This is a genomic window from Cellulomonas denverensis (genome assembly GCF_012396125.1).
GTDB lineage: Bacteria > Actinomycetota > Actinomycetes > Actinomycetales > Cellulomonadaceae > Cellulomonas > Cellulomonas denverensis.
The window spans coordinates 1-47,883 of record NZ_JAAXOX010000017.1; the positions used below are offsets into that span (position 1 = coordinate 1).

A 47,883-nucleotide genomic window follows, 5' to 3' on the forward strand; every position below is an offset into this window, starting at 1 on the left:
CCGGACACAGGTACCGGCTACGCCCGGGCGCGGACCGGGCACCCGCACACCTGTCCACCGACCCCCGATGGCTCACCGGGCGGGCCCTGACCCAGGCCGAACTCGACGACCCACCACCCTTCTGACCGATCACACACCTGCTCCACCCCGCGGTATCCGGCTCCGCGGGGTGCAACACGTGACCGGGGATCCTCACCTGCCCGAGCGGCTCGTCGTCCGTCGGCGTACAGCCCGGCACCAGTCCGGCTCTGGCGCGGCCGGCTCTGGCACGGCCGGCTCTGGCGCGGCCGGCTCCGGCGCGGCCGGCTCCGGCGTGGTCGGGCCAGGCGTGGTCGACCCCGGCATGGTCGACCACGGCACGGTCGGCCCCGGCATGGTCGGGCCCGGCGTTGTCGGACCCGACGCGCCTCACCCCGGCTCGGCGGCACCCCGCAGGGCGTCCAGGCCCGCGCGCAGCACGGTCAGGATGCGGTCGGTGTCGTACACCGAGCCCTGCCAGGTCCCGCCGCTGGCCTCCTGCAGGGCGGCCCACAGCCGGGTGTCGTCCGGGAGCTGCGGGTGCGGGGCGAGGCCGGGGTGCGGATCGCGGGCGGCGAGCACCCGGGCGCCCTCGGCGGGGGTCAGGCGGCCACCGGCGTCCCCGACGTAGTCGAGCGAGCCCACCAGACGCCGGGTGTCGACCAGGATCTCTACCATGTCGCCGTCCCGCAGCCGTCCGATCGGGCCGCCGGCCAGCGCCTCGGGGCCGACGTGCCCGATGCAGGCGCCGGTGGAGACCCCGGAGAACCGCGCATCGGTGATCAGCGAGATCTCCGAGCCGCAGGACAGGTGCTTGAGCGCCGAGGTCACCTGGTAGGTCTCCTCCATCCCGGTGCCGAGCGGACCGCCGCCCATCACCACCATGATGTCGCCGGGCCGGACCTCGCGGGCCTTGAGTGCGGCGATCGCCGCCGCCTCGCTGGTGAACACCCGTGCCGGTCCGAGGTGATGGAACACGCCGTCGGTCAGCCGTGCCGGGTCGAGGGCGGTGGATTTGATCACCGACCCCTCGGGCGCGAGGTTGCCCACCGGGAAGGTCGACGTGGCGGTCAGCCCCCGGCGGCGGGCCCGGGTGGGGGACATGATGACGTCGCCGGGATCGACCCCCTCCTGCTCGCGCAGCAGGCGGCGCATCCGGCCGCGGCGCTCGGAGCCGGCCCACCAGTCCAGCACGGTGCCCAGGGTCTCGCCGGTGGCGGTGAGGACGTCCAGGTGCAGCAGGCCGAGGTCGCGCAGGTGCAGCATCACCTCGGGGGTGCCGCCGGCCAGGAACATCCGGACCGTCGGGTGCTGGACCGGGCCGTTCGGCAGCACGCTGACCAGGCGGGGGACCGAGCGGTTCACCCGGGCCCAGTCCTCCACCCCCGGGCGGGGCACCCCGGCGGCGTGTGCGATCGCGGGCAGGTGCAGCAGCAGGTTGGTCGACCCACCGATGGCGGCGTGCACGGTCATCGCGTTCTCGAACGCCTCGGGGGTCAGGATGTCCCGGGTGGTCAGCCCGCAGTCGAGCTGGTGCAGCACGGCATGGGCGGACTGGCGGGCGATCTCGGCCCACACCGGCTCACCGGAGGGGGCGAGCGCCGAGTGCGGCAATGCCAGCCCGAGCGCCTCGGCGATCACCTGGCTGGTGGCGGCAGTGCCCAGGAAGTGGCAGCCGCCGCCGGGTGAGGCGCAGGCCCGGCAGCCGACCTCGGTGGCGTCCTGCAGCGACAGCTCCCCGGCCGCGAACCGGGCGCCGATCGTCTGGACCCGGGCCAGGTCCTCGCCGCGGACCGGCGGGAGGGTCACACCGCCGGGGACCAGGACGGTGGGGATGTCGTGCTGGGCGGCGAGCGCCATCATCGTGGCGGGCAGCCCTTTGTCGCAGGTGGCCACCCCGAGCACCGCGGACCGGGTCGGCAGCGACCGGATCAGCCGCCGCATCACCACGGCGGCATCGTTGCGGAAGGGCAGCGAGTCGAACATGCCGGGGGTGCCCTGCGACCGCCCGTCGCACGGGTCGCTGACCGCGGTGGCGAACGGCAACCCGCCCGCCTCACTGACCGCCCGGGCGGCGGCGCGCACCTGGTCGGCGAGTTCGAAGTGCCCGGAGTGCAGGCCGAGTGCGACCGGCTCGCCGGTGTCGGCGCGCAGGCCGCCCGCGGTGGACAGGATCATCACCTGCGGGCCGAGCAGCTGGGCGGCGGGCCAGCCCATCCCGGCGTTCTGGGTCATGCCGAAGACGTCGCCGCTGGGGGAGGTGCGCAGCTGGTCGGCGGTCAGCGGCAGACGGCCCCGGGGGCCCTCGGCGCGCGAGCGCAGGGTGTAGATCCCGTCGTGCGGTTCGAGCATGCTGTGCCAGGTCGTCATGGCATGTCCTCGACCGCCGCCATCAGCGCGGCGAGCGCCTCGGCCTGCGCCGGGGTCGGCGGCTGGTGGGGTGCGGTGGAACCGGGACCGAGCCGGACGCCGCGGGCGATCATCCCCGCCTTGAGCAACGGGAAGAACGGCGCGGCCAGGTCGTACAGGCCCATCAGCCGGTCGATCCGGCGCTGGTGCCGGGCGATGGCCGCGGCGTCGCCGGATCCGACCGCCCGGGCGTAACCGGCACACAGCTCCGGGTACAGGTTGGCCAGGCCGCCGATCGCCCCCGCGCCGCCGGAGGTGACCACGTGGTGCAGGTTCTCGTCGAAGCCGGCGAACACCCGGAACCCGGGGAACTCCGGCAGCAGCTCGGTGAGCAGCCGCCGGGTGTGCCCGACCTCCAGCACGGTGTCCTTGTAGCCCACGATGTTCGGGTGCCGGTGCAGCAGCCGCCGGGTCACCTCCGGGCCCAGGTCGTAGCCGGTGCGAGCGGGGAAGTTGTACAGGTAGAGGTCGCCGGGCACCCGATCGGCGATCGCGGAGAACCAGGCCTCGATCGCCGCGTCCTCCAGGGCGAAGTAGTACGGGCCGACCACCATGACCGCGTCCGCTCCGGCGTCCAGGGCGTACCGGCTGAGCTCGACGGTGTCGTCCACCCGCAGGCACGCGGTCCCCACGATCAGGTCCGCGCGACCGCCGACGTGCCGGACTGCCAGGTCGATCAGCGTGCGCTTCTGCTCGGGCGTCAGGGCGAAGAACTCCCCGGTGGAGCCCATCAGCACGATGCCGTCGACGCCGCCGGACAGGATGTGCTCCCAGACCGCGACGTTGCCCTCGGTGTCCAGGGTGCCGTCGTCGTGGAAGGCGGTGACGGCGGGGGCGTAGAACCGGGCCATGGCGCTCACCACACCCGCACCCGGCTGCTGCCGGCGGCGAGCTCGGCCAGCGGGCCCGGTGGGTAGTCGGTACCGGGTTGCTTGCGCCGGCCGACCAGGTCGACCTCGGCGGTCACCGGGGTGCCGTCGGGGTTCTCGAAGGCGGCACCGGCGATCCGCACCCGCCCGAGGTCGGCGCCGGTGACGATGCCGATCAGCGGCGCGGTCAGCGCGTCCGGCAGGGTCAGCTCCAGGTGCACGGTGTCGCCCTCGTCGATCACCCGGGCGGTGGCGGGGTCCGTGGTGGTGCGCGGGTCCGCCTCGTGCGTGACCGGCCGGGCGCCGTCGGCGTAGCCGTTCGACCAGATGTAGGCGGGCTGGCGTTCATGGTGGAACCGGGCGTGGTCGCCGGTCCCGTCCGCGGAGCCGACCCGCTGGCGGTACTCCTCCCAGGACGCGGGCGCACCGTCGTAGGCGTGGGTGCCGAAGGTCTCCGGTGGGAAGTCCGGCAGGACCAGCGGGGCGTCCGGGCCGTACACCCCGCCGCGGGCGCCGAGGAACAGGTTGCCCGCGTACCGGTCGTCCCCGGCGTGCACGAAGCCGTAGCCGGCGACCTGCGTGGAGTGCGGCAGGTGGTACGGCGTCGCCCGGTCGAGCACCGCCTGCATCCGGACCGCCCCGAGCACCAGGTTGTGCACGAAGGCGTTCCCCTGGCTGAACAGCTCGATCGCGATCGGCGAGGCCAGCACGTTGTGGTCGACCAGCACCGGGCCGTGCGCGACCTCGATGAACAGGTCGCGCAGGTTGCGGTACAGCAGGTTGCGGGCGATCCGGGTGCCCTGGGCCTGCCAGTCCAGCCAGATGCCCAGCGTGGTGTCGTGGATCCGGTTGTGCTCGATGGTCACGTCCACCGGGGCGTGCAGCTTGATCCCGCCGATCTCGTAGCCGGAGAACTCGTGCTTGGTGCCGATGTGGTGGATGTGGTTGTCCACGATGGTGGAGAAGGCGCAGCCGAGGTGGCCGACGATGCCGTTCTGCCCGCAGTCCCGGATCTCGTTGCGCCGCACCAGGTGCGAGCCGATGTGCTCGCGGTCCCAGCCCTGGTTCAGTGCGCTGAACACCGACTCCAGCTGGTACTGGTAGCCGGGTTTGTCGCCGCGCTCGGTCGCGAAGTTGTCGCCGCCGGCGGCGGTCCTGCCCAGCGAGATCCCGGCGCAGGTGGCGTCGCGGATCAGGTTGTCCTCGATGATCCAGCCCCTCGCCCAGCGGGGGCCGATCAGGCCGAGCTGTTCGGCGGTCGGCGGGGCCCACGGGGTGGCGGCCTGGGCGAGCTCGAAGCCGCGCACGGTGAGGTAGTCGATGTGGGTGCGGTCCGGGGTGAACACGGAGGGCCGGACGTTGATCTCCACCAGGGCGGCGTTCGGGTCGGCGTCCTGGAAGTTCGCCCAGATCGTCGTGACCTCTTCGGAGACCTCGGCGAACCAGACCCAGACGGTCCGGTCCGGGTCGAGTAGGGGAGTGTCCAGGGCGGTCCACTGGTACCGGGTGTGGGTGCGGCGCACCGGGCGGTCCACCGCGGCGCGGCTGGGCGCCTGGTAGAGCGACCGGCCGTCCAGGTAGACCGCGCCCCGGGTGACGGGGATGCCGTCCGGCGCGGGGTGCAGCCAGTCGCCGGTGACCGGCTCGGCGAACGGGTTGAACTCGCCGAACAGCGCGTTCGGGACCTCCGCGCGCCACACCGGACCGGCCTCGCGCACCCAGCCGGTGACCGGTTCGGCGCCCGTGATCCGCACCCGCTCACCGGGGGCGGGCTGGAAGGTGATCCGGCGGTCGTCGCCCACGCCACCGCGTACCGGGCGCACCCACTCGCGGTAGGTCCCCTCGTGCACCAGCACGGTGTCGCCGGGGAACGCCGCGCGGGCGGCCCGCTGGATGGTGCGGAACGGGGCGTCGGCGCTGCCGGGCGCCAGGTCGGAGCCGCCGGTGGCGACGTGCAGCGTGGTCACGGGTGCGTCCTTCGTTCGGGTCCGGGCAGGGTCCGATCGTGGCAAGAGTGAGAAAAACTTGCGGCACGACTTTCCTCCATCGCCACTGTAGAGCGTGCGGACGAGGCGCGGAACCCCTGGTGTCCGAGGCAGTTCCCCGCAGGCCGCTGCCTCGAAAGGGTTTCGCTACCATGGCCCGCATGCCCGCTGACAAGCCCACCCGGCCCACCCTCGACCAGGTCGCGGAGGCGGCGGGGGTCTCCACCGCCACCGCCTCGAAGGTGCTCAACGGCCGGCCGGGGATCTCGCCCGAGACCCGTCGCCGGGTCGAGGACGCGATCGAGCAGCTCGGCTACGCACCCACCACCGGGCCCCGGGCCGGGTCGGCCGCGCTCGCCGTCACCGTGGTGTTCCGCACGCTCTCGGACATCTACGCCCTGCGGGTGCTGGAGGGCGTGGTCGCCTCCGGACGCGATCACGGCATCGAGGTCGTGGTGGACGTGCTCGACGTGACCGGCGGCGGGCCGGTGCCGCTGTCCCCGGCCTGGATCCGGCGCCAGGCGGCCCGCGACCGGATCGGGGTGGTCCTGGTGACCACCGAGACGACCGCGGAGCAGCATCAGCTGCTGCGGTCGCTCGGGGTGCCGGCGGTGCACATCGACCCGGTGAACCCGATGGACGACGCGACGGTCTCGGTGGGGTCGACCAACTTCGCCGGCGGGGTGCAGGCCACCCGGCATCTGCTCGACCTCGGCCACCGCCGGATCGCGTTCGCCGGTGGGGCGCCCACCTTCCTGCCGTCCTCGGAGCGGTTGCAGGGCTTCCTGAGCACCATGCGCGGCGCCGGCCTCCCGGTGGACGACGCCCTGGTGCGCTCCGGTGCGCACACCTTCGAGGCCGGACTCGCGATGGCGGACGACCTGCTCGCCGGGTCCGAGCCGCCCACGGCGGTGTTCGCCGCGTCGGACTCGATCGCGCTCGGCGTGCTGGCATCCGCCCAGCGCCACGGGCTGCGGGTGCCGCAGGACCTGTCGGTGATCGGCTTCGACGACAGCTCGGCGGCGTCCTCCTCTGCGCCCCCGCTGACCACGGTGCGCCAGCCGGTGGTCGAACTCGGCCGGGTGGCGCTGCGCACGCTGCTCCAGCTGGCCCAGGGGGAGAGCATCGACTCCCACCACGTGCAGCTGTCGACCACGCTGGTGGTCCGGGAGTCCACCGCGCCGCCGGCGAGCGCGTGAGGGCGGGGCCGGGGGGACATGCCCACCGGCCCCGCCCCGCGACGGGAAATGCGGCAGGGGGCGCGGGATCAGTGCGCGGCGTAGCCCGCCGGGTCGGCCAGCACGAACCGGAGCACCACGTCCTCGATCATCCGGCGCACGTGCGGGGCCTCCGCCTCCGAGAGCATGTCCCGGCCGAACAACTGGTTGAAGGTCGACCGGTTGGACACCCGCTGGAACGCCAGCCCGGAGATGACCTGCTGCACGTCCAGTGCGGTCGGCGCATCCGGCCCGGAGCGGAACACCCCGGTGGCCCGGCCGCGGCGCAGGATGTCGTCCACCAGTTCCACCGCGCGGCGGTTGGTCTCCCGGGCCTCCTCGGACATCAGGTGCACCGACCCGGCCGGCAGCAGGTTCTCGAACACCACCAGTCGCACGAACGCCGGGTTCTGCTCGTGGTGCAGCACATCCGAGCGCACCAGCAGCCGCAACGCCTCCTCAGGTGGCAGCTCGTCCAGATGCAGCTGGGACTCCGAGTCCCGGATCCGGCGGTAGGACTCCACCAGGGCGGCGGTGTACAGGTCCTCCTTGGAGCGGAAGTAGTAGTAGATCATCCGCTTGGTGGTGGCGGTCCGTTCCGCGATGGCGTCGATCCGCCCGCCCAGCAGGCCGTGGTCGGAGAACTCCTGGACGGCCGCCTCCAGGATCGCCCGGCGGGTGCCCTCCGGGTCGCGGCGGGCGCGCGCGGCGTCCGTGGACGCGGTGGTGGTGGTCATGCCAGGCCTCTCGCAGGTGGGGTGTCCGGTCCGTGGTCGCCCGCCCGGTCCGGACCCGATCGGGCACCATTATGGAACGGTTGGTTAAGTTCCGGCCCGTTGTCGCACCGGGCGTCGCTCACAGCGCAGGGAGTTCACCGTGTCCGCCACCCCCAGTCCGGCCCCTCCCGGTCGTCGCGGCACCCCGCCGCCGGCCCCCGACCGCGGACCGCTGGTCGTGCTGATCGGCCCGATGGGGTCGGGCAAGACCGCCATCGGCCGTGCACTGTCCCGCCGCTGGGACGTCCCGCTCCGGGACACCGACGTGGACATCGAGGAGCACGCCGGCACCACGATCGCCGACATCTTCCTGCACCAGGGCGAGCAGGCGTTCCGGGACCTGGAGCACCAGATCGTGGCGGCCGCGCTGGACGAGCACCGCGGCGTGCTGGCCCTGGGGGGTGGGGCGCCGCTGCGCAGCGACACCCGTGAGCACCTGGCGCAGTACGCGGCCGGCGGCGGCACGGTGGTCTTCCTGGACGTGAGCATCGAGTTCGCCGCGCCCCGGGTCGGCCTGGACGACTCCCGGCCGCTGCTGATGGGCGACCCGCGGCAGCGCTGGCTGGACATCATCCGCGAGCGCCGGGAGGTCTACGAGGAGGCGTCCACGATGCGCATCCTCACCGACGGCGTCACTCCGGCCGAGGGCGGCCGGGAGATCGAGCGCCGGATGCGGCTGGCCCGCAAGTCGCGCGCCCCGCACGGCGGTCCGCACAGCCTGGGCCACCACTGACCGTCTCCGCCCAGGTCATCCGGGTCCTCGCCCCACGGGATGTCCGATTGCGTCGCCTGCGGTCTTTTGGGACGTTGTGCGGTGACAGCGGTACTTCGGAAGGGGAGGACCATGACCACCGTGGCAAAGACGGCGCCGTCCAAGGCGGCCCGCGTGATCGCGATCATCTCGGCCGTGGCGGGGCTGGTGCTGCTGATCGCCGGCGGTGTGACCTGGGGATCCGTCTCCAGCCACCTGGCCGACGAGAACATCACCGTCTCCGACGACGCGGCGAACTTCGCCGGTGACCCGGTGACCACCCCCTGGGCGGCCTTCGCCCAGGCGGACATCATCGCCCACCACGCCCTGGAGGCGACCGGTGGCAAGACCTACGCCCAGCTGGACCAGGACGACCCGCTGCGCGAGACCGCGATGAACGCCTCGTTCCTGCGGGCGTCGCTGTTCACCTCGGTGGTCGCCTTCGGCGTGGCCGCCCTGGTGATGGGCCTCGGCATCCTGTTCATCCTGGTCGGGTGGGCGATCTGGGCACTCGCCGGCAAGCGCCGGGTGACCATTCCCGAGTCGGGCACCCGCGCGCCGGTCACGCCGACCACCACCACCGGGACGACGACCACGGAGCCGGGCCCGCCGCCCGCCGCCCCCGCGGTCTGAGTCCACACCGGCACGGCGGAAGGGCCGGAACCCTCGCGGGTTCCGGCCCTTCCGTGTGGGTGGGCGGTGCGGCCCCTCCAGCCGCACCGTCCTGGTCAGGAGGCCGAGCGGTCCCGGCGGCGCACCGCGCCGATCAGGGAACTCACCAGCAGGCCGACCCCCGCCACCGCCAGCAGCGCGATGAACGCCAGCTGGAAGTCGATCCGCAGCCCGGCGGCGGCGGCCAGGATCCCGGCGCCGACCGCGACCACGATCAGGCCCCAGATCACCGTGCCGGAGCGCGGGCCCCGCGGCGGAGCCGGGGCGGGCACCGGGGTGGGTGCGGGTGCCGACCAGCCCGCGGCCGGGGCGGGGGTGCCGCTCCAGGACGGTGCCGGGCCGGTGCTGGCCGCCGGGTCCGGCCGGGGCTGGGGGTGCGGCTCGGCGGCGGCGAAGGCCGCGGTGGGCATCGCGGCGGTGGCCGGGGGAGTGCCGAGCACGGCGGTCTCCGGCTCCGCCGGCGTGGGCTGCTCGGGCCCGTCGGAGGCCTCGGTCTCGATCACCGCGGTCTCGTCAGCCACCTCGGTCTCGTCAAGCACCTCGGTCTCTGCGGCGTCGACGGCCTCGATCGCCTCGGTCTCGCCGGCCGCCTCGATCACCTCGGTCCGGTCCTGCTCGGTGGTCTCGATCGCCTCGGTCGGGTCGATCTGCTCGTTCCCGGAGCCCTGCTCCGGTGTGCGCTCGGACATCAGTCCTCCTCGATGGTCACGTCGCCCAGGCCGAGATCGACCTGGAGCTCGAGCTGGGCGATGGTGTCGTCCACCAGCTCCTCGCTGCGGAAGGTGGCGCGGTTGCCCACCCCGCTCACGCTGCGGGAGGAGTCGTCGACCTCCCAGTAGACCGTCCCGCCGCCGGAGCGGACGGTGGCCTGCACCGGCACCCCGTCCGGGACGATCACGGTGACGTTGCCGAGTCCGGCCTGCACCGGGACCACCAGGGTCTCGTCCTCGACCATCGGCACGTCGGTCAGGTCGACCACGGTGCTGCCGACGCCGAGGGCGAAGCCGTCCTCCGCCTCGGCCCGGGAGGTCACGTCGTAGGTCCGGTCGCCGACCGCCACCGATCCGTCACTGTCCCGCCAGCGCCACACCGAGTCCGAGTCGGCGGCGATCGCCGGACCGGCCACCACGAAGCCGATGATGGCCAGGGCGGTCAGGCCGCCGGCGTGCCGGCCGAGCAGGCCGCAGACGATGATCGCCAGGCCGACCAGGATCACGCCGCCGCCGACCAGGACACTGGCCACCGGGCCGGTGTAGAGGTCCATCCGGTCGGCGATCAGCAGGGCCGCCAGCCCGAGCAGGATCAGGCCGACCACCACACCGGTCACCGCGGAACCGGGTCCGGGAACCGAGGGCTTCACCGGCTTGGGCGGCTTCGGGGGCTTGGGCGGCATCGGCGGGCGCGGCGGGGTGACCGGACGCGGCGGCACCGGGCCGGCACCGGCCGGACGGGGCTGCTGCCAGTACGGCGCGGAGCTGGGCGGCGGGGTCGGTGCCCCGGTGCCGTAGGGGGTGCCGTGGTGGCCGGGGCCCGGGTTGGGGGCGTGCGCCGAGGTCCGCGGCGGAGCCGCGCCGGTCGCCGGGGCCGGGCTGCCGGCCGCGGCGGTGGGGGCGCCGGGGGTCTCGGGGGTGGGGGTCGGGAACGTGGGATCCGTCATCGGAGCCTGACCTTCTGTGCTCGTCGGAGGGCCGCTGCCCTTGCGGGCGTTCGCGGCGATGATGACAACGGCGACCAGTGCCGCGGACCAGGCGATGGCGGAGAACCAGCCGGAGTCGAACGGACCCCAGCTGAACCACCAGCCGCCGCTGGTCGCGCCGATCAGGACCACCAGGCCGGCGCCGATCAGCGCGCCGTTCCAGTCGCCGTGGATGGCCTGCTCCAGGTGGATCCGGCCGTCCGGCTCCGGCAGCAGCGCCCAGGCCACGCCGTAGAGCACCAGGCCGAAGCCCATCAGCACGGTCAGGCCGACCACGCCGCGCACCAGCAACGGGTCCATCCCGAACCGTTGCGCCAGGCCGGAGCACACCCCGCCGATCCAGCGGTCCTCGCCCCGGGTGATCCCGAGACCGCGGATCGCACCGAAGAATCCGTCCCCGCTCGCCCCGCCGGGTCGTCCCGGCGTCGGTCCGGAACCGGCCGGGGGCGGGGTGCCCGGGCCGTAGCCGGTGCTGTCGTTCGTCATGGCTCGATCCTGACCCGGCCGGCCACCGCCGGACCATCGGGGTCGACCCTGAGCCACCCCTGAAACCCCCGGTCCGGGTCCCTGACCGCACCCCGGAGATCGGGCCCGGGGGGTTCGGCAGCGGGCCGGGACGTGTGACGATCAGTGCATGCAGACCCCCGTCCGGCCGCCGTTGCGCCGCCCCGAACGTGGCCGCGTCCTCGGTGGCGTGGCCGCTGGGCTCGCCGTGCACCTGGGGCTTTCGGTCCGGCTGGTGCGGGTGTTGTTCGTGGTGCTGACCCCGGTGGCGTTCTTCGGGCCGCTGCTCTACATCTTCTGGTGGGTCACGGTGCCGCTCGGCGACGCCGGCCGGATCGCCGATCAACGGCCCGCCGCCCAGTCCCGGCTGGCCCCGGTGCTCAGTCCGGCCCGGGTGGACCTGCTCCGCCGGTTGCCGTGGGGCGAGACTGCGGTCGGTGGCGGACTGGTGGTCGCCGCGGTCGCGCTGCTGCTGAACCGGTCCGGGCTGGCGGTCGGGTCCAGCTGGCTGGTGCCGGTGCTGCTGCTGGTCGCCGGGGTGGCGCTGGCCTGGAGCCAGCTGGACGCGGTGCAGAAGGAGCGCAAGGCGTCCCCGCGCAACCGGGTCAGCGTGCTGCGGCTGGTCGGTGGCCTGGTGATCGCCGGCGTCGGGGTGCTGCTGCTGGTCGGCAAGGAGACCGAGCCGGCCACCCTGGTGCAGTCGACCGTGGCGGCGCTCGCGGTGCTGGCCGGCGTGGCGCTGGTGCTGGCCCCGTGGTGGCTGCGCCTGGTCCGCGAACTCGGCGACGAGCGCACCGCCCGGGCCCGGGAGTCCGAGCGCGCGGACATCGCCGCCCACCTGCACGACTCGGTGCTGCAGACCCTGGCGCTGATCCGGGCCCGCGCCGACGACGCGACCGAGGTCGCCCGGCTGGCCCGCGCCCAGGAACGCGAACTGCGGGCCTGGCTGTACGACGACCGCCCGGAGCCCGGCACCTCGGTGGCGGCGGTGCTGCGCGAGACGGTCGCCGAGATCGAGGACACCCGGGTCGGCTCGGAGGGCGAGGCGGTCACCATCGACGTGGTGGTGGTCGGTGACTGCGAACCGGACCAGAACACCGACGCCCTGTTGCAGGCCACCCGCGAGGCGCTGCTGAACGCGGTCCGGCACGGGCGCCCGCCGGTGTCCTGCTACCTGGAGGTCGGGCCGACCGAGGTGGAGGCCTTCGTCCGCGACCGGGGCACCGGCTTCGATCTGGCGGCCGTGCCGCAGGACCGGTTCGGGGTGCGCGAGTCCATCCTCGGCCGGGTGCGCCGCCGGGGTGGGACGGCCTCGGTGGTGTGCAAGGACGGTGGCGGCACCGAGGTCCGCCTGCAGGTGCCGCGCGCGGGCGTGGCGAACGAGGCGCCGGCCGATCCGGCCGAGGAGAGGACGATGCAGTCATGAGCGAGCCGATCGACGTCGTGCTGGTGGACGACCACCTGATGTTCCGGGCCGGGGTGCGGGCCTCCCTGGACGACCGGGTGCGGGTGGTCGGCGAGGCCGAGACCGTGGAGCAGGCGGTGGCGGTGGTCCGGGACCTGCGCCCGCCGGTGGTGCTGCTGGACGTGCACCTGCCCGGCGGCGACGGGGGCGGCGGGCACGAGGTGATCCGGTCCTGCCAGGACCTGCTGGCCGACACCCGGTTCCTGGCGCTGTCGGTCTCGGATGCGGCCGAGGACGTGGTCGCGGTGATCCGGGCCGGGGCGCGCGGCTACGTGACCAAGGCGATCTCCGGGCCGGACCTGTCGGCGGCGGTGGCGCAGGTGGCCGGGGGTGACGCGGTGTTCAGCCCGCGGCTGGCCGGCTTCGTACTGGACGCCTTCGGCACCGCGGCCGGCGACGTGGCCACCGGTGACGACGAGCTGGACCGGTTGTCCGCCCGGGAACGCGAGGTGATGCGGTTGATCGCCCGCGGCTACTCCTACCGGGAGGTCGCCTCGGAGCTGTTCATCTCGATCAAGACGGTCGAGACCCATGTCTCGGCGGTGCTGCGCAAGCTGCAGCTGTCCTCCCGGCACGAGCTGACCCGGTGGGCGGCGGCCCGGCGGTTGCTCTAGGCATCCAGGTGAGGAAAGCCACGACTCGCCTCGGCGTGTCGGGCGGTTCGTCCGTGTGAAGCTGGCGGTTCCCCCCATCGTCGAGGAGACGCCCCATGGACATCGTCTACGGACTGCTCGTGGTCCTGCACCTGATCGGCTGGGCCATCGTGCTCGGCGGCTGCATCGTGACGCTGCGGCAGCAGACCTTCCCCAAGGGCGCCCTGCACGGCGCGCTCACCGCCCTGGTCACCGGGTTGATCATGACCGGCCTGCGCTCGGCCGAGGTCGCCGGGCTGGACAAGCCGGACAACGCGAAGATCGGCGTCAAGCTGGTGATCGCCCTGGTCGTCACCGTGCTGATCTGGCTGGGCCGGCGCAAGCCGGAGCAGGTCACCAAGGGCCGGGTCGGCCTGGTGCTCGGCCTCACCGCGGTGAACGTGGTGATCGCCGTGCTGTGGCGGTGACCCGCTCCGGCCGCACTCAGAAGTTGCAGGTGTAGCGGATCCCGTCCACGTAGTGGGTGCCGTTGCCCAGCTCCTGGCAGGTGTCCCACACCGCGAAGATGCCGAGCCCGATGATGGTCAGGGCGACCAGCCAGAGCGCACCGACCGCGATCGCGATCCAGGCCATCACCGTGCTGGCGGTGTCCCCGGCGCCGCGCTTCTTCACCAGCGACACGATGCCCAGCACGATGCCGACCAGGCTGGTGCAGCCGATCACCGACAGCACCAGGGCGACGATCGGCAGGGTGCGGGAACCGGCGGGCGACGCCGAGGGCTGCTGGTACTGCGGCGCCACCGGGGCGGCCGTGGGGTAGGGGTACTGCGGGGCACCGGGCGCGGGCTGGGTCGGCTCCGGCCCGGTCCACGGCTGGGGCTGGTCCGGCTGCTGCGGCTCGGGCGGGGGCACTGGGCTGCTCATGGGTCCTCGTCTCGGGTGTCACGGCCGCCGGTGCGCGACCTGTGCACCGATCGTGCCAGGTCCGCCGCCACCGCTGCAGGAGGGTCCTGCGATGTCGGTGTGGACGCCTAGGCTAGGTCCCGCCATGACGTCGCTCTTCGAGAACCTCCCGCTGCCCGGCCTCGACCTCGCCCGCCTGCCCGCCACGCCCCCGCGCGCGGAGATCGCCGACGAGCCCCGCCGCCCCGGCCACGGGCCGCACCGTGCCGACCCCGGATCGTTGCTGGAGGGCCTGAACCCGGAGCAGCGCGCCGCCGTGCTGCACACCGGTGGCCCGCTGTTGATCGTCGCGGGTGCGGGCTCCGGCAAGACCCGGGTGCTGACCCACCGGATCGCCTACCAGCTCGCCACCGGCCGCGCCCGGGCCGGGGAGATCCTGGCGATCACCTTCACCAACAAGGCCGCCGCGGAGATGCGCGAGCGGGTCGCGGCCCTGGTCGGTCCCTCCGCCCGGGCGATGTGGGTGTCCACCTTCCACTCGGCCTGCGTGCGGATCCTGCGCAAGGAGGCCGGCACCCTCGGGCTGCGGTCCAGCTTCTCGATCTACGACTCCGCCGACTCGCAGCGGCTGATCACCCTGGTCGCCCGCGAGCTGAACCTGGACCCCAAGCGCTACCCGCCCAAGGCCCTGGGGTCGAAGATCTCCTCGCTCAAGGACGAGCTGGTCGCACCGGAGGACTTCGCGGCGACCAACGGCGGCGACGGCGGTAACGACTTCGACCGCACGCTCGCCCAGGTGTACACCCGGTACCAGGAGCGGCTGCGCCAGGCGAACGCGCTGGACTTCGACGACCTGATCATGACCACGGTGAACCTGCTGCAGGCGTTCCCCGCGGTCGCCGAGCACTACCGGCGGCGGTTCCGGCACGTGCTGGTGGACGAGTACCAGGACACCAACCACGCGCAGTACGTGCTGGTGCGGGAACTGGCCGGCGCCGGGGCGGACGGCGCGGACGACGACGTGCCACGGGCCGAGCTGACCGTGGTCGGCGACTCGGACCAGTCGATCTACGCCTTCCGCGGCGCGAACATCCGCAACATCATGGAGTTCGAGGCCGACTACCCGGACGCCACCACCATCCTGCTGGAGCAGAACTACCGCTCCACCCAGACCATCCTGTCCGCGGCGAACGCGGTGATCAGCCGGAACCCGGGCCGCAAGGCCAAGCGGCTGTGGACCGACTCCGGCCAGGGCGCCCAGATCGTGGCCTACGTCGCCGACGACGAGCACGAGGAGGCCCGGTTCGTCGCCGAGGAGATCGACCGGCTCGGCGACTCCGACGGTGTCCGGCCCGGTGACGTGGCGGTGTTCTACCGCGCCAACGCCCAGTCCCGGGCGCTGGAGGAGGTGCTGGTCCGGGTCGGCCTGCCGTACAAGGTGGTCGGCGGCACCCGGTTCTACGAGCGCAAGGAGATCAAGGACGCAATCGCCTACCTGCGGGCGATCGCGAACCCGGACGACGACGTCAACCTGCGCCGGATCCTCAACGTGCCCAAGCGCGGGCTGGGCGAGCGCTCCGAGGCGATGGTCGCCGCCTACGCCGAGCGGGAGCGGATCTCGTTCGGCGCCGCGCTGGACCGGCTGGACCAGGTGCCCGGCCTGGGTACCCGTGCGGTCACCGGGCTGCGCGCCTTCGCCGAGATGATGTCCGGGCTGCGCGACCTGGCCGAGTCCGGGGAGGCCGGGCCGGCCGAGGTGCTCGGTGCGGTGCTGGACCGCAGCGGCTACCTGGCCGAACTGCGCGCCAGCGAGGATCCGCAGGACCAGACCCGGGTGGAGAACCTCGCCGAACTGCACGCGGTGGCGACCGAGTTCGAGGAGTCCGAGCCGGACGGCGATCTGGCGGACTTCCTGGAGCGGGTGTCGCTGGTCGCCGACTCCGACCAGATCCCCACCGACGACGGTGCGGACGGTGCGGAGGGGGCCGCCCGGGCGGCGGACCAGGGCGTGATCACCCTGATGACGCTGCACACCGCCAAGGGCCTGGAGTTCCCGGTGGTGTTCCTGACCGGGATGGAGGACGGGACGTTCCCGCACATGCGCTCGCTGGCGGACACCGACCAGCTGGCCGAGGAACGGCGGCTGGCCTACGTCGGCCTGACCCGGGCCCGGGAGCGGCTGTACATCTCCCGGGCCGCGGTGCGCACCGCCTGGGGGGTGCCGAACGAGTTCCCGGCCAGCCGGTTCCTGGACGACCTGCCCGAGGAGCTGATCGACTGGCGGCGGCGCGAGTCCAGCACCGACCGGCTGCGCGGCCCGGGCGGGTTCCTGGGCGGACGCTCCGGCGGTTTCGGCTCCGGGACGTACCGCGGCGGGTCGGGGGAGCCCAAGGCCCGCGAGCGGCGCCGGGTGGACCTGAGCCAGCGGCCGGCCGGTGGGGCGACCTTCGGGTCCGCCACCCCCCGGCCGGATGCTCAGATCCCGGATCTGGCGGTGGGCGACCGGGTCACCCACGACAGCTACGGGCTGGGCACCGTGGTCGCGATGGAGGGGGTCGGGCAGAACGCGGTGGCCAAGGTCGACTTCGGCACCGAGGGCACCAAGCGGCTGCTGCTGCGGTTCTCCCCGGTGACCAAGCTCTGAGGCACTCAGGACGCGGTCGGGCGCCGGGCGCACTGTCCTAGGTAGCGCGATCTCCGGCAGGATTCCGCCCATGCGTAGCCCCCTCTTCGATCACGTCCACGCCGAGGTGCAGTCCTCGGACCTGTTCGCGCTGCAGAGCGACCGGATGCTCAAGGTGACCCTCGGCCCCGACGTGCTGGCGGGCAAGGGCACGATGGTCGCGTACCAGGGCCAGGTGCAGTTCCACCACGAGGGATCGGGTTCGGTCGCCCGGTTCGTCAAGAACGCGATGAGCTCGGACAACCAGCCGCTGATGCGGGTCTCCGGCCAGGGCGAGGTGTTCTTCGCCCGGTCGGCGGAGCACGTGTTCCTGATCCAGCTGGAGGGCGACGCGATCAGCGTCAACGGCTCCTCGCTGCTGGCCTTCGAGAGCCGGCTGCAGTGGGATCTGCACCGGACCAAGGGCGCCGGGATGATGACCAGCGGCCTGTTCAACACCCTGATCCACGGTGAGGGCATGGTCGCGCTGACCTCGCACGGTGCGCCGATGATCCTGGACTGCTCGCAGCAGCCGACCTTCGTCGACCCGAATGCCACCGTGTGCTGGTCGGCCAACCTGACCCCGGGCATCGTGAACAGCATGAACATGCGGTCGCTGATCCGCGGTGGCACCGGCGAGGCGTTCCAGTACTCGTTCCACGGCCCGGGCTTCGTGGTCGTGCAGCCCTCCGAGGGTTACCCGATGCCCACCCACGCCTGAGTCTCGCTGGTTTGACGCTGGGGTGGGGCGAGGTGAATCGTCGTGCCTGCGCCCCGGGTCCGCCGAGTTACTGCCGGGCTGAGCCAGGGGATGTGTGGCCAGGGATGCTCGGGTCGTTGCGCCCCGGGTTGCGGGCGAAGAAGCGTCGAGAGGACAACCTGCGCTCGACCGGTGTCCGACTCATCCCCTGGATCTGGGCCGACCTCTGGCCCCCGGCGCCCTCCCCAACCTCCTCCACACCGCCCCCGTCCCCCCGCGTGCCCGCCCGCGACCCCGCTGATGTCGCCAGCACATGCGGATCCTCGCGCGACATGCGCCCAGATGCGCATGTCACGCGGATTGCCGCATGTCTCGCGAGGGAGCAGGGGTGATCGGGGGAGCAGGGGTGAGGGGAGGGAGGGGGCGGGGGCGAAGGGCCGCCCGCGGAGCACGCCCGAGGCGACTGCCAACTCGCGCCGCTCCTTCAACCAGCGCCTTGACCCAGGGCTCTCAGGCGGCGGGTCGTGCCTCCAGCGCGGCCCGGAGCTGGGCCGGGTCGCCCCCGGCCCGGAGCAGCAGGTCGTGGGCGGCGCCGTCCTTGAGCCGCAGCACGGCCAGCAGCAGGTGCCCGGAGTCGATCGCCCGGTCGCCCAGCCGGATCGCCTCCCGCAGAGCGATCTCCAGGGTCTTCTTCGCCTCCCGGTCGAAGGGCAGGTGCCGGGGGCTGCGCCGGCCCGCCCGATCCAGGGCCCCGGTGCCGAAGGTGTGGTCGGCCTGGGCCCGGATCCGGTCCAGGTCGATCCCGATCGCGGCCAGGGCGTCCCCGTCCAGGTGGTCGGCGCCGCCACACCGGGCGGCGAGCCGCTCGGGGGTGACGCCGCCGTCGGTCAGTGCGGTGGCGGCCGGGCCGGTGCCGGCGGCGATCGCCAGCAGCAGGTGGGTGCCGTCGATCCGCTCGGCGCCCAGGTCGCGGGCGCGGACCTGCGCCTCGGTCACGGTGGCGCGGGCATCGGCGGCGAAACGCTCGAACATGAGGGACCTCCGTCAGGTGGTGGTGTTCCGGTGCTTCTGGTGGGCGGCCTGCCGGCTGATGCCGAGGGCGTCGGCGATCTCCTGCCAGGACCAGCCCAGTTCCCGGGCGCGGGCGACCTGGAGCCGTTCCAGCCGGTCGGCCAGGTCCCGCAGCGCCCGGACGGCGCGCAGCCCGACCGCCGGATCGTCCGCGGCGGCGTCGTGCAGCGACTCACTCATGTGTCAAGATTGATTGACGATCTGAGCCGTGTCAAGACCTCTTGACAGGACCGAGGTCCCGGTCAGTTCTCTCGATCTGGAGATAAATGGGCCCGGCGGTGGTTACCATCGACGGCGGCAGAGCAGCCGATCCCCACCAGGGATACATGGGAAGGACCGCAACACGTGGACCTGTTCGAATACCAGGCACGCGATCTCTTCGAGCGGCACGGGGTCCCCGTCCTGGGCGGGATCGTCGCCCGGACCCCCGCCGAGGCGCGGAGCGCAGCCGAGACCCTGCTGTACACCCCGGACGCCACCGGCGTCGTGGTGGTGAAGGCGCAGGTCAAGACCGGCGGACGCGGCAAGGCCGGTGGCGTCAAGATCGCCCGGTCCGCCGACGAGGCCGCCGCACGTGCCGAGGAGATCCTCGGCATGGACATCAAGGGCCACACCGTCGGTCAGGTGATGATCGCCGCCGGTGCCCGGATCGCCCAGGAGTTCTACTTCTCCCTGCTGCTCGACCGTGCCGAGCGGCGCTACCTGGCGATGGCCAGCGTCGAGGGCGGCATGGAGATCGAGCAGCTCGCGGTGGAGCGCCCGGAGGCGCTGGCCAAGGTGCCGGTCGACCCGCGCACCGGCATCGACGCCGCCACCGCGGCCGAGATCGTCGCCGCCGCCGGCTTCGCCCCCGAGGTGGCCGACCAGGTCGCCGAGGTGCTGCAGCGGCTGTGGGATGTCTACCGCGAGGAGGACGCCACCCTGGTCGAGGTCAACCCGCTGGTGCTGACCGAGGAGGGCCGGGTGGTCGCCCTCGACGGCAAGGTCTCCCTGGACGCCAACGCGGACTTCCGGCACCCGGACCACGCCGAGCTGGCCGACCCGTCGGCGGACGACCCGCTGGAGTCCCGCGCCAAGGAGAAGGACCTCAACTACGTCAAGCTGGACGGCGAGGTCGGCGTGATCGGCAACGGCGCCGGCCTGGTGATGAGCACCCTGGACGTGGTCGCCTACGCCGGTGAGCACCACGGTGGCGTCAAGCCGGCCAACTTCCTGGACATCGGCGGCGGCGCCTCGGCCGAGGTGATGGCCGCCGGGCTGGACATCATCCTGTCCGACCCGCAGGTGAAGTCGGTGTTCGTCAACGTCTTCGGCGGGATCACCGCCTGCGACGCGGTGGCCAACGGCATCGTGGCGGCGCTCGGCATCCTGGGCGACCAGGCCACCAAGCCGCTGGTCGTGCGCCTGGACGGCAACAACGTCGTCGCCGGCCGCCGGATCCTGCGCGACGCGAACCACCCGTTGGTCACCTTGGCCGAGACGATGGACGGCGGGGCGGCCGAGGCTGCCCGGCTCGCCCACTCCGCCTGACCGACCCGAAGAAGAGAGACAAGCACTCATGGCGATCTTCCTGACCGCGGACTCCCGGGTCATCGTCCAGGGCATGACCGGCTCCGAAGGCAGCAAGCACACCACCCGGATGCTGGCGTCCGGCACCACCATCGTCGGCGGGGTCAACCCCCGTAAGGCCGGCAGCAGCGTCGAGTTCCCGCGCGGGGACGGCTCCGGGATGACCGTGGCGATCCCGGTGTTCGGCTCGGTGGCCCAGGCGGTCGAGTCCACCCGCGCCGACGTGTCGGTGATCTTCGTGCCGCCGGCGTTCACCAAGGCCGCGGTGATCGAGGCCGTCGACGCCGGCGTCCCGCTGATCGTGATCATCACCGAGGGCGTGCCGGTGGCCGACACCGCCGAGTTCTTCGCCTACGCCCAGGACAAGGGCGTGCGGCTGGTCGGCCCGAACTGCCCCGGCCTGATCAGCCCCGGGCAGTCGAACGTCGGCATCATCCCGGCCGACATCACCGGCCCCGGCCGGATCGGCCTGGTGTCCAAGTCCGGCACCCTGACCTACCAGATGATGTACGAGCTGCGGGACCTGGGCTTCTCCACCGCGGTCGGCATCGGCGGCGACCCGATCATCGGCACCACGCACATCGACGCGCTAGCCGCCTTCCAGGACGACCCGGACACCGACCTGATCGTGCTGATCGGGGAGATCGGTGGCGACGCCGAGGAGCGCGCCGCCGCGTTCATCCAGGCGAACGTCACCAAGCCGGTGGTCGCCTACGTCGCCGGCTTCACCGCGCCGGAGGGCAAGACGATGGGCCACGCCGGGGCGATCGTCTCCGGTTCCGCGGGCACCGCCGCCGCCAAGAAGCAGGCGCTGGAGGCCGCGGGGGTCCAGGTCGGCACCACCCCGACCGAGACCGCCGAGCTGGCGCGCAAGCTGCTGGTCTGACCCGCACCGTCCCGGGCCGGGTGCGCCCGGCGTGCTCAGCCTCACGGCGGCACGCCGCGCCCGCCTGGCCCGGTTCGGCGCCCGGCTCGGGGACGATGGACCGATGAGCCCCGGTACCCGGCCCCCGCAGCGGGGCAGCACGACCCGGGTGCTCGACGACCGCACGCCGACCCGGTTCTTCGCCTCCGACCTGGACGGTGCGCCGCGCTGGGTCGGCGGGATGCTGGCCGGCCTGCAGGCCGCTCTGCTGTCCTTGCTGCTGGTGGTCGTGCCGGCGGTCGCCGCCTTCGTCGCCACCTCCTCCGCCCCGGCCACCGACGGCGTGCCGTGGACCGACGCGCTCCGGATCGGCGCCGGGGTCTGGCTGCTCGCGCACGGCGTCCCGTTCCCCACCGCCCCGTCGGTCACCCTGGCGCCGCTGGGGCTGACCGCGCTCGCGGTGTTCGGCGCCTGGGCCTCCGCCCGCCGCTCCGGCTACGCCACCTGGCGGTCGTTCGCCGCCGGGGTGGCCGCCTACACCGGGGTGCTGGTGCTGGTCGGGCTATTCGCCGGGGTGCCGCTGCTGCACCTGGGCATCGGCCTGATCGGCGCGGTCACGGTCTCCGGCCTCGGCCTGGGCGCCGGACTGCTCCGCCGGACCGAGGCGCCCCGGCTGTCCGCCCTGCTCGCCCCGGTGCGCCGGCGGCTGCCCGAACCGGTGGCCCAGGGGATCGGCGCCGGTGTGGTGGCCCTGTTCACCCTGATCGCGGTGGCCGCACTGCTCACGGTCGGCTGGATCCTGGCCGGGCGGACCACGGTCGCCGAGGTGGTCTCCGGCCTGGGACTGGACGCGGTCGGCGGCGCGGTGCTGGCGGTCGGGGAACTGGCCTACCTGCCGACCCTGGTGATCTGGGCGATGTCCTGGCTGTCCGGCCCCGGCTTCGCGGTCGGCACCGGCACCTCCTTCACCGTCGGCGGCGCCACCACCGGCGCCCTGCCCGCGATCCCGATCCTCGGCGCCCTGCCCGCGCACGACATCGCCGGTGGGGTGCTGCGGTACACCCCGGTGCTCACCGTGCTGTGCGGGCTGGTCGCGGTGTTCTGGCTGCGCCGCCGCCTGGCCTCCACCCGCGCCTGGGACCCGGTGATCGCCGGTTCGGTCGCCGCCCTGGTCGCCGGGCTCGGCGCCGGACTGCTCGCCGCCCTGGCCTCCGGCGGGATCGGCCCCGGCCGGATGACCGAGTTCGGGCCGCAGCCGCTGCTGGTCGGGCTCGCGGTCGCCGCCGGCACCGCGCTGGCGATGCTGCTGGTGCTGCTGCCCGCCGACCGGCACCTGCGGGCGGCGGTGGTCCGCGGCGGGCGGGGGCTGGTGTCGCGGGTGCGGGGTGTGCGGGCGACGACCGGGTCGGCGGACGCGACCGACGACTAGGGCGCCCTCAGGTCAGGACCCCTGGCCCGACCCGCCGAACCAGCCCTCCATCAGTTCGGTGGACCGCTGCTCGTACTCCACCTGGCACGCCGCCCGCGCCGACTCGGTCACCGCCGACCCCAGGCAGTCCTGCAGCGCCGACTGCGCCGGCCACAACGCCAGCGGCGCCAGGGTCATCAGGCCGAGCATCCCGGCCATCGCCAGGCCGACCACCACCAGCGGGGTGATCCCGCCGCCGACCCGGCCCTTCGCCGCGGTCCGCAGCGCCCGGATGCCGGTCACCACCGCCCCGGCCACGAACGCCAGCGCGCCCGCACCCCAGGGCAGCGGCAGCAGGCTGACTACCACCGCCGCGACCATCCACACCCCGAAGTGCCGGACCAGGCGACCAGTGGCCAGCACCGCCTCCGGGTCGGGGGGTTCCGGGGCGGGCGGGGGCGTGAGCGGGCGCTGCGGCACCGGCGGCATCGGGCGCCGGGGCTGCGGAGGCTGCGGCGGACCGCCCTCGGGCCGCTGCTCCGGGGCGGGCCGGTCGGCGGAGGGCGGGGCGTACGGGTTGCTCACCCGCCCATCCTCGCACCGCGCGCCCGCTACAGTCCGACCCCATGGAGCCCACCCAGCCCCCCGCCCCCGCCCACCACGCCCGCCGGACCGGCCGCCTGGTCGTGCTGATCTCCGGCACCGGGAGCAACCTGGCCGCCCTGCTCGCCGCGCAGCAGGACCCGGCGTACCCGGCCCGGGTGGCCGGGGTGGTCAGCGACCGGGCGGACGCCGGTGGGCTGGAGCACGCGCGGCGGGCCGGGGTGCCGACCGCCGTGGTCGCGCCCGCCGACTTCGCGGACCGGGCGGCCTGGGACCGCGGGATGGCCGAGGCGATCGCGGTGTTCACCCCGGATCTGGTGGTGTCCGCGGGCTTCATGCGGATCCTGGGCGCGCCGGTGCTGGAGCGCTGGCCGGACCGGGTGGTGAACACCCATCCGGCGCTGCTGCCGTCCTTCCCGGGGGCGCACGCGGTGCGCGACGCACTGGCCTACGGGGCGAAGGTGACCGGGTCGACGCTGCACGTGGTGGACGCCGGGACGGACACCGGGCCGGTGATCGCCCAGGTCGCGGTGCCGGTCGAGCCGGGGGAGGACGAGGCGGCGCTGCACGAGCGGATCAAGGTCGCCGAGCGGGCGATGCTGGTGGAGTGGGTCGGCCGGATCGCCGCCGGGGGCCTGAGCGTCGACGGACGGGTGGTCACGGTCGGCTAGGCTCGTGCCCGGTCGCGACTGGCGAAGGGTGGAACCAACCACCGGGGAGCGACCGGAGTCACCTCCACCGCGGCGTCGATCGCCTGGGCTCGCGGGGAACCGCTGCTGATGCACGCCGTCCCGCCAGGAGGAGACCATGTCCCACGCCGCCCTGCCCTCGTTGCCCGCCGTCGCCGACCGGGAGGCCGCCGGCACCCGCCGCCCGATCCGCCGCGCGCTGCTGTCGGTCTACGACAAGACCGGGCTGACCGAGCTGGCCACCGCCCTGCACCAGGCGGGGGTGGAGCTGGTGTCCACCGGGTCGACCGCCGCGACCATCGCGGCCGCCGGGGTGCCGGTGACCCGGGTGGAGGAACTGACCGGGTTCCCGGAGTGCCTGGACGGCCGGGTCAAGACCCTGCACCCGCGGGTGCACGCCGGGATCCTGGCCGACACCCGCCGCCCGGAGCACCTGGCGCAGCTGGACGAGCTCGGGGTGGCGCCGTTCGAGCTGGTGGTGGTCAACCTCTACCCGTTCACCGCGACCGTGGCCTCGGGTGCGACGCCGGACGAGTGCGTGGAGCAGATCGACATCGGCGGGCCGTCGATGGTGCGGGCCGCCGCCAAGAACCACCCGAGCGTGGCGGTGGTGGTCGACCCGGCCGGCTACGAGCAGGTGGTCGCCGCGGTCCGTGCCGGCGGCTTCACCCTCGGCGAGCGGGGCCGGCTCGCCGCGCAGGCATTCGCGCACACCGCCGCCTACGACGTGGCGGTCGCGTCCTGGATGGGCTCGGTGGGCGCGCCGACCGACGAGGGCAGTGGCTTCCCGGCCTTCGCGGGGGCGACCTGGCAGCGGGCCGACGTGCTGCGCTACGGGGAGAACCCGCACCAGCGCGCGGCGGTCTACACCACCGCCGGGGCGAGCGGCCTGGCCACCGCCACCCAGCTGCACGGCAAGGCGATGAGCTACAACAACTACGTGGACGCCGACGCCGCCTGGCGGGCCGCGCACGACCACGACGGCCCCGCGGTGGCGATCATCAAGCACGCGAACCCGTGCGGGATCGCGGTCGGCACCGACATCGCCGACGCACACGCCAAGGCGCACGCCTGCGACCCGGTCTCGGCCTACGGCGGGGTGATCGCGGCGAACCAGGTGGTCACGGTGGCGCTGGCCGAGCAGATCGCGCCGGTGTTCACCGAGGTCGTCGTCGCGCCGGGCTACGACCCGCAGGCGCTGGAGATCCTGAGCCGGAAGAAGAACCTCCGGCTGCTGGTGGTGGACGGGGTGCCGGGTGCCGGGACCGAGCTGCGCCCGATCAGCGGTGGGGCGCTGGTGCAGGAGTCCGACCGGATCGACGCCCCCGGCGACGACCCGCAGACCTGGACCCTGGCGGCGGGCGAGGCGGCCGACCCGGCGACGCTGGCCGACCTGGCCTTCGCCTGGCGCGCGGTGCGGGCGGTGAAGTCGAACGCAATCCTGCTCGCCGCCGACGGCGCGTCGGTCGGGGTCGGGATGGGCCAGGTGAACCGGGTGGACTCCTGCCGGCTGGCGGTGGAGCGGGCGAACGGCGGTGACACCGAGCGGGCCCGGGGTGCCGTGGCCGCCTCGGACGCCTTCTTCCCGTTCGCCGACGGGTTGCAGGTGCTGCTGGACGCCGGGGTGCGGGCGGTGGTGCAGCCGGGTGGCTCGGTCCGGGACGAGGAGGTCATCGCCGCGGCGACGGCCGCCGGGGTCACGCTGTACCTGACCGGGACCCGGCACTTCGCGCACTGACCCGGGCGCCTTCACAGCCGGGACCCAGGTTCACCCCAGTCGGTCGTCAGGGTGCCGGGCCAGGCTCGACTCGATCCGACGCCAGAGTCGGCCGTGATCCCAGGAGCACAGTGTGAGCATCCCCAGTCGGTCCGAGCTGAAGAAGCTGCCCAAGAAGGAGCGACGGATCGTCGCCCGGGAGCTGGCCCGGATCGCCCGGGAGCGGGAGGAGGCCCGGCGGCGGCGCAACAAGCGGCTGGGCTGGACCGGGGCCGGGCTGACCGTGGTCGCGGCCGGGGTGGTCGCGGTGCTGGCGGTGCAGGCCTCCGCCCGCGCCGCCCACCTCGGACCGCAGAACATGCTCAGCGACGGGCTGGTGTTCTCCGGTGACGGCAGCGCGATCACCGCGGCGACCACCGCGGCCCTGCAACCGGGCGCCGAGCCGGTGGCCACGGCTGTCGATCGCAGCAGCGGGGTGGTCGACCTGACGCTCACCCTGGACTACCGCTCGCCGGAGGCGCAGAGCTTCTGGGCAGCCAACGGCGAGGCGATCGAGAGCTGGGTGACCCAGGGCTACGCCACGCTGGAGGTGCACCCGGTGGCGGTGCTGGACGGGACCTCGGTCGCGGCCCCCACGCCCACCGCCACGGCCACCGCGTCCGACCCGGCCACCCTGGACACCACCGGCGACTACTCGGTGCGGGCCGCGAACGCCCTGGCCTGCGTCGCCGACATCGTGCCGGACACCGGCCTCAGCGTGCACACCGCACTGCTGGACGCCCAGCCGGAGCTGGCGGCCGAGGGACTCACCGACGACGAGCTGGTGAGCCTGGTCCAGGGCACCGGCATCACCGACACCACGGTCGCCGACTGCATCACCGGGCACACCTTCCAGCCCTGGGTGCAGGACGCCACCGAGCGGTCCGGGGTGTCCGGGTCGGCACCGGTGGTGCTGGTCGCGGGGGAGGAGTACACCGGCGCGCTGGACGACAACGACGCACTGATCGAGTTCATCACCGAGGTCAGTGAACGGCTGGCCGAGGAGGCAGCGGCCGAGGAGGCCGAGGCGGAGGCGACCGCCGAACCGACCGCCGAGCCCACGACCGACCCCACCGACGAGGCGACCGCCGGCGAGTAACCCCTCCACCCCCGGTCGGAGCGGCAGCACCCGGCTCCGACCGGCGGGGGACACCTACCCGATCCGCCGGGCCGACGCGGTGCCCCCACCCGGCTCCGTACCGTGACGGGCATGGACAGATGGACCTGGCCGGCCTGGGTCGGTGTGGTCGGTGGACTGCTGCTGTTCGCGGCGCTGTTCCTGCCGGCGGTGGTGTGGCAGAGCCGGCGGTACGGGCGGCTGAGCGTGCTGCGGTTGATCGGGACCGCGGCGCTCGCGGTGTACGGCACGGCGCTGGTCGCCTACACCCTGCTGCCGCTGCCCTCCGGCGATCTGACCCTCTGGTGCGCCGAGCACGGGGTCGGCGGCGCGCAACTGCACCCGTTCCAGTTCGTCGCGGACATCCGGCGCGACACCGCCGGGATGAGCCTGGCCGCCACGCTGCGCAGCGCCGCGGTGCTGCAGGTGGTGTTCAACGTCCTGCTGTTCCTGCCCTGGGGCATCTTCGCCCGCGGGTTCGCCGGCTGGGGCGTGCTGCGGTCCACCCTGACCGGGGCGCTGGCGTCGCTGGCGATCGAGGTCACCCAGTACACCGGGGTGTTCGGGCTGATCGGCTGCTCGTACCGGATCGGCGACGTGGACGACCTGATGACCAACACCCTGGGTGCGCTGCTCGGTGCGCTGGCCGCCCCGCTGGTGCTGCGCTGGATGCCGCGGCCGGCCGACCTGGCCCGCGACCGCGGTGCACCGCGACCGGTGAGCACGCTGCGCCGGTGGCTCGGGATGCTGGTGGACGTGGTGTCGGTGCTGGTGCTGGGCGCCGCCCTCGGGATCGGCTGGGGCCTGGCCGCGCACCTGATCGACGGCCGGGAGATCGCGGCCCCGGCGCTGGTGAGCACCTGGTTCCCGGCGGCGGTGCTGCTCTGGCTGCCGCCCCTGGTCGGCTCCGGTGCCTCGCTCGGCCAGCGGGCGATGTGGCTGGAACCGCGTTGGCGGTCGGCCTCCGGCGCGCTGGTGCACGGCAGCCTGCCCCGGCGCGCGCTGCGCGGGTTCTTCGGCGCCGCGGGGTGGGGGCTGCTCAGCGCACTGGACGGGACCGGCCTGGTGCTGGTGATCTTCGTGCTCGTGACCGTGCTGGCGGTGCCGTTCAGCCGCGGCCACCGCGGGTTGTCCTACGCCCTGACCGGCGCCGAGCTGGTCGACGCCCGCAACCCGGTCGGTGAGCCGGCCCGGACCTGAGCGATCCGGGCGGTCAGGCGCGCACCGCGGACTTCAGCGGCAGCTCCGGGTCGCTCGCCCGGACCGGGTCCAGCTCCGGCAACCGGTCGGCCGCGAACAACCGGCGGGCGCCCGCCACATCCCGGGGCCGGTCGACGGTGAACACGGCGGTCAGCCGGTCGGAGCCGGCGGCGAACCACAGGGCGGTCCAGCCGTCGCCGCCCGCCGGGTCGCCGCGCAGCACCAGGTCGTCCGACCGGCCGGGTTCGCCGTACAGCGCCAGCTCGCGGCCGAACTGGGTGGAGAACACGTAGGGCGCCGGGTCCTCGGCCACCGGCTCGCCGAGCAGGGAGGCGACCGCCACCGCCGGCCCGCGCAGCGCGGCGTCCCAGTGCCCGCCGCCGACCCAGCCGTGCCGGGCCGAGCGCCGCCGGGCCACGTCGCCCACCAGCCGGACCCGGTCCGCCCCGGGCACGCCGACCGGCGCCAGGTGCTCGTCCACCCGCACCGACCCGTCCAGGTCACGCGGCAGCGTGCCGTCCAGCCAGTCGGTGGCCGGTCGCGCGCCGACCGCGGCCAGCACCAGGTCGCCGTCCACCCGGCTGCCGTCCTCCAGGGACACCCCGGCGGCGTCCACCGTGGCCACCCGGACCCCGGTCCGCAGCTGCACCCCGGCGGCCTCCCACCACGGCCGGGTCAGTTCGCCGACCGCGCCGAGCACCGGCAGCGGCCCGGCCAGCGCCTCCAGCACGGTCACCTCGGTGCCGGCCGCCGCGGCCACCCCGGCGACCTCCGCGCCGATCCAGCCCGCGCCGATGATCACCAGCCGCCGGGCGGTGGCCAGTGCACCGCGCAGTGCCTCGGCATCCGTGGCGGTGTGCAGCACCCGGGCGGCCGGCCAGGGGTTCATCGGTACCGAGCCGGTGGCGATCACCACCGCATCGGCGGTCAGGTCGTCCGCCCCGGCGAGGCGCACCCGCACGCCGTCCGGGTCCAGGTGCAGCCCGGTGGCGGCGGTCGCGAGCCGGACCTCGTCCGCCGCGGCGAGTGCGTCGGCATCCAGTTCGTCCGCGAGCCAGGCCGGGGCGGGCCGGTCGAGCAGGTGCTTGGACAGCGGCGGGCGGTCGTAGGGCGGTACCGGCTCGGCGCCCAGCAGGCCGATCCAGCCGCGGTAACCCTGGCGGCGCAGCTCCAGCACGGTGCGCGCGCCGGCCAGTCCGGCGCCGACGACCAGGATGCGGGCGGGAGGGCGGGCTGCGGGGTGGTCGGCTGCGCTCACCCCGGTCACGGTAGTCTCGACGACGGCTCGAACCGAAGGGAGCAGCCCCGTGACCCCGACCACCCCCGGTCAGTCCGCGGCCGATCCGCTGCTGGAGGACCCGGACGCGCGCTTCGGCCCCGACGGCCAGCCGCTCGATCCGCGGGAGATCGCCCGCGCGTCGCTGGAGGCGGGCCGGAACGCCTCGCTGTGGACGGTGGCCGGCGCCGTGCTGGCCTGCGTGGCCGCCGCGCTGGTCTGGGGACCGGCGCTGGGCGCCACCCTGTTCGCCGCGCTGCTGGCGGTGTGCGCCGTGGTGCGGGCGGTGGTCCGCGGGCCCGGGCCGGCGGTGCTGGTGGTGCGCAAGCGCGCGGTGGACGTCCTGGTGCTGAGCGTCCTGGCGCTGGGCATCGGCGCGCTGGCCCAGATCCTGCCCTGACCGCGCGGCGCCCCGGACGCGACAGGGGGCGGCCCCGCCGCAGCGGAACCGCCCCCGTCGGGCGTGGGTGAGTGGGCTCAGCGGCCCTCGACCACCACGACCTCCTCCTCGATCAGCACGTCGTCGGCGAGCTCCTCGTCCAGCTCGTCCTCCTCCGCGCCGCCGCCGAAGCCGCGGTAGAGCAGCGCGGCCAGCAGGCCACCGACCAGCGGGCCGACGATGAACACCCAGATCTGACCCCAGGCCCAGCTCTCGGAGAAGATCGCCGCGGCGATGCTCCGCGCCGGGTTCAGGCCCGCGTTGGTGATCGGGGTGGCGATCAGCACGGCCACCGCCAGTGCGGCGCCGTACCCGGCGGCGGCCTGACCGCGACCGAGGCGGGCCCGGCCGGTCAGGCTCAGCACGACCCCGACCAGCACCGCGGTGACGACCACCTCGACCAGCAGGGCGGCCAGCAGGCTGAAGCCCTCGCCGGTGCTGGTGGCGGCGGCCAGCGGGGAGTGCGTGTCGTAGCCGTTCGCCACTCCGGCGAAGAACTGGCGCTGGATGGTCTCCAGCTCGGGCAGCTGGGTCATCGTGACGTACAGCACCGCCGTGGCCAGCGCGCCACCGATGAGCTGGGCGACCCAGTAGGGCGCCAGGTGGGCGGCACGGGTCCGCCCGGCCAGCACCGAGCCCAGCGTGATCGCCGGGTTGAAGTGCCCGCCGGAGACGGCGCCGACCATCAGGTGCGCGGCGCCCGCGCCCAGACCGAAGGCCAGTGCGGAACCCAGGGTGCCGACCCCGCTGGCCGACGCGTACAGGGCGGTGCCCAGGCCGGCGAGCAGCAGCACGAAGGTGCCCAGGGCCTCGGCACCGATCCGGGCGCCCAGCGAGGGTCCGTCCGCGCGGGCCGCGGTGATCACCGGGTAGTCCTCGACCTCGGTGGCCGGGGCGGTGCTCAGGCCGTAGCCCGCGGCCGCGCCGTAGCCCGCCTGGGCCGCGGCGCCGGGGGCGACCGGGGCGACCGGCACCTCCTCGGCGGGGACGGCCGTGGCCTCGTCCGCGGCGGTGCTGGGGGTGGTCTCCGGCTGGTCCTCGGGAGCCTTCGGCTCCTCGGGGGTCCCGGGCTTCTCCTGCGACATGGTGATCCCGTCGTTCGTGAGCGTGGTGGGCCGCGGTGGGAGGCCGCGGCGCTGGGTCGCGCACCTGGCGCGGACCCGACCACTCAGCATGCCAGCACCGCCTGTGCGCTGCCTGGCAACCGGCCGGCGCCCCCGAAGTATCTCGACGTCAAGTAATCTGGCGCCCATGGCCAAGATCAAGGTGCAGGGACCGGTCGTCGAGCTCGACGGCGACGAGATGACGCGGATCATCTGGCAGTTCATCAAGGACCGCCTGATCCACCCGTATCTGGACATCGACCTGCGGTACTACGACCTGTCGATCCAGAACCGCGACGCCACCGACGACCAGGTGACGATCGACGCGGCGAACGCGATCAAGGAGCACGGTGTCGGCGTCAAGTGCGCCACCATCACCCCGGACGAGGCCCGGGTCGAGGAGTTCGGCCTCAAGAAGATGTGGGTCTCCCCGAACGGCACGATCCGCAACATCCTCGGCGGCGTGGTGTTCCGCGAGCCGATCATCATCAGCAACATCCCGCGGCTGGTGCCGGGCTGGAACAAGCCGATCATCATCGGCCGGCACGCCCACGGCGACCAGTACAAGGCGACCAACTTCAAGGTGCCCGGCGCCGGCACCCTGACCCTGACCTACACCCCGGCGGACGGCTCCGAGCCGATCCGGCAGGAGGTCGTGACCTACCCGGAGTCCGGCGGCGTCGCGATGGGCATGTACAACTTCAACGAGTCGATCCGCGACTTCGCCCGGGCGTCCTTCGCCTACGGCCTGCAGCGGAACTACCCGGTGTACCTGTCCACCAAGAACACGATCCTCAAGGCCTACGACGGCCAGTTCAAGGACATCTTCCAGGAGGTGTTCGACACCGAGTTCGCCGACGCCTTCGCCGAGCGGGGCCTGACCTACGAGCACCGGCTGATCGACGACATGGTCGCCTCCGCGATGAAGTGGGAGGGCGGCTACGTCTGGGCCTGCAAGAACTACGACGGTGACGTGCAGTCCGACACCGTGGCGCAGGGCTTCGGCTCGCTGGGCCTGATGACGTCGGTGCTGATGACCCCGGACGGCAAGACCGTGGAGGCGGAGGCCGCGCACGGCACCGTCACCCGGCACTACCGCCAGCACCAGCAGGGCAAGCCGACCTCGACCAACCCGATCGCGTCGATCTTCGCCTGGACCGGTGGGCTCAAGCACCGCGGCAAGCTGGACGGCACCCCCGAGGTGGTCACCTTCGCGGAGACCCTGGAGGACGTGGTGGTCAAGACCGTCGAGTCCGGCAAGATGACCAAGGACCTCGCGCTGCTGGTCGGGCCGGAGCAGGCCTGGCTGACCACCGAGGACTTCCTCGCCGCGCTGGACCAGAACCTGGCGGCGCGCCTGGGCTGACCGCCCGACCGCCTGTCGCGGCCCCGTCCCGGATCGCCCCGGGGCGGGGCCGTCGTCGTCAGGAGGTGGCTGCAGCCAGTCGCGCGGCGATGACCCGGACCTCGCGGATCGAGCCGTCCGCGACCGCGAGCACCAGTTCGACGGCGTCGTCCACGGGCATCGACAGCCGCCGGCCGTTGAGGGCGTAGAACAGGCGGGTGGACACCCAGCCGAGCCGCTTGTTGCCGTCCAGCAGCGGGTGGTGGGAGACCACGCCGACCAGCAACACGGCGGCCTTCTCGTCCAGCGAGGGATACAGCGGGACACCCTCCCAGCTGGTCGCTGGTTGGGCCGCCGCAGCGACCAGGCCGCCCGGATCGCGCAGGACCGGCTCGGTGCCGAGGAAGGCGCGCGCGGCGGCGAGCAGATCCTCCGGACCCAGATGGACGGTATTCACGCCAGCCGATCGAGGATCGCCGCGTCCTCGGCGACGATCTCGGCCAACAGGGCGTCTCGGACGCTGGAGCGCTTCGCCGCGTAGTCCTGGACCGCGCGGCTGATGAGTTCGTTCTGGGAGATGTCCTCGGCGGCGGCGAGGGTGGCGACGGTGCGTTCGACCTCGTCCGACAGGCGGAGCGTGCGGGCCATGCGTACCTCCTCGGTCACGTGATACCACGATGGTACCTGGGTAGCGGTGGCCCCCGCAGCCCGCCCGGTGTGCGGTGTGCACGCGGGATCGACGCCCTCTTGTGTGGCGCGAGACGGGATTGGGTTGCCGGACAGTACCCACTTCGCACCGCTCTCGCTGGCCGAACTGGCTGGGGGCGACCGGCTCGCGCGGCTGGTGGAGGCGCGGGTGATCGGTGACCGGTCATGCCGTCACGACTCGAATTCAAGACCTAGGTGGTGCCGCCCGGCGATCCCGCGGCGCTATCCTCCTGGGGTGGGCACTGATCGGGTGACCCCGGGATCGCAGTCTTCGCTCCGTGAAGCCAATCGCGCCCGGATCGTCAGCGCCGTCCAGCAGCGTGGCTCCCTCACGCAGGTCGAGCTGGCCGGTGTCACCGGGCTGTCACCCGCCACGGTGTCGAACATCGTCAAGGAGCTCACCTCCGCCGGTGTGCTGAACACCTCCTCCTCGATCCGCAGTGGCCGTCGCGCCCAGCAGGTGACGCTGGCCCGGAACCTCGGCCTGGTCGCGGGGGTGCACTTCGGCTCCCGGTCGCTGCGGGTGGCGATCGCCGACGCCGGGCAGCAGATCCTGGCCGAGCAGCGGATGCCGCTGCCGCCCGAGCACCGCGCGGACGCCGGGCTGGAACGCGCCGCGCTGCTGATCGCCGAGCTGGTGGAGAGCCTGGACGCCGCGCTGCCGGAGCTGATGGCGATCGGGGTGGGGGTGCCCGCACCGGTCGACCCGGCCACCGGGCGGATCGTGTCGGCCGGGGTGCTGCGCGGCTGGGACGGGGTCTCGGTCAGCGAGGTGCTGGAGCGGCGGCTGGGCGCACCGGTGTACGTGGACAACGACGCGAACCTGGGCGCGCTGGCCGAACTGCGCCAGGGTGCCGCGGTCGGCCGTCAGCACGTGGTCTACCTCAAGGTGTCGCACGGGGTCGGCGCCGGGCTGGTCGTCGGCGGGCGGCTGGTGCACGGCCGGGCCGGTGCCGCCGGGGAGTTCGGGCACATCACCGTGGACGAGAACGGGCCGATCTGCCGCTGCGGCAACCGGGGCTGCCTGGACGCGATGATCGGTGCCCCGGCCCTGCTGCGGATGCTGGAGTCCAGCCACGGGCACCTGACCCTGGCGGACGTGATCGCCCGCGCCCAGGACGGCGACCCGGGCTGCCGCCGGGTGATCTCCGACGCCGGCCGGCTACTGGCGGTGGCGGCGGCGGACACCTGCAACCTGTTGGACCCGGAGGTGGTGGTGGTCGGCGGGCGACTGGCCGAGGCCGGGCCGATCCTGCTGGACACCTTCCGGTCCGTGCTGGCCCAGCGGGTGCTGCCCAGCACGGTCGGGCCGGTGGAGGTGGTCGCCACCGAGCTCGGCACCGAGGCCGAGGTGCGCGGGGCGCTGGCCCTGGCGATGGATCATGCGGGCGTGGCCGGATCACTGGTGGTGGCAGGATGACCACCCACGCGCACACGCAGCACGGACGCAGCGGAGGAGGACCGGTGCCCTCACGGACGAGCACGCCCGCCCTGTCGGTACGCGGGGTGTCCTATCAGTACGGGTCGGTGCGCGCCCTGGTCGACGTGGACCTGGATGTGCACCCGCACGAGGTGGTCGCCGTGGTCGGCGACATCGGCGCGGGCAAGTCGACCCTGGCCCGGGTGATGTCCGGGGCGCTGACCCCGCAGGTCGGCTGGATCGAACTGGACGGGCAGCGGGTCACGCTGACCAACACCCGGGAGGCCCGGGAACTGGGCGTGGCCGCGGTGTTCCAGGACCCGGCGCTGGCCGAGAACCTGGACGTGGTGCAGAACCTGTTCCTCGGGCAGGAGATCCGGCGGGCCGGGTTCCTGGACGAGCGGCTGATGGAGAAGCGTGCCTGGGAGGTGCTGAACCAGCTGGCCGCCCGGGTGCCGTCGGTGCACGCCCCGCTCAGTTCGCTGTCCGGCGGGCAGCGGCAGGCGGTAGCGGTGGCCCGGGCGCTGGTCGGCCAGCCCCGGGTGGTGGTGCTGGACGAGCCGCTGGCCTCGCTGGGCATCTCGCAGACCGCCGAGGTACTGAACCTGGTCGAACGGCTGCGGGAGGCCGGGCTGGGCGTGGTGATGATCAGCCACTCGATGGTGGACGTGCAGGCGGTGGCGGACCGGATCGTGGTGCTGCGCCTCGGCCGGGTGAACGGCGACTTCGACGCCGAGCACGCCTCCTACGAGGACCTGATCGCGGCGATCACCGGGATCACCCCGGACGGGCGCTCGATCCGGCCGGGGTCGACGGTCCTCTAGGCCCGGGGCTCGGCGGGCCGGGTCAGCGGAAGACGATCGTGCGGTGCCCGTCCAGCAGCACCCGGTGTTCGGCGTGCCAACGCACCGCCCGGGCCAGTGCCCGGCGCTCGACGTCCTGGCCCAGCGCCACCAGGTCCTGCACCGAGCGGCTGTGGTCCACCCGCTCGACGTCCTGCTCGATGATCGGGCCCTCGTCCAGGTCGCCGGTCACGTAGTGCGCGGTGGCGCCGATCAGTTTCACGCCGCGCTCGTGCGCCTGGGCGTAGGGCCGGGCGCCCTTGAACGACGGCAGGAACGAGTGGTGGATGTTGATCACCCGGCCGGACAGTGCGCGGCACAGGTCGTCGGACAGGATCTGCATGTAGCGGGCCAGCACCACCAGCTCGACGTCCAGCTCCGCGACCAGCTCCAGCAGCCGGGCCTCGGCGGCCGCCTTGGTGTCCCGGGTGACCGGCACGTGGTGGAAGTCGATGCCGTAGAACGCGGCCAGGTCGGCCAGCGAGGTGTGGTTCGACACCAGGCCGACGATGTCGATCGGCAGACCCTCCGAGCGCTGGCGGAACGCGAGGTCGTTCACGCAGTGCGCCGCCGTCGACCCCAGGATCAGGGTACGCATCGGCCGGCCGGCCACGTCCAGCGACCAGGTCATCCGGAACCGGTCGGCCAGCGCGGTCAGCCCGGTCTCCAGCTCGGCCCGCGGCGCGGTGGCCGCGACCTCCACCCGCATGAAGAACAGCCCGGACAGCGGGTCGCCGAACTGCTGGGACTCGGTGATGTTCCCGCCGTGCTCCGCGAGCAGTCCGGCGACCGCGGCGACGATGCCGGGCTGGTCGGGGCAGGACAGCGAGAGCACCCAGGAGGTGCCGGAGGTGGCGGGGGTGGCTGCGGGCGAGGTCGACACGTCCGCGAGGGTACCCGTGGGCATCCCGCCCGGCGGGAGTTGTCCACAGACGGGACCTCCGGGTGGTCGAGCCCGCCACCGGGCTGAGACGATGGGGGCATGAGCCAGACCGAGGTGACCATCCGACCCGTCGACGACGCCGAGGCGGGTGAGCTGCTCACGCTCCGCCGCGCCGCCTTCGTCACCGAGGCCCAGCAGTACAACGACCCGAACATCCCGCCGCTGACCCAGACCCTCAGCGAGCTGCGTGCCGATCTGGCCAAGGACGGCGTGGTCACCCTGGGCGCCTGGGCCGGGCACCGGATGGTCGGTTCGATCCGGGTGGTGTTCGAGGGGAAGAAGGCCACCCTGGGCCGGTTCGCGGTCGCCCCGGACCAGCAGGGCCACGGGATCGGCACGAAGCTGCTGCTCGCGATCCTGCCGCACATGCCCGCGGACGTGGAGGAGGTCTGGGTGTTCACCGGGCGGGACTCGGTGCACAACCTGGCTCTGTACGAGAAGCACGGCTACACCCACGAGCACGACCAGACCGTCGGCGACCTGACCTACGCCTACCTGCGCCGGATCATGGGCGACGACGAGCGGGTGGACGGCGACCCGGTCGCGTCCTGACCGCTCAGTCCACGGGGCGCACCGGCTGCCGCAGCACGGTGCGCCGTGCCTCGGGCGCGACCCGGCGGTGGTCACCCAGATAGATCTCGTGGTGCCGCCCGTTCCAGGTCAGTCCACGGTCCGGCATCACCTCCTCGTGCAGCCGGGCCAGGGTCGGCGCCTCGTCGTCGTAGGACCCCACGTGCATGATCTGCAGGCACCGGCCCTCGTCCAGCGACAGCGGTCGCACCCGGTCCAGCGGCAGCTCCGGCTTCTTGCGTGCCGCGGTCGCCAGCCCGGACTCGATGTCCGGCTCGGCGACCAGGTCCGGCAGCGGGATCAGCATCGTCCAGTCCCAGTCGCCCTTGGTCCCGGTGGCGAACGCCGTGGGGTCCTCGGCCGACCACAGCCCGGACAGTGGCCCGACCACGAAGTCGGATCCGGTGCGCGCCTTCACCGCCGCCCGCACGCCGTAGCCGCCGGTGTGCAGTGCGGACACCGCCGCCGCGTACTCGGCCGAGCTGTTCGGGTCACCGTGGCCGTCCACCGCCAGATAGGTGGTCGGCGGCACCACCACCTCGGTGAAGTCGGCCGTTCCGGGCCGGTACAGGTCCCGGCGCTCGCGCTGGAGATCGATCCGCATCATCCGTCCTTCCGCATGCCCCGATCCCACAGGCTGACACGGTGGCAGGGTCAACCGGGCGGCGGGGAGCGGCGGAGCGCGCGGACTTGCTAGGGTCACGCTGTCGCAACTGGCGCACTGGTGGTCACCACCGGGGAGCGGCACCAGCATCACTGACGTCGGGTCGCCCGCCTGGGCCCGCCGGTCGATGACCACACCACCGGTGTGCGGTCGTGTCGACCGCGCACGTGACTCGAGGAGAGGCATGAGCGTCGAGAACACCCCCTTGCTGGACCAGGGCCTGGACCAGGTCGACCCGGAGATCGCCGCCGTCCTGGACGGTGAGCTGACCCGCCAGCAGAGCACGCTGGAGATGATCGCCAGCGAGAACTTCGTCCCCCGCGCCGTGTTGCAGGCCCAGGGTTCGGTGCTGACCAACAAGTACGCCGAGGGCTACCCGGGTCGCCGGTACTACGGCGGTTGCGAGCAGGTCGACATCGCCGAGAACCTGGCGATCGCCCGGGCCAAGGAGCTGTTCGGCGCCGAGCACGCCAACGTCCAGCCGCACTCCGGTGCCACCGCCAACGCCGCCGTGCTGCACGCGCTGGCCAACGCGGGCGACCGGATCCTGGGCCTGGAGCTCGCGCACGGCGGGCACCTGACCCACGGGATGAAGATCAACTTCTCCGGCAAGCTCTACGACGTCGGCGCCTACGGCGTGAACCCGGACACCTTCCTGATCGAGCCGGAGGCGATCCGCGAGGCCGCGCTCAAGCACCGCCCGCAGGTGATCATCGGCGGCTGGTCGGCCTACCCGCGGCACCTGGACTTCGCCGCGATGCGCGAGATCGCCGACGAGGTGGGCGCCAAGCTCTGGGTGGACATGGCGCACTTCGCCGGCCTGGTCGCCGCGGGCCTGCACCCGTCGCCGGTGCCCTACGCGGACGTGGTCTCCTCCACCGTGCACAAGACGATCGGCGGCCCGCGCTCCGGCTTCATCCTCAGCCGCGAGGAGTACGCCAAGAAGATCGACTCCGCGGTGTTCCCGGGCCAGCAGGGTGGCCCGCTGATGCACGTCATCGCCGCGAAGGCCGTGTCGTTCAAGATCGCGGCCGGCGAGGACTTCAAGGCCCGCCAGCAGCGCACCATCGACGGCGCGCGGATCATCGCCGACCGGCTGGTCGCCCCCGAGGTCGCCGCCGCGGGCGTGTCCGTGCTGACCGGCGGCACCGACGTGCACCTGGTGCTGGTCGACCTGCGGAACTCGCAGCTGGACGGCCAGCAGGCCGAGGACCTGCTGCACGACGTCGGCATCACGGTGAACCGCAACGCGGTGCCCTTCGACCCGCGGCCGCCGCGCGTGACCTCCGGTCTGCGGATCGGCACCCCGGCGCTGGCCACCCGCGGCTTCGGCGACGCCGAGTTCAGCGAGGTCGCCGACATCATCGCCACCGCGCTCACCGACGGTGCGTCGGCCGACGTCGAGGCGCTGCGGGCCCGGGTGACCAAGCTCGCGGACGCCTTCCCGCTCTACCCCGGCCTGAAGCAGTACTGAGATGACCGCGAGGATCCTGGACGGCAAGGCCACCGCCGCGACGATCAAGGCCGAACTGGCCGAGCGGGTCACCGCCCTGGCCGCGAAGGGCGTCCGGCCCGGGCTGGGCACCCTGCTGGTGGGGGAGGACCCGGGCTCGGTGTCCTATGTCGCCGGCAAGCACCGGGACTGCGCCGAGGTGGGCATCGCGTCGATCCGGGAGGACCTGCCGGCCGACGCCACCCAGGAGCAGATCGAGGCCGCGGTCGCCCGGCTGAACGCGGACCCGGCCTGCACCGGGTTCATCGTCCAGCTCCCGCTGCCGCGCGGGATCGACACCAACCGGGTGCTGGAGCTGGTCGACCCGGCCAAGGACGCCGACGGCCTGCACCCGACCAACCTGGGCCGCCTGGTGCTGCGGGTGAACGAGGAGATCGACTCCCCGCTGCCCTGCACCCCGCGCGGGATCATCGAGTTGCTGACCCGGCACGGCATCGAGCTGGCCGGGGCGGACGTGGTGGTGATCGGGCGGGGCACCACGGTGGGCCGGTCGATCGGGCTGCTGCTGACCCGGCGCGCGGTGAACGCCACCGTCACCCTGACCCACACCGGCACCGAGGACCTGGCCGAGCACACCCGGAACGCGGACGTGATCGTCGCCGCCGCCGGGGTGCCGGGGATCGTCACGCCGGACCTGGTCAAGCCCGGCGCCGTGGTGATCGACGTGGGCGTGTCCCGGGTGACCGACCCGGAGACCGGCAAGAGCCGGATCGCCGGGGATGTGCACCCCGACGTGGCCGAGATCGCCGCCTGGCGCTCGCCGAACCCCGGCGGGGTGGGCCCGATGACCCGGGCGATGCTGCTGGCCAACGTGGTGGAGTCCGCCGAGCGCTCCGCCTGACACCACGACGTCCGGGGCCGTTCTCCGGTCCCGGACGTCGTGGTGCGTCAGCGGGTGGTGTGGCGGCGCTGATCGAGCGGGCACAGGCCCGCGGCTGATCCGGCCCAGCCCAGCACGCCCGCGATCCGGTCGGCGATCTCGCGCAGCACCGGTCGCGGGGTGGCCAGCGTGATCCGGGCGAAGCCGGCGCCGATCTCCCCGCAGTCGGCGCCCTCGGTCAGCCGCAGCCCGGCCTCGCGCGCCAGTCGATGTGCCGGCCGATCGGCCAGGGCGGTGTGCCGGAAGTCCAACCAGCCCAGGTACGTGCCCTCCGGTGGGGTGAACCGGACCCCGGGCAGCCGGTCGGCGACCAGCTCGGCGAACAGCCGCCGGTTGCCGTCCAGGTAGTCCACCGCCTCGGCCAGCCAGTCCCGGCCATCGGTGTACGCGGCGGCCGACGCGATCAGGCCCAGGGTGCCGGTGCTCTTCTCGTACTCCTCGCCGATCCGGGCCCACAGTTCGGCGTCGGCGTCGTTGCTCAGCACCAGCTGGGCGGCCTTCAGCCCGGGGATGTTCCACGCCTTGCTGGTCGAGGTCGCGGTCAGGGTGTGGCCGGCCGCGACCGGGCCGAGGGCGGCGTAGGGCAGGTGCGCGCGACCGGGCAGCACCAGCGGGGCGTGGATCTCGTCCGCGAACACCCGGCCATCGTGGGCGTGCACCACGCGCTCGATGCCGGACAGCTCCTCGGCGTCCAGCACCCGGCCGGTCGGGTTGTGCGGGTTGCAGAGCAGCAGCAGCTCGGCGCCGTCGTCGAACGCCCGGGCGATCGCGTCCAGATCGTGCTCCAGCCGGCCGTCGTGCTCGACCAGCGGCACCTGGATCGCCCGGCGGCCGAGCGAGGCCGGCAGGGTGAGGAAGGGCATGTAGGCCGGGGTGGGCAGGATCACCGCGGCGCCGGGCGAGGTGAACTGCTCGATCGCGGCCCGGAACGCGGTGAACACGTCCGGCAGCGGCCGCACCCGTTCCGCCTCGACCCGCCAGCCGTACTGCGCCTCGGCGTAGCCGGCGAAGGCCGCCGAGGTGGCGGCGATGTCACCGGGGGCGGGGTAGCCCAGCCGGCCGCCGTCCACCGCGGCGTGCAGGGCGGTGGTGACCGCCGGGGCGGTGCCGAAGTCGGCTTCCGCCACGAACGCCCCGATCATGCCGGGGAAGGCGGTCCACTTCAGGCTGCCGCCGTCGCGGAGCTGATCGGGCGTGCGCAGGTCGGCATCGGTGGTGAAGGTCACCCGGGCATCACACCACCACCGGCCCACCGCTCGCCAGGTGTGGTCCGTGGTGTGGGTGGCGTGAGGTTGGATGGGCACCGTGTTGGTTGCGACTGCGAACGTGAACGGGATCCGCGCCGCCTACAAGCGCGGGATGGGCGACTGGGTGGCCGCGCGGCGCCCGGACGTGATGCTGCTGCAGGAGGTGCGCGCCCCGGACGAGATCCTCAGCGACTTCCTGTCTACCGCCGAGTGGGATCTGGCGCACGAGGCCTGCGAGATCAAGGGCCGGGCCGGGGTGGCGATCGCCTCCCGGCTGCCGATGAGCGCGATCCGGATCGGCCTGGGCACCGGGGTGCCGGTGGACACCGGGCGCTGGGTGGAGGCCGACCTGGAGCTGCCCGGCGGCGGCAGCCTGACCGTGGTGTCGGCGTACATCCACTCCGGCCAGGCCGGCACGCCCAAGATGGACGAGAAGTACGCCTTCCTGGACATCGTGACCAAGCGGCTGGCCGAGCTGATCGGCTCCGGGCAGGACGTGGTGGTCGCCGGTGACCTCAACATCGCCCACCGCGAGGTCGACCTGAAGAACTGGCGGACCAACCGCAAGAACGCCGGGTTCTTGCCCGAGGAGCGCGCCTACCTGGACCGGTGGTTCGACGAGCTCGGCTGGCGGGACCTGGGCCGCGAGCACGGTGGTGAGGGTCCCGGCCCGTACACCTGGTGGACCTGGCGCGGACAGGCCTTCGACAACGACGCCGGCTGGCGGATCGACTACCAGCTCGCCACGCCGGGGCTGGCCGACAAGGTCGCCTCGGTGGAGATCGACAAGGCGCCGACCTACGACGAGCGGTGGAGCGACCACGCTCCGGTGCTGGTGGACTACCGGGTCTGATCAGCCCTGCGCGGACGGTGCGCCGGGGGCGCCGCTGCGCATCGCGACGATCTGCCCGGTGGCGTCCGCGGTGATCCAGGCGTCGTGGTAGTCGTCGGCGGTGCTCAGGTCGAACATCGCGGGACCGCCGCTGGTCCGCGACACGTACACCGTGGGCTCGGGGTCGTCGATGCCGGTGAGCTCGGGCAGCTGGGCGACCAGGCCCGCCACCAGCGACCAGTCCACGGCGGTGGCGTCGAAGAGTTCGTCCGGCAGGTCGGCCGGGTCGGACTGGATCAGCTCGGCGCCCTGGTGCTGGGCCTCGCCGTCCCGCCAGGTCCAGCTGTCGGTGGTGGTGGCGCCGGGGCTGGTCAGGGCGTCGGCCACCGCGTAGGTGCGGAACAGGGTGATCGAGGTGAACTCGGTGACCCCGGCGGCGGCGACCAGGTCGTCGATCACCCGCTGGGTGCGGTCGGCCGGGAAGATCGACTGGGCCTGTGCCTCGGCCTCGGCCGCCTCCGCCTGCACCTGCTCCACCGGGGTGCCGGTGGCCACCGCCCAGGCGTCCTCCCGGACCGGCCAGACCCGGATCGCCACCCCGGCGGCGAAGGCGACCACCAGCAGCGCGGCCGGGATCCGCAGCAGGCCCCGGCGGTCACGGCCCCGGGCCGGCGGCACCGTCCACTCCGGCGCGGACTCGGTCGCCCGCAGCCGGGTGTCGGTGTCGGCCAGCCGCTGCCAGTGCGCGGGCGGCGGGTCGAGCAGCGTCAGCTCGGGCCGCTCGGCGTCCGGCTGGCCGACCACCACGATCGCCCCGCGCTGCAGGCTGGGCAGCCGGCCGAGGTTGACCAGGGCGCGGGTGGAGGTCTGGTACGCGGCCCGGTTCCGCGGCTGGGCGAGCAGCTGGATCTCACAGATCGGGTTGTCGTTGACCGAGCTGCCGGTGGCGCGCACGTCCAGCACCTTCGCCAGGAACACCCGGCCCTCCCGGTCGGCGGCGTCCACGTCCTTGATGGGTGCGGCACCACCGGCCAGACTGCGGCCGATACTCACCACGACCAGCAGCACGGTCATCGTGATCGCGGTCGCGGGCAGCCACCCCCAGTGCCGGTCGTCGATCTCGGTCACGGTGAGGATCACCGACGTGACGAACATGCCGATCACGGCGGAGAGCAACAGGCGGAGCATGTCGCCCATCCTGCCTGTTCAGGGAGGTATCGCTCAAAGCTCCGCGGTCGCCTCGGCCGGCCGGGGGAGCTCGCGCAGCCGGATCAGCGGGGAGAACAACACCGGCAGCACGGACAGCGCGGTGCCGCCGGCGGCGATCCAGAGCGTGGGCAGCACGCCGAACACGTGGCCCAGCCAGCCGCCGAGCAGTCCACCGAGCGGCATCGCGCCCCAGACCAGGAACCGCACCGACGCGTTCATCCGGCCCAGCAGCGGCGGCGGGCACAGCCGCTGCCGGAAGCTGACCTGGGCCACGTTGTAGACCACCACCGAGAACGAGAAGAAGAACCCGCCCACGATCAGGGTGAGCTGGGGCGGCACCGGCAGGGTGATCGCCAGCGGCGTCAGCACCGTGCCGGGCACGAAGGCGATTGCGGACAGCGGGATGATCCGGCCCTCGCCGACCCACCGGCCGAGCCGGTCCGAGATCGCCGCCCCGATCAGCCCGCCGACCGCACCGGCGGACAGCACCGTGCCGTAGGCGGCCTCGTCCAGGCCGAGCACCCGCAGGGCGTAGATCACCACCAGCGCGTTGGACACCGCGGAGAACAGGTTGCCGATCCCGGTGCAGGCCACGATCCGGCGCAGCAGCGGCTCGCGCAGCACGAAGCGCAGTCCCTCGGCGACCTCGGTGCGCAGCGGTCGCCGGGTGTGCGGCGGCGGCAACACCTCGGACTGGCGGATCCGGCCGACCGCGACCGCGGACAGCAGGTAGGTGACCGCATTCACCGCGATCACCGCCGGCGCGCTGATCACCCGGAGCAGCGCGCCGCCCAGTGCCGGCCCGACCACCATCGCCACCGACTGGGTGGCCTGCAGCTTGGCATTGCCCTCGCCGATGTGGTCCAGGCCGACCAGCCCCGGCACGTAGGACTGGTGCGAGACGTCGAAGAACACCGAGGCGGCGCTGATCACCAGGGCGCCCGCGTACAGCACCGGCATCGACCCATGCCCGGTCAGGGCCAGGCCGACCACCACCGCCAGGGTCGCTGCCCGGACCAGGTCGGCCAGGATCAGCACCCGGCGCTTGCGCATCCGATCCACCCAGGCGCCGACCGGCAGGCCGATCACCAGGAACGCGGCGGTCTCGGCGGCGGTGAGCAGGCCCATCTGCGCCTCGGTGGCGTCCAGGTGCCGCACCGCCAGGATCGGCAGCGCCAGGCCGGTGAGCTGGGCGCCGAGCTGACCGAGCGCATCGCCCACCCACAACCGGCGGAAGTCGGCGTGGTGGATCAGGGAGCGGTGCGGGGAGGTCACGTCAGTAGGGTGCCGCGACTGATTGGGAAATGTCAATCAGTAGGATGGCGACATGACCGAACCCGCACCCGACCCGGATGCCGACGCCCGCGCCCTGGCCTCCACCCTGCGGCTGCGCATCCTGCGGATCTGCCTGGACGAGTCGCACACCAACCGGGAGATCGCCGAGCGCCTGGGCAAGAACCCGGCGACCGTGCTGCACCACGTGCGCACCCTGGTCGACCGGGGCTTCCTGGCCGCCGAGCCGGTGCGCCGGGGCCCGCGTGGCTCGCGGGAGGTGCCCTACCGGGCCACCGGCCGGTCCTGGCGGGTGCCGGAGTTCCCCGGCCAACAGCAGGTGATGCTCAACGCCTTCCTGGAGGAGCTGGCCGAGGCGCCCGAGGACTCGGTGGTCATGACCCGGCTGGGCGTGCGGCTGTCACCCGACGAGCACGCGGAGTTGATGCGCCGGGTGGACGAGTTCTTCGCCGAACTGGCCGACCGGGAGCCCACCGCGGACGGCGACCCGTACTCGATCCTGTTCGCCCTGCACCTGGACGCCGGGCGGATGTGAGCTCAGGCGGCCGGGCCCTCCGCGGTGGCCACCAGGAACGCCGGGGCGCGCAGACCCGCCGCCTCGAACGCCTCCGCCACCGCGGTCGCCACCGGCTGCACCGCGGCGGCCGGGACCAGCGCGATCGCCGAGCCGCCGAAGCCGCCACCGGTCATCCGGGCGCCCAGTGCACCGGCATCCCGCGCGGTCTCCACCGCCAGGTCCAGCTCCCGGCAGGACACCTGGTAGTCGTCCCGCAGCGAGGCGTGCGAGGCGTCCATCGCGGCGCCGACCTCGGTCAGGCGGCCGGCCTCCAGCAGGGCGACGAACTCCTGCACCCGGCCGATCTCGGTCACCACGTGCCGGACCCGCCGGACCAGCACCTCGGCCAGCGCCGAGTCCGCGCCCTCCGGGCCGGTCACCCGGGCCAGGGTGGCCAGCGCGTCGCCCAGGTCGTCCGGCCCGATCTCGCGCAGCGTGCCGACCTCGAGCAGCTCGGCGGCCCGCTCGCAGTCCGCGCGCCGGGCGGCGTACTCGCCACCGGCGTGCGAGTGCTCGGCCTTGGTGTCGATCACCAGCAGGGCCAGGTCGTGCCCGGTCAGGTCGAAGGGCACCTGGCGCACCGAGTCGTCCCGGCAATCCAGCTCCAGCGCGTGCCCGGCCCGGCCGCGCAGCGACACCGCCTGGTCCATCCCGCCGGTGTTCGCGCCGGCGATCTCGTTCTCGGCCCGGACGCACAGCGCGGTCAGCGTGGTCCGGCCGGCGTCGGTGCCCGCCAGGCCGATCCCGTTCAGCGCGTCCAGCGCGACCGCGACCGCGCACTCCAGCGCCGCCGAGGAGGACAACCCCGAGCCGTAGGGCACGCAGGAGTCCACCGCGATGTCGAAGCCGCCGACCGGGTGCCCGGCCTGCCGCAGCGCCCAGGCCACCCCGGCGACATAGGACGGCCAGCCGTCGACCGTGCCGGGGGCGACCGCGGCCAGGTCGACCTCGCGCACGCCCGCCTCCTGCGCGGACACCAGCCGGATCCGGTCGCCGGTCGCCGGTCGCACCGCGACATAGGTGCGATGGGGCAGCGCGAACGGCAGCGCCAGGCCACCGTTGTAGTCGGTGTGCTCGCCGATCAGGTTGACCCGGCCGGGGGCGGACCACACCCCGGCGGGCTCGGCGCCGAACTGCTCGGCGAACAGGGCGCGGGCGCGCTCGGCGCCGTCGGCACGGTCCCAGGCGGCGACCCAGGTGGTGGTGGTCATCGGGCCAGCTCCTTCAGCCGGGTGGCGATCCGCTCGGGGGTGGTGTCACTGATCCAGGCCGCCATCCCGGACTCGACCCCGGCCAGGTACTTCAGCTTGCCCGGCGCGCGCAGCACCGAGAACAGCTGCAGGTGCAGCCGGGACAGCTCCCGCCCGGTGCGCACCGGCGCCTGGTGCCAGCCGGAGATGTACGGCAGCGGGATCGGGGTGCCGTCCGGCTCCTCGAAGAACAGGTCCAGCCGGCGCAGCAGCTCCAGGTAGGTCACCGCCAGGTCGGCGCGCTCGGCGTCGGTCAGCGCGGGCAGGTCCGGCACGTCGCGCCGGGGCGCCAGGTGCACCTCCACCGGCCAGCGCGCGGCGAACGGCACGTAGGCCACCCAGTGCTCGGAGGCCAGCACCACCCGCTCGCCGGCGCGCAGCTCGGCATCCAGCACGTCCCGGCCCAGCAGCCGCCCGGTGCGGTCGGCGTACTCGCGGGCCTGGGTCAGCATCGCCTGGGTGCGCGGGGTCAGGTACGGGAAGGCGTAGATCTGGCCGTGCGGGTGGTGCAGGGTGACACCGATCTCTTTGCCGCGGTTCTCGAAGGCGAAGACCTGCTCGATACCGGGCAGCTCACCCAGGTGTGCGGTGCGGTCGGCCCACGCCTCGATGATGGTGCGCATCCGGGTGGGGGAGACGGTGCGCAGCGAGGCAGTCGGGTCCGAACTGAAGCAGATCACCTCGCAGCGACCGGCCGCCGGGCGGGTGGGCCACAGCTCCTCACCGTCGCGCAGGGTGACCTGGTCCGGCACGCCCGGCACCGCCATCAGCGACGGGAAGCGGTTCTCGAACACCACCACGTCGTAGTCGGTGTCCGGGATCTCGCCGTCCTGGTACGCCGCGCCCGGGCGGGCCGGGGCCAGCGGGTTGGCGTCGGCCGGCGGCAGGAAGGTCCGGTTCATCCGGTGCGCCGCCATCGGGATCCAGTCACCGGTCAGCGGGTCGCGGCGCAGCTCCGGGCCGGTGACCGGGCGGGCCACGCCGTCCTCGCCGACCACCGGGGCGAACCGGTCCGGCAGCGGCCGCGGGTCGTCCAGCCGGCGCACCCGTTCCCCGCTGACGTACTCGGCCGAGTCGTCGAAGTAGAACAGGTCCCGGCCGTCCGCCATCGAGGTCCGGGTCCGGCGCACGCCGGGGGTCAGCAGGGTCGAATCGGTCACTGGTGCTCCTTGGTTCGCAGGACGCAGCCCGCCTCGGCGAGGGCGGTCCGGGCTTCGGTGGGCAGGGCGTCGTCGCTGATCACGGTGTCCACGGCGTCCAGCGCGGCGATGTGCGCCAGGCCCACCACGCCCCACTTGGTGTGGTCCGCCAGCACGGTGGTCGCCGCGGCGGCGTGCAGCAGGGCGCGGTCGGTGGCGGCCTCGGCCAGGTTCGGGGTCATCAGCCCGCTGGCGTCCAGGCCGTGCACGCCCAGGAACAGCCGGTCCACCCGCAGGGTCGCCAGCGCGGCGTCCGCGACCGGGCCGACCAGGCCGTCGGAGGGGGTGCGTGAACCGCCGGTCAGGATCACGTCCAGCGGTCCGGTGCCCGGCGCCGCGCGGTGCAGGGTCTCGGCCACCGGCAGCGAGTTGGTCACCACCGTCAGCGGGCGCAGTTCGGGGTCGGCGGCGATCCGCTGGGCCAGCAGGTGGGTGGTGGTCCCGGCGGACAGGGCGACCGCCTGGCCCGGGGTGATCTCCTGGGCGGCCAGGGCCGCGATCGACTCCTTCTCCGCGGTGGCCCAGGCGCTCTTGGCCTCGAACCCGGGCTCGTCGGTGGGCCGGGCCAGGGTGTCCGGGGCGACCGCACCGCCGTGCACCCGGCGGACCAGGCCCGCGCGGTCGAGCTCGGTGATGTCCCGGCGCACGGTCATCTCCGAGACGTCGAGCAGCTCCACCAGGTCGGCGACCCGCACCGCACCCCGGCCGCGCACCTCGGCGACGATCCGATCCTGTCTCTGACTGGCCAGCACGAGTGACAGTATCCACCACAACCGAACAAGAACCAACACGCGCCTCTGCGTCGGGTGGCCTTGCCGTCCCGGGAACGACGCCGCGCCCCGCCGGGACCTCGGCGTCGCGCGCCGCCCGGCGCCGAGGCCGCAGCCATCCTGTCCCGTCCCGAGGTCGCAGCCGCCCCGCGAGACCGTGCCGTCCCGCGCCGCCCCGAGACCGTGCCGCCCCGCCCCGCCCCGAGCCCGCGCCGCCCCGCCCCGAGCCCGCGCCGAACTGGGCGCCCTCGGCCGTCACGTCCGCGTCGCCACGGATGATGATCGTGCCGCCGTCGCCGTGCGCCCCGCCGCCGATCCCGGCGGAC

General features: G+C 73.7%; 46 protein-coding genes and 2 riboswitches. Of the genes, 24 read left to right on the top strand and 22 right to left on the bottom strand.

The window, feature by feature from the left end; all coding sequences use genetic code 11:
- Nucleotides 1-408: 408 nt before the first annotated feature.
- The 3 genes from HGA03_RS17765 to HGA03_RS17775 are packed head-to-tail and all read right to left on the bottom strand — an operon-like array spanning nt 409 to nt 5,263.
- Nucleotides 409-2,388 carry a YjhG/YagF family D-xylonate dehydratase gene (locus HGA03_RS17765; protein ID WP_168631633.1) on the bottom strand — a complete coding sequence of 660 codons (1,980 nt, stop codon included), beginning with the start codon at nt 2,386-2,388 and terminating at the stop codon, nt 409-411.
- The gene (locus tag HGA03_RS17770; RefSeq protein ID WP_239073664.1) at nt 2,385-3,278 is read right to left on the bottom strand and encodes a dihydrodipicolinate synthase family protein; all 894 of its coding nucleotides are present in this window, start codon (nt 3,276-3,278) and stop codon (nt 2,385-2,387) included. The genes HGA03_RS17765 and HGA03_RS17770 overlap by 4 nt, the downstream gene beginning before the upstream one ends.
- A 5-nt stretch (nt 3,279-3,283) precedes the next feature.
- Nucleotides 3,284-5,263 carry a right-handed parallel beta-helix repeat-containing protein gene (locus HGA03_RS17775; protein ID WP_168631635.1) on the bottom strand — a complete coding sequence of 660 codons (1,980 nt, stop codon included), beginning with the start codon at nt 5,261-5,263 and terminating at the stop codon, nt 3,284-3,286.
- Between the two features lie 179 nt (nt 5,264-5,442).
- Between HGA03_RS17775 and HGA03_RS17780 the strand changes: the two genes are divergently transcribed.
- Nucleotides 5,443-6,480, top strand: a complete 1,038-nt coding sequence (locus HGA03_RS17780) for a LacI family DNA-binding transcriptional regulator (protein ID WP_168631636.1) — start codon at nt 5,443-5,445, stop codon at nt 6,478-6,480.
- Between the two features lie 68 nt (nt 6,481-6,548).
- Here the strand turns inward: HGA03_RS17780 and HGA03_RS17785 are convergent, their stop codons facing one another.
- Nucleotides 6,549-7,235: a TetR/AcrR family transcriptional regulator gene (locus HGA03_RS17785; RefSeq protein ID WP_168631637.1), complete on the bottom strand. Its 687-nt coding sequence runs from the start codon at nt 7,233-7,235 to the stop codon at nt 6,549-6,551.
- A gap of 139 nt (nt 7,236-7,374) precedes the next feature.
- Here HGA03_RS17785 and HGA03_RS17790 point away from each other — a divergent pair, with 139 nt between their 5' ends.
- Both HGA03_RS17790 and HGA03_RS17795 read left to right on the top strand, forming a co-directional pair.
- Nucleotides 7,375-8,007, top strand: a complete 633-nt coding sequence (locus tag HGA03_RS17790; RefSeq protein ID WP_239073654.1) for a shikimate kinase — start codon at nt 7,375-7,377, stop codon at nt 8,005-8,007.
- Between the two features lie 111 nt (nt 8,008-8,118).
- On the top strand, nt 8,119-8,658 hold the full coding sequence (locus tag HGA03_RS17795; protein WP_239073655.1) for an aromatic ring-opening dioxygenase LigA: 540 nt from the start codon (nt 8,119-8,121) through the stop codon (nt 8,656-8,658).
- A gap of 95 nt (nt 8,659-8,753) precedes the next feature.
- Here HGA03_RS17795 and HGA03_RS17800 read toward each other — a convergent pair whose 3' ends face one another.
- Both HGA03_RS17800 and HGA03_RS17805 read right to left on the bottom strand, forming a co-directional pair.
- Nucleotides 8,754-9,386: a hypothetical protein gene (locus HGA03_RS17800; protein ID WP_168631638.1), complete on the bottom strand. Its 633-nt coding sequence runs from the start codon at nt 9,384-9,386 to the stop codon at nt 8,754-8,756.
- Complete coding sequence (locus HGA03_RS17805) at nt 9,386-10,879, bottom strand: PspC domain-containing protein (protein WP_168631639.1); 1,494 nt, start codon at nt 10,877-10,879, stop codon at nt 9,386-9,388. Before HGA03_RS17805 ends, HGA03_RS17800 begins: the two co-directional genes overlap by 1 nt.
- Before the next feature lie 148 nt (nt 10,880-11,027).
- Here HGA03_RS17805 and HGA03_RS17810 point away from each other — a divergent pair, with 148 nt between their 5' ends.
- The 3 genes from HGA03_RS17810 to HGA03_RS17820 all read left to right on the top strand — a co-directional run bounded on the left by HGA03_RS17810 (nt 11,028) and on the right by HGA03_RS17820 (nt 13,422).
- Nucleotides 11,028-12,323: an ATP-binding protein gene (locus tag HGA03_RS17810; protein WP_168631640.1), complete on the top strand. Its 1,296-nt coding sequence runs from the start codon at nt 11,028-11,030 to the stop codon at nt 12,321-12,323.
- The gene (locus tag HGA03_RS17815; RefSeq protein WP_168631641.1) at nt 12,320-12,976 is read left to right on the top strand and encodes a LuxR C-terminal-related transcriptional regulator; all 657 of its coding nucleotides are present in this window, start codon (nt 12,320-12,322) and stop codon (nt 12,974-12,976) included. Before HGA03_RS17810 ends, HGA03_RS17815 begins: the two co-directional genes overlap by 4 nt.
- Nucleotides 12,977-13,071: 95 nt before the next feature.
- Nucleotides 13,072-13,422, top strand: coding sequence for a hypothetical protein (locus HGA03_RS17820; RefSeq protein WP_168631642.1), 351 nt, complete (start codon nt 13,072-13,074; stop codon nt 13,420-13,422).
- Between the two features lie 16 nt (nt 13,423-13,438).
- On the opposite strand, the gene HGA03_RS17825 is transcribed toward HGA03_RS17820, so the two are convergent.
- The gene (locus HGA03_RS17825) at nt 13,439-13,879 is read right to left on the bottom strand and encodes a DUF4190 domain-containing protein (protein ID WP_168631643.1); all 441 of its coding nucleotides are present in this window, start codon (nt 13,877-13,879) and stop codon (nt 13,439-13,441) included.
- 124 nt (nt 13,880-14,003) lie between these two features.
- Between HGA03_RS17825 and pcrA the strand changes: the two genes are divergently transcribed.
- Nucleotides 14,004-16,502 carry a DNA helicase PcrA gene (gene pcrA, locus HGA03_RS17830; RefSeq protein WP_168631644.1) on the top strand — a complete coding sequence of 833 codons (2,499 nt, stop codon included), beginning with the start codon at nt 14,004-14,006 and terminating at the stop codon, nt 16,500-16,502.
- A 70-nt stretch (nt 16,503-16,572) separates the two neighbouring features.
- On the top strand, nt 16,573-17,241 hold the full coding sequence (locus tag HGA03_RS17835) for an AIM24 family protein (RefSeq protein WP_168631645.1): 669 nt from the start codon (nt 16,573-16,575) through the stop codon (nt 17,239-17,241).
- A 489-nt stretch (nt 17,242-17,730) separates the two neighbouring features.
- On the opposite strand, the gene HGA03_RS17840 is transcribed toward HGA03_RS17835, so the two are convergent.
- Together HGA03_RS17840 and HGA03_RS17845 are read right to left on the bottom strand one after the other, a co-directional pair.
- A complete protein-coding gene (locus HGA03_RS17840; protein WP_168631646.1) occupies nt 17,731-18,252 on the bottom strand; it encodes a Clp protease N-terminal domain-containing protein in 522 nt (173 codons plus the stop codon).
- Nucleotides 18,253-18,264: 12 nt separating this feature from the next.
- Nucleotides 18,265-18,471 carry a helix-turn-helix domain-containing protein gene (locus tag HGA03_RS17845; protein WP_168631647.1) on the bottom strand — a complete coding sequence of 69 codons (207 nt, stop codon included), beginning with the start codon at nt 18,469-18,471 and terminating at the stop codon, nt 18,265-18,267.
- A gap of 165 nt (nt 18,472-18,636) precedes the next feature.
- On the opposite strand from HGA03_RS17845, the gene sucC reads away from it, so the two are divergent.
- From sucC to HGA03_RS17860, 3 genes are all read left to right on the top strand, one after another.
- Nucleotides 18,637-19,821: an ADP-forming succinate--CoA ligase subunit beta gene (gene sucC / locus HGA03_RS17850; protein WP_168631648.1), complete on the top strand. Its 1,185-nt coding sequence runs from the start codon at nt 18,637-18,639 to the stop codon at nt 19,819-19,821.
- Between the two features lie 28 nt (nt 19,822-19,849).
- Nucleotides 19,850-20,746: a succinate--CoA ligase subunit alpha gene (gene sucD, locus HGA03_RS17855; protein WP_168631649.1), complete on the top strand. Its 897-nt coding sequence runs from the start codon at nt 19,850-19,852 to the stop codon at nt 20,744-20,746.
- A 103-nt stretch (nt 20,747-20,849) separates the two neighbouring features.
- Nucleotides 20,850-22,154 carry a cell division protein PerM gene (locus tag HGA03_RS17860; protein WP_168631650.1) on the top strand — a complete coding sequence of 435 codons (1,305 nt, stop codon included), beginning with the start codon at nt 20,850-20,852 and terminating at the stop codon, nt 22,152-22,154.
- Nucleotides 22,155-22,166: 12 nt separating this feature from the next.
- Here the strand turns inward: HGA03_RS17860 and HGA03_RS17865 are convergent, their stop codons facing one another.
- Nucleotides 22,167-22,718 (bottom strand): hypothetical protein, encoded by a 552-nt coding sequence (locus HGA03_RS17865; RefSeq protein WP_168631651.1) that lies wholly within the window; start codon nt 22,716-22,718, stop codon nt 22,167-22,169.
- Between the two features lie 41 nt (nt 22,719-22,759).
- On the opposite strand from HGA03_RS17865, the gene purN reads away from it, so the two are divergent.
- From purN to HGA03_RS17885, 4 genes are all read left to right on the top strand, one after another.
- Nucleotides 22,760-23,407 carry a phosphoribosylglycinamide formyltransferase gene (gene purN, locus HGA03_RS17870; protein ID WP_168631652.1) on the top strand — a complete coding sequence of 216 codons (648 nt, stop codon included), beginning with the start codon at nt 22,760-22,762 and terminating at the stop codon, nt 23,405-23,407.
- 4 nt (nt 23,408-23,411) lie between these two features.
- A riboswitch (ZMP/ZTP riboswitch) is annotated at nt 23,412-23,503 on the top strand.
- A 40-nt stretch (nt 23,504-23,543) separates the two neighbouring features.
- Complete coding sequence (gene purH / locus HGA03_RS17875; RefSeq protein WP_168631653.1) at nt 23,544-25,163, top strand: bifunctional phosphoribosylaminoimidazolecarboxamide formyltransferase/IMP cyclohydrolase; 1,620 nt, start codon at nt 23,544-23,546, stop codon at nt 25,161-25,163.
- 112 nt (nt 25,164-25,275) lie between these two features.
- Nucleotides 25,276-26,280: a DsbA family protein gene (locus HGA03_RS17880; RefSeq protein ID WP_168631654.1), complete on the top strand. Its 1,005-nt coding sequence runs from the start codon at nt 25,276-25,278 to the stop codon at nt 26,278-26,280.
- A 111-nt stretch (nt 26,281-26,391) separates the two neighbouring features.
- A complete protein-coding gene (locus HGA03_RS17885) occupies nt 26,392-27,498 on the top strand; it encodes a VanZ family protein (protein WP_168631655.1) in 1,107 nt (368 codons plus the stop codon).
- A 13-nt stretch (nt 27,499-27,511) separates the two neighbouring features.
- On the opposite strand, the gene HGA03_RS17890 is transcribed toward HGA03_RS17885, so the two are convergent.
- Nucleotides 27,512-28,756 (bottom strand): NAD(P)/FAD-dependent oxidoreductase, encoded by a 1,245-nt coding sequence (locus HGA03_RS17890; protein ID WP_239073656.1) that lies wholly within the window; start codon nt 28,754-28,756, stop codon nt 27,512-27,514.
- Nucleotides 28,757-28,805: 49 nt separating this feature from the next.
- Here HGA03_RS17890 and HGA03_RS17895 point away from each other — a divergent pair, with 49 nt between their 5' ends.
- Entirely contained in the window at nt 28,806-29,174 is a 369-nt protein-coding gene (locus HGA03_RS17895; protein WP_168631656.1) for a DUF3017 domain-containing protein, read from the top strand.
- A 77-nt stretch (nt 29,175-29,251) separates the two neighbouring features.
- Here the strand turns inward: HGA03_RS17895 and HGA03_RS17900 are convergent, their stop codons facing one another.
- Complete coding sequence (locus tag HGA03_RS17900; protein WP_168631657.1) at nt 29,252-30,298, bottom strand: aquaporin; 1,047 nt, start codon at nt 30,296-30,298, stop codon at nt 29,252-29,254.
- Nucleotides 30,299-30,464: 166 nt separating this feature from the next.
- Between HGA03_RS17900 and HGA03_RS17905 the strand changes: the two genes are divergently transcribed.
- Nucleotides 30,465-31,682 (top strand): NADP-dependent isocitrate dehydrogenase, encoded by a 1,218-nt coding sequence (locus HGA03_RS17905; RefSeq protein WP_168631658.1) that lies wholly within the window; start codon nt 30,465-30,467, stop codon nt 31,680-31,682.
- A gap of 58 nt (nt 31,683-31,740) precedes the next feature.
- Here the strand turns inward: HGA03_RS17905 and HGA03_RS17910 are convergent, their stop codons facing one another.
- Nucleotides 31,741-32,118 carry a type II toxin-antitoxin system death-on-curing family toxin gene (locus tag HGA03_RS17910; protein ID WP_203767568.1) on the bottom strand — a complete coding sequence of 126 codons (378 nt, stop codon included), beginning with the start codon at nt 32,116-32,118 and terminating at the stop codon, nt 31,741-31,743.
- Nucleotides 32,115-32,309: a hypothetical protein gene (locus HGA03_RS17915; protein ID WP_168631659.1), complete on the bottom strand. Its 195-nt coding sequence runs from the start codon at nt 32,307-32,309 to the stop codon at nt 32,115-32,117. The genes HGA03_RS17910 and HGA03_RS17915 overlap by 4 nt, the downstream gene beginning before the upstream one ends.
- 295 nt (nt 32,310-32,604) lie before the next feature.
- Between HGA03_RS17915 and HGA03_RS17920 the strand changes: the two genes are divergently transcribed.
- Both HGA03_RS17920 and HGA03_RS17925 read left to right on the top strand, forming a co-directional pair.
- Nucleotides 32,605-33,789 carry an ROK family transcriptional regulator gene (locus tag HGA03_RS17920; RefSeq protein WP_168631660.1) on the top strand — a complete coding sequence of 395 codons (1,185 nt, stop codon included), beginning with the start codon at nt 32,605-32,607 and terminating at the stop codon, nt 33,787-33,789.
- 44 nt (nt 33,790-33,833) lie between these two features.
- Complete coding sequence (locus tag HGA03_RS17925; RefSeq protein ID WP_239073657.1) at nt 33,834-34,613, top strand: ATP-binding cassette domain-containing protein; 780 nt, start codon at nt 33,834-33,836, stop codon at nt 34,611-34,613.
- Between the two features lie 22 nt (nt 34,614-34,635).
- Here the strand turns inward: HGA03_RS17925 and purU are convergent, their stop codons facing one another.
- Nucleotides 34,636-35,538: a formyltetrahydrofolate deformylase gene (purU, locus tag HGA03_RS17930; protein WP_168631662.1), complete on the bottom strand. Its 903-nt coding sequence runs from the start codon at nt 35,536-35,538 to the stop codon at nt 34,636-34,638.
- A gap of 75 nt (nt 35,539-35,613) precedes the next feature.
- Here purU and HGA03_RS17935 point away from each other — a divergent pair, with 75 nt between their 5' ends.
- Entirely contained in the window at nt 35,614-36,126 is a 513-nt protein-coding gene (locus HGA03_RS17935; protein WP_168631663.1) for a GNAT family N-acetyltransferase, read from the top strand.
- A gap of 4 nt (nt 36,127-36,130) precedes the next feature.
- Here the strand turns inward: HGA03_RS17935 and HGA03_RS17940 are convergent, their stop codons facing one another.
- Nucleotides 36,131-36,748, bottom strand: coding sequence for a GyrI-like domain-containing protein (locus HGA03_RS17940; RefSeq protein WP_168631664.1), 618 nt, complete (start codon nt 36,746-36,748; stop codon nt 36,131-36,133).
- Nucleotides 36,749-36,843: 95 nt separating this feature from the next.
- Nucleotides 36,844-36,932: riboswitch (ZMP/ZTP riboswitch) on the top strand.
- A 60-nt stretch (nt 36,933-36,992) separates the two neighbouring features.
- On the opposite strand from HGA03_RS17940, the gene glyA reads away from it, so the two are divergent.
- Nucleotides 36,993-38,282: a serine hydroxymethyltransferase gene (gene glyA, locus HGA03_RS17945; RefSeq protein WP_168631665.1), complete on the top strand. Its 1,290-nt coding sequence runs from the start codon at nt 36,993-36,995 to the stop codon at nt 38,280-38,282.
- Nucleotide 38,283: 1 nt separating this feature from the next.
- On the top strand, nt 38,284-39,162 hold the full coding sequence (locus HGA03_RS17950) for a bifunctional methylenetetrahydrofolate dehydrogenase/methenyltetrahydrofolate cyclohydrolase (RefSeq protein ID WP_168631666.1): 879 nt from the start codon (nt 38,284-38,286) through the stop codon (nt 39,160-39,162).
- A gap of 47 nt (nt 39,163-39,209) precedes the next feature.
- Here HGA03_RS17950 and HGA03_RS17955 read toward each other — a convergent pair whose 3' ends face one another.
- Nucleotides 39,210-40,427 (bottom strand): MalY/PatB family protein, encoded by a 1,218-nt coding sequence (locus HGA03_RS17955; RefSeq protein ID WP_239073659.1) that lies wholly within the window; start codon nt 40,425-40,427, stop codon nt 39,210-39,212.
- 70 nt (nt 40,428-40,497) lie between these two features.
- Between HGA03_RS17955 and HGA03_RS17960 the strand changes: the two genes are divergently transcribed.
- The gene (locus HGA03_RS17960; protein WP_168631667.1) at nt 40,498-41,301 is read left to right on the top strand and encodes an exodeoxyribonuclease III; all 804 of its coding nucleotides are present in this window, start codon (nt 40,498-40,500) and stop codon (nt 41,299-41,301) included.
- Here the strand turns inward: HGA03_RS17960 and HGA03_RS17965 are convergent, their stop codons facing one another.
- Nucleotides 41,302-42,468 (bottom strand): hypothetical protein, encoded by a 1,167-nt coding sequence (locus HGA03_RS17965; protein ID WP_168631668.1) that lies wholly within the window; start codon nt 42,466-42,468, stop codon nt 41,302-41,304.
- Between the two features lie 33 nt (nt 42,469-42,501).
- Nucleotides 42,502-43,764 (bottom strand): MFS transporter, encoded by a 1,263-nt coding sequence (locus HGA03_RS17970; protein WP_168631669.1) that lies wholly within the window; start codon nt 43,762-43,764, stop codon nt 42,502-42,504.
- A gap of 52 nt (nt 43,765-43,816) precedes the next feature.
- Between HGA03_RS17970 and HGA03_RS17975 the strand changes: the two genes are divergently transcribed.
- Nucleotides 43,817-44,317, top strand: a complete 501-nt coding sequence (locus HGA03_RS17975) for an ArsR/SmtB family transcription factor (protein ID WP_168631670.1) — start codon at nt 43,817-43,819, stop codon at nt 44,315-44,317.
- A 2-nt stretch (nt 44,318-44,319) separates the two neighbouring features.
- Here HGA03_RS17975 and galK read toward each other — a convergent pair whose 3' ends face one another.
- Genes galK through HGA03_RS17990 form a run of 3 tightly spaced genes read right to left on the bottom strand, consistent with a single transcriptional unit; the run spans nt 44,320 to nt 47,539 of the window.
- Complete coding sequence (gene galK / locus HGA03_RS17980; RefSeq protein ID WP_168631671.1) at nt 44,320-45,549, bottom strand: galactokinase; 1,230 nt, start codon at nt 45,547-45,549, stop codon at nt 44,320-44,322.
- On the bottom strand, nt 45,546-46,697 hold the full coding sequence (galT, locus tag HGA03_RS17985) for a galactose-1-phosphate uridylyltransferase (protein ID WP_168631677.1): 1,152 nt from the start codon (nt 46,695-46,697) through the stop codon (nt 45,546-45,548). The genes galK and galT overlap by 4 nt, the downstream gene beginning before the upstream one ends.
- Before the next feature lie 47 nt (nt 46,698-46,744).
- A complete protein-coding gene (locus HGA03_RS17990; RefSeq protein ID WP_168631672.1) occupies nt 46,745-47,539 on the bottom strand; it encodes a DeoR/GlpR family DNA-binding transcription regulator in 795 nt (264 codons plus the stop codon).
- Nucleotides 47,540-47,883: the final 344 nt, after the last annotated feature.

Bases quoted from the DNA above. Each gene is read 5' to 3' on its own strand.
- HGA03_RS17765 (WP_168631633.1), bottom strand. From the start codon at position 2,388: ATGACGACCTGGCACAGCATGCTCGAACCGCACGACGGGATCTACACC.
- HGA03_RS17770 (WP_239073664.1), bottom strand. From the start codon at position 3,278: ATGGCCCGGTTCTACGCCCCCGCCGTCACCGCCTTCCACGACGACGGC.
- HGA03_RS17780 (WP_168631636.1), top strand. From the start codon at position 5,443: ATGCCCGCTGACAAGCCCACCCGGCCCACCCTCGACCAGGTCGCGGAG.
- HGA03_RS17785 (WP_168631637.1), bottom strand. From the start codon at position 7,235: ATGACCACCACCACCGCGTCCACGGACGCCGCGCGCGCCCGCCGCGAC.
- HGA03_RS17795 (WP_239073655.1), top strand. From the start codon at position 8,119: ATGACCACCGTGGCAAAGACGGCGCCGTCCAAGGCGGCCCGCGTGATC.
- HGA03_RS17800 (WP_168631638.1), bottom strand. From the start codon at position 9,386: ATGTCCGAGCGCACACCGGAGCAGGGCTCCGGGAACGAGCAGATCGAC.
- HGA03_RS17805 (WP_168631639.1), bottom strand. From the start codon at position 10,879: ATGACGAACGACAGCACCGGCTACGGCCCGGGCACCCCGCCCCCGGCC.
- HGA03_RS17810 (WP_168631640.1), top strand. From the start codon at position 11,028: ATGCAGACCCCCGTCCGGCCGCCGTTGCGCCGCCCCGAACGTGGCCGC.
- HGA03_RS17815 (WP_168631641.1), top strand. From the start codon at position 12,320: ATGAGCGAGCCGATCGACGTCGTGCTGGTGGACGACCACCTGATGTTC.
- HGA03_RS17820 (WP_168631642.1), top strand. From the start codon at position 13,072: ATGGACATCGTCTACGGACTGCTCGTGGTCCTGCACCTGATCGGCTGG.
- HGA03_RS17825 (WP_168631643.1), bottom strand. From the start codon at position 13,879: ATGAGCAGCCCAGTGCCCCCGCCCGAGCCGCAGCAGCCGGACCAGCCC.
- pcrA (WP_168631644.1), top strand. From the start codon at position 14,004: ATGACGTCGCTCTTCGAGAACCTCCCGCTGCCCGGCCTCGACCTCGCC.
- HGA03_RS17835 (WP_168631645.1), top strand. From the start codon at position 16,573: ATGCGTAGCCCCCTCTTCGATCACGTCCACGCCGAGGTGCAGTCCTCG.
- HGA03_RS17840 (WP_168631646.1), bottom strand. From the start codon at position 18,252: ATGTTCGAGCGTTTCGCCGCCGATGCCCGCGCCACCGTGACCGAGGCG.
- HGA03_RS17845 (WP_168631647.1), bottom strand. From the start codon at position 18,471: ATGAGTGAGTCGCTGCACGACGCCGCCGCGGACGATCCGGCGGTCGGG.
- sucD (WP_168631649.1), top strand. From the start codon at position 19,850: ATGGCGATCTTCCTGACCGCGGACTCCCGGGTCATCGTCCAGGGCATG.
- HGA03_RS17860 (WP_168631650.1), top strand. From the start codon at position 20,850: ATGAGCCCCGGTACCCGGCCCCCGCAGCGGGGCAGCACGACCCGGGTG.
- purN (WP_168631652.1), top strand. From the start codon at position 22,760: ATGGAGCCCACCCAGCCCCCCGCCCCCGCCCACCACGCCCGCCGGACC.
- purH (WP_168631653.1), top strand. From the start codon at position 23,544: ATGTCCCACGCCGCCCTGCCCTCGTTGCCCGCCGTCGCCGACCGGGAG.
- HGA03_RS17885 (WP_168631655.1), top strand. From the start codon at position 26,392: ATGGACAGATGGACCTGGCCGGCCTGGGTCGGTGTGGTCGGTGGACTG.
- HGA03_RS17900 (WP_168631657.1), bottom strand. From the start codon at position 30,298: ATGTCGCAGGAGAAGCCCGGGACCCCCGAGGAGCCGAAGGCTCCCGAG.
- HGA03_RS17905 (WP_168631658.1), top strand. From the start codon at position 30,465: ATGGCCAAGATCAAGGTGCAGGGACCGGTCGTCGAGCTCGACGGCGAC.
- HGA03_RS17915 (WP_168631659.1), bottom strand. From the start codon at position 32,309: ATGGCCCGCACGCTCCGCCTGTCGGACGAGGTCGAACGCACCGTCGCC.
- purU (WP_168631662.1), bottom strand. From the start codon at position 35,538: ATGCCCACGGGTACCCTCGCGGACGTGTCGACCTCGCCCGCAGCCACC.
- HGA03_RS17935 (WP_168631663.1), top strand. From the start codon at position 35,614: ATGAGCCAGACCGAGGTGACCATCCGACCCGTCGACGACGCCGAGGCG.
- HGA03_RS17940 (WP_168631664.1), bottom strand. From the start codon at position 36,748: ATGCGGATCGATCTCCAGCGCGAGCGCCGGGACCTGTACCGGCCCGGA.
- glyA (WP_168631665.1), top strand. From the start codon at position 36,993: ATGAGCGTCGAGAACACCCCCTTGCTGGACCAGGGCCTGGACCAGGTC.
- HGA03_RS17950 (WP_168631666.1), top strand. From the start codon at position 38,284: ATGACCGCGAGGATCCTGGACGGCAAGGCCACCGCCGCGACGATCAAG.
- HGA03_RS17960 (WP_168631667.1), top strand. From the start codon at position 40,498: ATGGGCACCGTGTTGGTTGCGACTGCGAACGTGAACGGGATCCGCGCC.
- HGA03_RS17965 (WP_168631668.1), bottom strand. From the start codon at position 42,468: ATGCTCCGCCTGTTGCTCTCCGCCGTGATCGGCATGTTCGTCACGTCG.
- HGA03_RS17975 (WP_168631670.1), top strand. From the start codon at position 43,817: ATGACCGAACCCGCACCCGACCCGGATGCCGACGCCCGCGCCCTGGCC.
- galK (WP_168631671.1), bottom strand. From the start codon at position 45,549: ATGACCACCACCACCTGGGTCGCCGCCTGGGACCGTGCCGACGGCGCC.
- galT (WP_168631677.1), bottom strand. From the start codon at position 46,697: ATGGCGGACGGCCGGGACCTGTTCTACTTCGACGACTCGGCCGAGTAC.